General features: G+C 45.4%; 60 protein-coding genes and 1 pseudogene (1 of these 61 running past the window's edge). 37 read left to right on the top strand and 24 right to left on the bottom strand.

Features of this window, described 5'->3' with window-relative positions:
* Both GF309_10950 and GF309_10945 read right to left on the bottom strand, forming a co-directional pair.
* Positions 1-837, bottom strand: partial view of a hypothetical protein gene (locus GF309_10950; GenBank protein MBD3159296.1) — the 5' portion only. 129 nt of this gene lie to the left of the window's left edge; only the first 837 of its 966 coding nucleotides appear in the window; the start codon lies at positions 835-837; its stop codon lies beyond the left edge, outside the window.
* 261 nt (positions 838-1098) lie between these two features.
* Positions 1099-1239, bottom strand: coding sequence for a ribbon-helix-helix protein, CopG family (locus GF309_10945; GenBank protein ID MBD3159295.1), 141 nt, complete (start codon positions 1237-1239; stop codon positions 1099-1101).
* A gap of 148 nt (positions 1240-1387) precedes the next feature.
* Between GF309_10945 and GF309_10940 the strand changes: the two genes are divergently transcribed.
* From GF309_10940 to GF309_10885, 12 genes are all read left to right on the top strand, one after another.
* Complete coding sequence (locus GF309_10940) at positions 1388-3502, top strand: CoA-binding protein (protein ID MBD3159294.1); 2115 nt, start codon at positions 1388-1390, stop codon at positions 3500-3502.
* On the top strand, positions 3447-4574 hold the full coding sequence (locus GF309_10935) for an AAA family ATPase (GenBank protein ID MBD3159293.1): 1128 nt from the start codon (positions 3447-3449) through the stop codon (positions 4572-4574). Before GF309_10940 ends, GF309_10935 begins: the two co-directional genes overlap by 56 nt.
* Before the next feature lie 309 nt (positions 4575-4883).
* Positions 4884-5372, top strand: a complete 489-nt coding sequence (locus GF309_10930; protein ID MBD3159292.1) for a hypothetical protein — start codon at positions 4884-4886, stop codon at positions 5370-5372.
* A gap of 141 nt (positions 5373-5513) precedes the next feature.
* Positions 5514-6290: a hypothetical protein gene (locus GF309_10925; protein ID MBD3159291.1), complete on the top strand. Its 777-nt coding sequence runs from the start codon at positions 5514-5516 to the stop codon at positions 6288-6290.
* A 2-nt stretch (positions 6291-6292) separates the two neighbouring features.
* Entirely contained in the window at positions 6293-6553 is a 261-nt protein-coding gene (locus GF309_10920) for a hypothetical protein (GenBank protein ID MBD3159290.1), read from the top strand.
* Positions 6553-6828 (top strand): hypothetical protein, encoded by a 276-nt coding sequence (locus tag GF309_10915; GenBank protein MBD3159289.1) that lies wholly within the window; start codon positions 6553-6555, stop codon positions 6826-6828. The genes GF309_10920 and GF309_10915 overlap by 1 nt, the downstream gene beginning before the upstream one ends.
* 2 nt (positions 6829-6830) lie before the next feature.
* Positions 6831-7196, top strand: a complete 366-nt coding sequence (locus tag GF309_10910; GenBank protein ID MBD3159288.1) for a hypothetical protein — start codon at positions 6831-6833, stop codon at positions 7194-7196.
* Between the two features lie 6 nt (positions 7197-7202).
* Complete coding sequence (locus GF309_10905) at positions 7203-8333, top strand: hypothetical protein (GenBank protein ID MBD3159287.1); 1131 nt, start codon at positions 7203-7205, stop codon at positions 8331-8333.
* Between the two features lie 127 nt (positions 8334-8460).
* Positions 8461-9273, top strand: coding sequence for a crotonase (locus tag GF309_10900; GenBank protein MBD3159286.1), 813 nt, complete (start codon positions 8461-8463; stop codon positions 9271-9273).
* A 165-nt stretch (positions 9274-9438) separates the two neighbouring features.
* Entirely contained in the window at positions 9439-10362 is a 924-nt protein-coding gene (locus tag GF309_10895; protein ID MBD3159285.1) for a DUF1177 family protein, read from the top strand.
* A 438-nt stretch (positions 10363-10800) separates the two neighbouring features.
* Positions 10801-12042, top strand: a complete 1242-nt coding sequence (locus tag GF309_10890) for a thiolase domain-containing protein (protein MBD3159284.1) — start codon at positions 10801-10803, stop codon at positions 12040-12042.
* Positions 11987-12463 carry a hypothetical protein gene (locus GF309_10885; protein MBD3159283.1) on the top strand — a complete coding sequence of 159 codons (477 nt, stop codon included), beginning with the start codon at positions 11987-11989 and terminating at the stop codon, positions 12461-12463. The genes GF309_10890 and GF309_10885 overlap by 56 nt, the downstream gene beginning before the upstream one ends.
* Before the next feature lie 43 nt (positions 12464-12506).
* Here GF309_10885 and GF309_10880 read toward each other — a convergent pair whose 3' ends face one another.
* The 3 genes from GF309_10880 to GF309_10870 form a co-directional block, all read right to left on the bottom strand.
* The gene (locus tag GF309_10880) at positions 12507-12836 is read right to left on the bottom strand and encodes a hypothetical protein (GenBank protein ID MBD3159282.1); all 330 of its coding nucleotides are present in this window, start codon (positions 12834-12836) and stop codon (positions 12507-12509) included.
* Between the two features lie 111 nt (positions 12837-12947).
* Positions 12948-13520 (bottom strand): isochorismatase family protein, encoded by a 573-nt coding sequence (locus GF309_10875; protein MBD3159281.1) that lies wholly within the window; start codon positions 13518-13520, stop codon positions 12948-12950.
* Positions 13498-14712, bottom strand: a complete 1215-nt coding sequence (locus GF309_10870; protein ID MBD3159280.1) for a nicotinate phosphoribosyltransferase — start codon at positions 14710-14712, stop codon at positions 13498-13500. The genes GF309_10875 and GF309_10870 overlap by 23 nt, the downstream gene beginning before the upstream one ends.
* 158 nt (positions 14713-14870) lie before the next feature.
* Here GF309_10870 and GF309_10865 point away from each other — a divergent pair, with 158 nt between their 5' ends.
* On the top strand, positions 14871-15656 hold the full coding sequence (locus tag GF309_10865; GenBank protein ID MBD3159279.1) for a crotonase: 786 nt from the start codon (positions 14871-14873) through the stop codon (positions 15654-15656).
* 21 nt (positions 15657-15677) lie between these two features.
* On the opposite strand, the gene GF309_10860 is transcribed toward GF309_10865, so the two are convergent.
* Entirely contained in the window at positions 15678-16634 is a 957-nt protein-coding gene (locus GF309_10860) for an MBL fold metallo-hydrolase (protein MBD3159278.1), read from the bottom strand.
* A 59-nt stretch (positions 16635-16693) separates the two neighbouring features.
* On the opposite strand from GF309_10860, the gene GF309_10855 reads away from it, so the two are divergent.
* The 10 genes from GF309_10855 (at position 16694) to GF309_10810 (ending at position 29884) form a co-directional block, all read left to right on the top strand.
* Entirely contained in the window at positions 16694-18175 is a 1482-nt protein-coding gene (locus GF309_10855) for a hypothetical protein (protein MBD3159277.1), read from the top strand.
* Positions 18176-18278: 103 nt separating this feature from the next.
* The gene (locus GF309_10850; protein MBD3159276.1) at positions 18279-19931 is read left to right on the top strand and encodes an FAD-dependent oxidoreductase; all 1653 of its coding nucleotides are present in this window, start codon (positions 18279-18281) and stop codon (positions 19929-19931) included.
* Positions 19913-21304, top strand: coding sequence for an anaerobic glycerol-3-phosphate dehydrogenase subunit B (gene glpB, locus GF309_10845; protein MBD3159275.1), 1392 nt, complete (start codon positions 19913-19915; stop codon positions 21302-21304). The genes GF309_10850 and glpB overlap by 19 nt, the downstream gene beginning before the upstream one ends.
* Positions 21301-22557 carry a 4Fe-4S dicluster domain-containing protein gene (locus GF309_10840; protein MBD3159274.1) on the top strand — a complete coding sequence of 419 codons (1257 nt, stop codon included), beginning with the start codon at positions 21301-21303 and terminating at the stop codon, positions 22555-22557. Before glpB ends, GF309_10840 begins: the two co-directional genes overlap by 4 nt.
* Positions 22550-23974, top strand: a complete 1425-nt coding sequence (locus tag GF309_10835; protein MBD3159273.1) for an FAD-binding protein — start codon at positions 22550-22552, stop codon at positions 23972-23974. The genes GF309_10840 and GF309_10835 overlap by 8 nt, the downstream gene beginning before the upstream one ends.
* Entirely contained in the window at positions 23974-25107 is a 1134-nt protein-coding gene (locus GF309_10830) for a hypothetical protein (GenBank protein ID MBD3159272.1), read from the top strand. The genes GF309_10835 and GF309_10830 overlap by 1 nt, the downstream gene beginning before the upstream one ends.
* 31 nt (positions 25108-25138) lie before the next feature.
* On the top strand, positions 25139-26254 hold the full coding sequence (locus GF309_10825; GenBank protein MBD3159271.1) for a radical SAM protein: 1116 nt from the start codon (positions 25139-25141) through the stop codon (positions 26252-26254).
* Between the two features lie 63 nt (positions 26255-26317).
* Positions 26318-26806: a GNAT family N-acetyltransferase gene (locus GF309_10820; protein MBD3159270.1), complete on the top strand. Its 489-nt coding sequence runs from the start codon at positions 26318-26320 to the stop codon at positions 26804-26806.
* A gap of 64 nt (positions 26807-26870) precedes the next feature.
* Positions 26871-28538: an aldehyde dehydrogenase family protein gene (locus tag GF309_10815; protein MBD3159269.1), complete on the top strand. Its 1668-nt coding sequence runs from the start codon at positions 26871-26873 to the stop codon at positions 28536-28538.
* An 11-nt stretch (positions 28539-28549) separates the two neighbouring features.
* Positions 28550-29884 (top strand): hypothetical protein, encoded by a 1335-nt coding sequence (locus GF309_10810; GenBank protein ID MBD3159268.1) that lies wholly within the window; start codon positions 28550-28552, stop codon positions 29882-29884.
* Here GF309_10810 and GF309_10805 read toward each other — a convergent pair.
* On the bottom strand, positions 29868-30803 hold the full coding sequence (locus GF309_10805) for a hypothetical protein (GenBank protein MBD3159267.1): 936 nt from the start codon (positions 30801-30803) through the stop codon (positions 29868-29870). The two genes, GF309_10810 and GF309_10805, sit on opposite strands and share 17 nt — an antisense overlap.
* A 217-nt stretch (positions 30804-31020) precedes the next feature.
* Between GF309_10805 and GF309_10800 the strand changes: the two genes are divergently transcribed.
* From GF309_10800 to GF309_10790, 3 genes are all read left to right on the top strand, one after another.
* Entirely contained in the window at positions 31021-31431 is a 411-nt protein-coding gene (locus GF309_10800; GenBank protein ID MBD3159266.1) for a hypothetical protein, read from the top strand.
* Positions 31432-31463: 32 nt separating this feature from the next.
* A complete protein-coding gene (locus GF309_10795; protein ID MBD3159265.1) occupies positions 31464-32216 on the top strand; it encodes a hypothetical protein in 753 nt (250 codons plus the stop codon).
* A 61-nt stretch (positions 32217-32277) separates the two neighbouring features.
* Complete coding sequence (locus GF309_10790) at positions 32278-33072, top strand: hypothetical protein (protein ID MBD3159264.1); 795 nt, start codon at positions 32278-32280, stop codon at positions 33070-33072.
* Here the strand turns inward: GF309_10790 and GF309_10785 are convergent.
* Positions 33069-33263 carry a hypothetical protein gene (locus GF309_10785; protein MBD3159263.1) on the bottom strand — a complete coding sequence of 65 codons (195 nt, stop codon included), beginning with the start codon at positions 33261-33263 and terminating at the stop codon, positions 33069-33071. The genes GF309_10790 and GF309_10785 overlap by 4 nt on opposite strands.
* 37 nt (positions 33264-33300) lie before the next feature.
* Complete coding sequence (locus GF309_10780; protein ID MBD3159262.1) at positions 33301-33711, bottom strand: hypothetical protein; 411 nt, start codon at positions 33709-33711, stop codon at positions 33301-33303.
* A 161-nt stretch (positions 33712-33872) separates the two neighbouring features.
* Here GF309_10780 and GF309_10775 point away from each other — a divergent pair, with 161 nt between their 5' ends.
* The gene (locus GF309_10775) at positions 33873-34592 is read left to right on the top strand and encodes a hypothetical protein (protein MBD3159261.1); all 720 of its coding nucleotides are present in this window, start codon (positions 33873-33875) and stop codon (positions 34590-34592) included.
* Positions 34593-34660: 68 nt separating this feature from the next.
* On the opposite strand, the gene GF309_10770 is transcribed toward GF309_10775, so the two are convergent.
* A complete protein-coding gene (locus tag GF309_10770) occupies positions 34661-35278 on the bottom strand; it encodes a hypothetical protein (protein ID MBD3159260.1) in 618 nt (205 codons plus the stop codon).
* Positions 35279-35493: 215 nt separating this feature from the next.
* Here GF309_10770 and GF309_10765 point away from each other — a divergent pair, with 215 nt between their 5' ends.
* Both GF309_10765 and GF309_10760 read left to right on the top strand, forming a co-directional pair.
* Positions 35494-36201: a hypothetical protein gene (locus tag GF309_10765; GenBank protein ID MBD3159259.1), complete on the top strand. Its 708-nt coding sequence runs from the start codon at positions 35494-35496 to the stop codon at positions 36199-36201.
* Positions 36202-36540: a hypothetical protein gene (locus GF309_10760; GenBank protein ID MBD3159258.1), complete on the top strand. Its 339-nt coding sequence runs from the start codon at positions 36202-36204 to the stop codon at positions 36538-36540. It begins immediately after the preceding gene.
* Here GF309_10760 and GF309_10755 read toward each other — a convergent pair.
* Both GF309_10755 and GF309_10750 read right to left on the bottom strand, forming a co-directional pair.
* A complete protein-coding gene (locus GF309_10755; GenBank protein ID MBD3159257.1) occupies positions 36537-36785 on the bottom strand; it encodes a hypothetical protein in 249 nt (82 codons plus the stop codon). The two genes, GF309_10760 and GF309_10755, sit on opposite strands and share 4 nt — an antisense overlap.
* A 105-nt stretch (positions 36786-36890) precedes the next feature.
* Positions 36891-37319 carry a hypothetical protein gene (locus tag GF309_10750; protein ID MBD3159256.1) on the bottom strand — a complete coding sequence of 143 codons (429 nt, stop codon included), beginning with the start codon at positions 37317-37319 and terminating at the stop codon, positions 36891-36893.
* 1728 nt (positions 37320-39047) lie between these two features.
* Here GF309_10750 and GF309_10745 point away from each other — a divergent pair.
* Positions 39048-39098, top strand: a pseudogene (locus GF309_10745) (hypothetical protein).
* Positions 39099-39401: 303 nt separating this feature from the next.
* Here the strand turns inward: GF309_10745 and GF309_10740 are convergent.
* The 3 genes from GF309_10740 to GF309_10730 form a co-directional block, all read right to left on the bottom strand.
* Positions 39402-39767, bottom strand: coding sequence for a hypothetical protein (locus GF309_10740; protein ID MBD3159255.1), 366 nt, complete (start codon positions 39765-39767; stop codon positions 39402-39404).
* Positions 39768-39894: 127 nt separating this feature from the next.
* A complete protein-coding gene (locus tag GF309_10735) occupies positions 39895-40266 on the bottom strand; it encodes a hypothetical protein (GenBank protein MBD3159254.1) in 372 nt (123 codons plus the stop codon).
* A gap of 146 nt (positions 40267-40412) precedes the next feature.
* Positions 40413-41756 (bottom strand): GTPase, encoded by a 1344-nt coding sequence (locus GF309_10730; protein ID MBD3159253.1) that lies wholly within the window; start codon positions 41754-41756, stop codon positions 40413-40415.
* Between the two features lie 272 nt (positions 41757-42028).
* Here GF309_10730 and GF309_10725 point away from each other — a divergent pair, with 272 nt between their 5' ends.
* The gene (locus GF309_10725; GenBank protein MBD3159252.1) at positions 42029-42580 is read left to right on the top strand and encodes a hypothetical protein; all 552 of its coding nucleotides are present in this window, start codon (positions 42029-42031) and stop codon (positions 42578-42580) included.
* Here GF309_10725 and GF309_10720 read toward each other — a convergent pair.
* Both GF309_10720 and GF309_10715 read right to left on the bottom strand, forming a co-directional pair.
* Complete coding sequence (locus GF309_10720) at positions 42577-42960, bottom strand: hypothetical protein (GenBank protein ID MBD3159251.1); 384 nt, start codon at positions 42958-42960, stop codon at positions 42577-42579. The two genes, GF309_10725 and GF309_10720, sit on opposite strands and share 4 nt — an antisense overlap.
* 137 nt (positions 42961-43097) lie before the next feature.
* Positions 43098-44477 carry a hypothetical protein gene (locus GF309_10715; protein ID MBD3159250.1) on the bottom strand — a complete coding sequence of 460 codons (1380 nt, stop codon included), beginning with the start codon at positions 44475-44477 and terminating at the stop codon, positions 43098-43100.
* A gap of 241 nt (positions 44478-44718) precedes the next feature.
* Between GF309_10715 and GF309_10710 the strand changes: the two genes are divergently transcribed.
* Positions 44719-45564 carry a CPBP family intramembrane metalloprotease gene (locus GF309_10710; protein ID MBD3159249.1) on the top strand — a complete coding sequence of 282 codons (846 nt, stop codon included), beginning with the start codon at positions 44719-44721 and terminating at the stop codon, positions 45562-45564.
* 1 nt (position 45565) lies between these two features.
* Here GF309_10710 and GF309_10705 read toward each other — a convergent pair whose 3' ends face one another.
* From GF309_10705 to GF309_10675, 7 genes are all read right to left on the bottom strand, one after another.
* Positions 45566-46273, bottom strand: a complete 708-nt coding sequence (locus tag GF309_10705; protein ID MBD3159248.1) for a hypothetical protein — start codon at positions 46271-46273, stop codon at positions 45566-45568.
* A gap of 26 nt (positions 46274-46299) precedes the next feature.
* Entirely contained in the window at positions 46300-47115 is an 816-nt protein-coding gene (locus GF309_10700; GenBank protein ID MBD3159247.1) for a slipin family protein, read from the bottom strand.
* 100 nt (positions 47116-47215) lie between these two features.
* Positions 47216-47974, bottom strand: coding sequence for a hypothetical protein (locus GF309_10695; GenBank protein MBD3159246.1), 759 nt, complete (start codon positions 47972-47974; stop codon positions 47216-47218).
* Between the two features lie 143 nt (positions 47975-48117).
* On the bottom strand, positions 48118-49032 hold the full coding sequence (locus GF309_10690) for a DUF92 domain-containing protein (GenBank protein ID MBD3159245.1): 915 nt from the start codon (positions 49030-49032) through the stop codon (positions 48118-48120).
* Between the two features lie 247 nt (positions 49033-49279).
* Positions 49280-49717, bottom strand: a complete 438-nt coding sequence (locus GF309_10685) for a hypothetical protein (GenBank protein MBD3159244.1) — start codon at positions 49715-49717, stop codon at positions 49280-49282.
* 81 nt (positions 49718-49798) lie between these two features.
* A complete protein-coding gene (locus tag GF309_10680; protein MBD3159243.1) occupies positions 49799-50845 on the bottom strand; it encodes an ATP-binding cassette domain-containing protein in 1047 nt (348 codons plus the stop codon).
* Between the two features lie 13 nt (positions 50846-50858).
* Positions 50859-51848, bottom strand: coding sequence for an ATP-binding cassette domain-containing protein (locus GF309_10675; GenBank protein ID MBD3159242.1), 990 nt, complete (start codon positions 51846-51848; stop codon positions 50859-50861).
* A gap of 306 nt (positions 51849-52154) precedes the next feature.
* On the opposite strand from GF309_10675, the gene GF309_10670 reads away from it, so the two are divergent.
* From GF309_10670 to GF309_10650, 5 genes are all read left to right on the top strand, one after another.
* Positions 52155-52484 carry a hypothetical protein gene (locus tag GF309_10670; GenBank protein MBD3159241.1) on the top strand — a complete coding sequence of 110 codons (330 nt, stop codon included), beginning with the start codon at positions 52155-52157 and terminating at the stop codon, positions 52482-52484.
* 269 nt (positions 52485-52753) lie between these two features.
* Entirely contained in the window at positions 52754-54271 is a 1518-nt protein-coding gene (locus GF309_10665) for an ABC transporter permease subunit (protein MBD3159240.1), read from the top strand.
* 208 nt (positions 54272-54479) lie between these two features.
* Complete coding sequence (locus tag GF309_10660; GenBank protein MBD3159239.1) at positions 54480-55529, top strand: ABC transporter permease subunit; 1050 nt, start codon at positions 54480-54482, stop codon at positions 55527-55529.
* Positions 55530-55879: 350 nt separating this feature from the next.
* A complete protein-coding gene (locus tag GF309_10655; GenBank protein ID MBD3159238.1) occupies positions 55880-56929 on the top strand; it encodes an ABC transporter permease subunit in 1050 nt (349 codons plus the stop codon).
* A 207-nt stretch (positions 56930-57136) separates the two neighbouring features.
* Positions 57137-57671, top strand: a 535-nt coding sequence (locus tag GF309_10650) for a hypothetical protein (GenBank protein MBD3159237.1), incomplete at its 3' end; no start/stop codon positions are given.

Genomic DNA, 57671 nt, shown 5'->3' with positions numbered 1-57671 from the left:
ATGCGTGAGGCTACGAATGCGATTACAGATTTTAGTCGCCTTTTCAGCTACTGCAATCATCATACGCAATGCATTCAGCGCAATGAAGTTGTTATCAGCTTCCATCATTGTTTGCACTTGTGATAGAAAGGTTGTTTCGAGCCTGTTGAGTTGCCTGTAGTTATCCAGAAGCTGCACTTGTTTGACGGCGGCTCCCTGCGATTTCATCTGGCGGATTATCTCCTCCCAGTTCGCCCTCTGCTCCATCAGTTGCACGATGCGATTCTTAATGTGCTCCTTCTGATTCGCAGCTTCTACTTCTTCCGATTCTGCACCCGTCATATCCTGTGCCATTCTGTTGGCAATCTCTCTGATGTAAATCGCAATAATTTCTGTTCGTTCCTCTTCTGAAATGACACCCTGAAAAATGTCCGACAGCGTAATCAAATACTTGTACATACAGGTGGAACATATCTCGCCGTCCGTGGATTTTCCCCCGAGATTTACAAATTTAAGAGCATCACGAAGGTCATCTGCTCTTACATCATTTCCATTAATTACCAGCTTCTCGCCCTTGCTAACACAGTATGCCTCGTTTTTCTCATCATCCAGATATACCAGTAAATAACAAACATTCTCTTTATCGCTTTTGAGATCCTGCAAATTCTCGAAAGAATCGATACTGCTGAAGAATGATTTGGCGATTGAAATTGGTTTGATTTCTACTACGTCATCATTATTCAGACATACCTTTTCCCCATCATCAAATTCCTTGTAACAAGGGCAACCATTAACCAAGTCATCGGATTGGTTCCTTTTTCCCAGTAGATTAGCTCTATTATCAGATTTACTGGGCACATCGGAACCTATGTGACTGCACGCTCCTGTTTACTGAAGCTTCATTCTTATAACATTCAACTAGCTTATAATACCATTTCTTACGTATAACCTAGTTCTCACAGTTGAGTATACTCAAATGGAAAGAAAAATTGACTTCCCTGGGCAATTGCCCAGGAATCGCTAACACTAATGATGATTTTTCATGCTGCGGAGACATATCAATTGGATAGTCCGGTGAACAACAGTACTATTTCTGAGCACCGGCCACGAATGCGTTCTTCAACCCCAAAGCTCGCGCTTGAGAAGATCACGGATAGCAATTCGAATTGCTTCCGATCTATTCGGATAGAGCTGACTATCCACTAGCTTCTCTAAACCAGCAATGTATGTTTCCGGAACGTGTAGAGTTACTAACTTCATCTCGGTATTCACCTAGAACACACATCGATATCGTGAGGATATGACTGTAAGTAATACAAGGGGGGTATTCCAAGCTATTCCATAAGCTATAACTATAATCAACGCTCGAGTAGTCCTGAAGAAAACCACTACAGGTGGTTCCAAACTAATGGATAAGCAGAAAGGCATTGAAACTCTATTCCGTCCCAATTCCATAGCTGTAATTGGTGCTTCGGCTACAAAGGGTAAACTGGGCAATTCGGTCGTAAGGAACCTGCTTGATAGCGGTTATGATGGCCGCATATATCCTGTCAATCCAAAAGGTGGCGAAATACTGGGTCTTCAGGTTTTCAGGTCAGTTGGTGATATTCCTGGAGATGTGGATATTGCAGTCATAGTAATTCCCGCAAGATTCGTACTAGAGGTTGTAGAAGAGTGCGGTGAGAAAGGAGTTGAAGCTCTTGTTGTCATAACTGCTGGTTTCAAAGAAGTAGGACATGAAGGTCAAGAAGCCGAGCGTAAGATGGTTGAGATAGCCAAGCAATACGATATGATTGTGCAGGGGCCGAACTGTCTAGGAATCATCAATACAAGTGAACCCTACAATGCCTCATTTGCTGCTGGAACACCTGAGAAAGGTATAATCGCTTTCGCGTCTCAATCTGGTGCGCTCATGACTGGGATTCTCGACTATTCATTGATGGAAAAGATTGGATTCTCGAAATTCGTGAGTCTGGGCAACAAAGCACTGCTAGATGAATCTGATTTCCTCAAGGCCTTCGGCAATGATCCCGATTCACATTTCATCCTACTCTACATTGAGAATGTGACTGATGGGAAACAGTTCATGGAGGTCGCAAAGGAAGTTGTCAAGAAGAAACCAGTTTTTGTAGTGAAATCTGGAGTAAGCGAAGCTGGCGCTCGAGCTGCATCTTCTCATACCGGTTCACTTGCTGGAAGTGATACCGCCTATACTGTGGCTTTCAAACAATGTGGTGTAATCCGCGCTGAAAGCATATCTGAGCTATTCGATATCGCTAATGTCTATGATGATATGGGCTTGCCAGCTGGCAATCGTGTCGCAATTATTACAAATGCCGGCGGCCCTGGGATTATCACCACGGATGCTTGTGAAGGTATGGGACTTGAGGTAGCACAGTTTTCTTCAGATACGATAGATTATCTAAAAGAACGCCTTCCTCCTGCAGCTGCACTTTACAATCCAATTGATGCATTAGGAACGGCTCAGCCAGAGGATTATACTGTATGCATGGAAGCGGCTCTCCGGGACCCGAATGTTGACTCACTCATTGTGCTTTTGACACCGCAGGCCATGACAAAGGAAGCAGAGACAGCACAAGCAGTGGTCGATACTCACCAGAAATTTCCGGAGAAACCCATCGTTACGGTCTTTATGGGCGGGAATTCGATGGTTTATCCACGAATTGTACTGAATGAAGCAGGCATTCCTGTATTCGATTTTCCCGAACGAGCCGTCAATGCCATTGCTGAGCTCTATCATTACACAGTGTTGCGTGACAGCCTGAAGGATGAAACTCCGCCGAAATTTGATGTAGATAAAGACACGGTTCAAAAAATCATCAGGGAAGTTCGGGAAGACGAGCGAAGAGTTCTACTTGGACACGAAGCCCACGCGATTGCGGAGGCTTATGGTATCCCGGTGGCTAAGATTGAGCTGGCAACAAGTTCGGAAGAAGCAAAGCAGATCGCGGAGGAACTTGGGTATCCCGTAGTCCTCAAAATAGCCAGTCCCGATATAGTCCATAAGAGCGATGTTGGTGGTATCGAAATTGGCTTGCAGACACCAGAAGAGGTCGAAGAAGCCTTCTTGCGGATTGTGGAGAACGCCCGGGACGGACGACCTAAAGCAATTATCTACGGTGTTGACGTACAAGAAATGGCTGAAGCAGGCAAAGAACTGATAGTTGGCTGTTCTCGGGACGTTCAATTTGGCCCCCTCATCATGTTTGGAGCCGGAGGAGTTTATGTGAATTTCTTGGAGGATGTGGCTTTCAGATTAGCTCCAATGACACGGACCGACGCCAAGGCTCTGATTGATGAAACGAAGATATCTACCTTGCTCAAGGGTGTCAGGGGTGAGCCACCAAGCGATGTAAAGGCCCTTGAGGATACCATTCTACGTATAAGCCAACTAGTAACTGATTTCAGTGATATTGTTGAGCTAGATATCAATCCAGTCTTTGCATATGAGCAAAACGAAGGAGTGTCAGCTGTTGACGTCAAAATCACAATCTCAGGGTGATCACATGACAGAAAACATCATGATTAGCGGTGAAACTCTTAGTGGTAAGACTATGGTTGCTATTGCGATAGCCTCTAAGCTACGTGAAAGAGGCATTTCTGTTGGATATTTCAAACCTGTTGGCAAGAAGAGTTTCGAGCGAAGTCACGATTACGATGTGGATGTTGACGAGGACGCTCTCGTCATGAAGGATGTTCTTGACCTTTCGACAGACTTGGGCTGTATTTGTCCAGTAGTACGAACCCAGTCAAGCTATGATGAATTCCTGAGGATTGGTCATGATGAGCTCCTGACTAAAATACAGAATTGTTACAAGAAAGCAGCTAAGGACAAAGAGTACGTTTTGCTGGAAGGAACGAAAGCACCATGGCATCTGCTCCATGTAGGCCTTTCAACGCCCCAGCTTGCTAAAGATTTCAACTGTCGAGTTATTTGTTTGGTAAACTTTCCTGATGTTTCAGCAATTGACGATGTCCTTCTTCAGCGGGATCTTTTCAGACAACACGGTATCGAATCGATAAGTGTCGTCTTGAACATGGTTCCGCCAATGTTGAAATCCGCTGTAACAGAAGACATCATACCGTTTCTCAAAGAAAAAGGAGTGGACTTCTGTGGCGTTGTATACAAACACCGCGAGCTTTTCAGTCCCAGTCTTGGAGAGATAAAACGTGCACTTGATGGCGAGATGTTGATTGGTGAAGAGAAGAAAGATATATTGATTGATCAATTTCAGATTGGATCTATGGGCTACCAGCATGCGCTGAAATGGTTCAGACGTGCCAAGGACAAGGCTGTCATTGCTGGTGGTGATCGGTCTGACATATGCTTGGCTGCTTTGGAAACTGATACAAATCTGTTGATTTTGACCGGCGGGCTTGGACCCGATATTCGGACTATCTCCAAGGCAAAAGAAGAGGGCGTGCCCATCATGATGACAGCTCACGATACATACACAACCGGGAAAATCGTTGACGATTTGGTGGGAACAGTTACCGCTGAAAACAAGAAGAAGATTCGTGCAGTAGAGAAAATAATCGGCGAGAATATCAATCTAGAATGTATCGGCCTGTAGATTGACGGAGATATTATGTTGAATAGGGTGAAAAGGAGCGTTTCCGCTCCTCTCCAGAACGAGTGAAGCGCTATGCGTTCCGGGAGAATACCAGCGCTTCATCCTCGAGACACTCACACGGCATAAGTGAGCTTGTGTGGTAAGGCGAATATCTGGTAAATACACACAGGGTTCTTGGGCTAATACTCACTGCACTTTAAAGCTAACCCCTTTCACCTACAAACGTTTATGCTATTCTGCCCGTAGACATACTAATATAGAGAATCAGGTATGCTTTAGATAGAATGTAATCTATGGGCGAGGTTTTCGTTGAACAGAAAACATGCAATTCTCATTAGTTCGGGTATTCTAATCATCGTTGTAGTCGGACTCTTTTTGGCTAGTATGCCCCGGGTGCAAGTGATTCATCAAGAGGACTATTCTGATTTTGATTTCTACCCTGAATACTATGTGACCAACTTCACTATCAAACCTACGTATAACCATCCCGAGCTTATCATCGATATCGATGTCGAACGTCCAATCGAAAGCGGCTCGCATCTCATTTCTTGGCGCCTCTACAATAAAACCCTTGAAGACTTCCAAGAATCCTTCAACATCTCGGAGTCCAAAGAAAGCCTTGATGGTTATTGGGGGGGATGGCAGGCAAATGACATCGGATTCCCACTTGACCCTCACGAAGAATTACCGGTTGGGTCCTATGTTTTCGTGTTTTGGATTGAACGAGACAATCCAGCATCAGGATATACTGTGGACATTACACTTAGTCTACGAACATACTTGATTAAGCTGTTTTAGTTACATTTTCTTCCCTCTTTTTTGTCGAGGAAGAGAGACTAATTGACTCATAATCTTCCACATTTGAGACTGATTCCACTATTCTCGTAATAGATTTAAACGGCCATATAACAATACAGCAAGACAAGAATCACAAACAGGATGTGTAAAAGAATGGCAGGAAGTGCAGCAGAGAAATTCGATGCGGCTGCTGAGTCCGAAGAATCTCCTGAAACCATGGAGAAGCTCAGTGCCGTAGAAATAATCAAAAAACGCCGATCTATACGGCGTATGAAAAAGGACGAGCGCATCCCGGATGAGCACGTCGAATTGATCTTGGATGCAGCAAGACATGCTCCAAGCCCAGAGAACATGCTTATGATTCGGTTTATCGTCATCCGAGATGATCAAGAAACAAAGGAATTCTTGGCCGATATCGCTCAGGAAATGGCGCAGACAGCCTTTGGAGGAGCCCCGTTCGAGCTTACAAGCGGAAGAAACTGGTTCATCAATGATCCCTATCGCGCATCAGTCTACAGCAGGCTTCGTGATGGTGAACTATTCCGTTACCCCGAGGATAGTGACGTTACTATAATCGTTTGTGCAAGTGAGGCTTGGCACGATGCGAACTATACCTATCCACTGGATTTGTTTGGTTCTGTCGTGGCAGGAATGGCTATTCAGAACATGTGGCTAGTTGCAACCGAACTGGGTTATTGTTGTGCCTATGACGCCCTTGTCTGTTCAGACCCAAGACATGCAGAACTGGTACGGGATCGGTTGGGTATTCCGCCAATATGGAAACCACTGACCGCCTTCAGTTTGGGTGTACCTGAGAGGATGAGAGAGCTAGGCCCAAGTAGACCTCCGCTTGAAGGTCTAATGTACGACGAGCGGTGGGGTAATCCCTACACTCGGCTCGCATTCAGGGAGGAGTAAAGATGGTAGAAGTAGATTTTGACAAGGAAATGAAAGAGAAACTGGAAGAACGGGCTGAAGAAGCCAATCTGAGCTTACAGGGTCTAATCGAGGTTGTTATGGGCAGATGGGTTTCTGGAACTGGAGGCCGCGTGTACACTGGAAGATGGTCTAGTGGTGAAGTTGACGGCGTTAAAGGCATGAGATATGTTGTGCAATGGCCGTTCATGCCAGGTTTCATAGAGGCAGAAGGCGATTTAGTAAAGAGATGGAGGTTGAGCTAATGGCGAAATACAGAGATCATCCAAGTGGTGAATGGCCCTTTTATCCACGGCTTGAAAAAGATGATGTGGAACATGAGTACTGGACCAGTAAGAAAATGGCTCATCAGGCTTTTGTCGACGATCGCAAAGGACGAGTAGTTGTCCTAATGAAAGGCGAGAAGTACGACAAGTTCTTGGAAACGGTCCGTGAACGGAAGGGAAACATATGGGCTTCGTCAGTTGATGAAGCCATGCACGAGGCTATTGATGAGTGGATTGCAAAAGAGGAGGACTAAACATGGCAGAACGACTACAAGAGTTTTTCAACTTCTTCCTACATCAAGTGAACGAAAAGGATAGCCTAAAGGAGAGAGTAAAGGAGTGGGTAGGTCCCTATGATGGAAAGATACTACAGGTTTACACACCCGAGGCTGGACCACAATACATCGTAGTAACGAAGAAGGGTATGGAGCTCCGTGAAGGAGAATATCCCAGTCCTGATGTCATCTACAAAGCTGATGCTGAGATTCTCCTTGGTATCTTCACAGGTGATATCGACTTCAGGCAAGCGATGAAAGATAGGCGGCTAGAAGTAATCGGAAATGCCCATGAAAGTGATCCGCTTGCGAATCTGATCCTCGAAGCTATGACGAGCGCGATGTAGGGGGTCATGTCGTTGGAAGTCAACAAAATTGCGATAATCGGCTCAGGTCTAATGGGCTCGGGCATTGCCTATGTCTCAGCGTGGCACGGCTTTGATGTACACTTGGTGGACATCGAGCAGGAGGCTCTCGATAAGGCGATGGAACGAATTCGCAGTGACGTGATGACAGGTGTTGATAAGGGAAAGATGTCCCTTTCAGAGGCTCAGGATTTGATGGGGCGTATTGATCACACCACTGATACAGAAAAAGCTGTCAAAGATGCTGACCTAGTCATCGAGGCTATATTCGAGAAGATGGACGTCAAGAAGAAGGTCTTTTCCGATGTCGATTCCTTTGCCCCTGATCACACCATTCTGGCAACTAACACGTCATCTCTCAGTATTAATGAGATTGCCAGCGCTACAGAACGACCGGAGAAATTCATCGGTATGCACTATTTCTCACCTGTTGCTGCCATGAAGCTACTAGAGGTTGTGGTGGGCGATAAAACAAGCGAAGAGACCATTGAAACAGCAAAGGCTGTTGGCAAGAGGCAAGGCAAGCAGCCTGTCACTGCAAAAGATAGCCCTGGTTTCATCGTGAACCGAATACTCATGCCGGTGCTTCGGGAAGCCATTCTCTTGGAGGAAAATGGCGTAGCCACAAAAGAGGAAATTGACAACGCCATGACGACTATAGGCAAATTCCCAGCTGGACCCTTTGCTCTTGGTGACTTCGTGGGCCTAGACATCGCATACCACACAATGGATACCCTGTATCGCGAGCTTGGAGATTGTTTCAAGCCACCTGATAGTCTGAAGAAACTGGTTGACGCAGGCCATTTAGGAACCAAAACTCAACAAGGCTTCTATGATTACTCTGGCAAGTCAGAGGAGGAAGAGGAACCGAAGGGTGTTGAGCCCGAATGGTTAGTCAAGAGGATTAGTGTGCCCGTGATTCGGGAGGCAATGATTCTCGTAGATGAAGGTATTGCGTCAAAGAAAGACATCGACAAAGCCATGAAGCTGGGTGCGAATTTCCCGAAGGGCCCATTCGAAATGCTTGAGGATATAGGCAGAGATACAGTCAAAGCGGAACTTGAAGAACTAGAAGAGGAACACGGTGAGTGCTACTCGGTTCCAGACATGCTCAAGTAAACAGTTCATTTACAGGGCGGCCGACTTTCAGGTCGCCCCTCTGATTCTTTCATTCCACACTTTCGGAAACGACTTTATAAGTCAGTATTCGTTCTACCTCGATAAACGGATTTGTAGGGGTTAAAAAATGCCAGAGTACGAAACTATGTTATATAGTAAAGAAGGCAGTTTTCTTTCACCAGTAAAAAACACTGCTGTAATCAAGTTCAATCGAATTGATGCGATGAACGCTATCAATGATCAGTTCATCCAAGATTTGAGTGATGCGCTTGATGAAGCAGAGAAGGACGATGAGATTCGTTCAGTTGTACTTGCAACAGCACACGAGAAGGTCTTTTGTACAGGTGCAGACCTGAAAATGGCCCAGGGACTGCTTGAGACTCCTGAGGAGGTCAAGGAGTTAGTTTCTCAAGGACAACAGGCACTCGACAAGATTGCAAAACTGGAGAAGCCGGTTATCGCCGCCATTCACGGTTTGTGTTTGGGTGGTGGAACGGAAATTGCGCTTGCTTGTGATATTCGAATTGCAGATGAGACCGCGAAGATAGGCACTCCTGAAGTGAGTCTTGGCCTTATTCCTGCATGGGGTGGCTGTGTAAGGTTGCCACGTGTTGTTGGACTGGGCAAAGCGATGGAACTCGTTTTGACTGGTGGTCAGGTAAGTGCCGACGAAGCTTTGGAAATCGGACTCGTAAGTAAGGTGACTTCGGAGGAGGAGCTCATGAGTCAGGCGATGTGGTACGGAGCCAAACTAGGTGGAAACGCCCCAATCGCTTTGAAGCTCGCAAAGAAAGCTGTGCATATGGCCTTTGAAGAGGATTACGAGGACAACCTTGAATTCCAAGTTGAAGCGGCATACGAATGCTTCCAGACTGAGGATCTCGCAGAAGGTATCCAAGCAGTCTTCGAAAAACGGCGAGGCAAGTTCAAAGGAGAATAATCAAGTTCAGAGTACCATCCGGTACTCTGCATTTCCTTTTTTTTTTGGAAAATAAAGCTCGAACTGCATCTATTGCAAATTTGATGATTTCATTGCGATTCAAATACCTGTCATGGAGTAGGTGGAAATTTGTCTCAAGAAGGAGGTTAGAAGAAAACGTCGTGCTTGAAACAGATAATCGAAGTTTCTGACATTTTAGACAGTGCAGAAGTTGATGGCGGGGATGTTGGTAGTTTCTTGGCCGAATCCGGTGTTGAAGACATTACCATCGAAACCATTTCTGCAGAAGGCGGGAAGACAGATGTTGTGAGGGTTGTCATACCTGGAACAAAAGGAAAAACCACGGGGGGCAATGCTCCGACTCTCGGTATCATCGGACAGTTGGGTGGTATCGGAGCCAGACCTGAAGTTCTTGGTCTAGTATCAGATGCTGATGGAGCTATTGTTGCACTTGCTGTTTCTATGAAATTAGCAGCTTCTGCCAAGCGTGGTGACGTACTTGACGGAGATGTCATTATCACTACCCATATAGCTCCGGATGCCCCTATACGACCTCATGATCCAGTACCATTTATGATTTCACCAGTACCAAGTAAGGACTTGTTACGCCATCTAGTCGATGACAACATGGATGCTATACTTTCGATAGATGCAACTAAGGGCAATCGTGTTATTAAGACTGAGGGGTTCGCTATCACTCCTACCGTGAAAAACGGATGGATTCTGAAGGTTAGCAACGACCTAATTGACATCTACGAGAGAGTTATGGGAAAATCCGTAGCTGTTGTTCCAATAACGATGCAAGACATAACTCCCTACGGAAGTGGTGTTTACCACATCAACTCGATTATGCAACCTTGGATTATGTCCTCATCACCATTAGTTGGTGTAGCAACCACTGCCAATGTCCCGGTTCCTGGAAGTGGTGGTGGGGCAAATTATGTATATGGAGTAGAGGCGGCAGCACGCTTTTGCGTGGAAACAGCAATAGCATTCACAGCTGGCTCCTGCAGGTTCTATGATAATGAAGAATTCGATATCCTAGTCGAGAAATTTGGGGAGATGGATTCATTCCTTAGGAAAGCATGAACCCCCCATCTTCGATTTGAAATAGACAAAATGAGTTCTTTGATTAGAATAGAATGGAGGTTAGAAAGATTACTGACGAATGGAAATGTGAAGAATGTGGGATGGTGTTCGCATCCCGTGACGAGTATGATCGCCACCTGAAAGAAAAACATCCCCGGCTTGCAAAACAGCTTACTATTGAGTGATGATTGCGAATTTCTTAGAACACCAATCTACTATATTCCGAAAACATGATGCTTATCCGTTTAGTTTCCTTTTTTTCTACGGAGGGAATTCCAATTAACGATAAATGGACTTGTGAACTTTGTAAGAAAGAATTTGATTCTTATGAAGAATATCGTGATCATCTTGAGAACGAGCATCCCAAGCTGGCAAAAGAAGTGAAGTAGATCGCATTACATGAAGTGCATAAGCGAGATTTCCTTTAATTGAGATTTTATGCAATCGTCAAGCTTAAGACTACCCTCGTTAATGTGCCGCAACCTAGATATTCGAAAAATGAGGTTTTCAATGATGGCGAGAAAAGTTGGTGTAGTCGCAGCTGGCCACGCGAAGTTTGGTAAACGGCTAGACGCGACAATGAGAGAGCTTAGTGCTGAGGCGTACAAGCCCATATACGATGCGGGTATAACTCAGGACATGATTGACGCAACGGTATTGTCCTACGCGGCTTCCCAGTTTTCAGGGCAAGGTGCAGGTTCCGCCCTTATTGCAGATTACCTGGGACTACATGAAAAACCACACCTCAGGGTAGAATCTGCATGTACGACGGGTACGGCGTCCTTAAGGGCTGCCTGGGGAATGGTTTCAGCTGGTCTGTACGATACTATGTTAGTGCTAGGAGTAGAGCAGATGAACCGGGTGTCTTCAGCAAAGGCGACGGAATACATGTCCCAAGCTGGTGATATGCGTTGGGAATACCCATATGGTATTAGTTTTCCTGCATTCTACGCATTGATGGCTTCGCGGTACATGGCTGAATATGATTTACCTCATGAAGTCCTATCGAAGATTTCAGTCAAGAGCCATCACTATGGTGCTCAAAACCCATATGCACATTTACCAAGGACGGTGACAGTAGAGGAAGCACATAATTCAGTACCAATAACGCGCCCTCTAAATCTCTATGATTGTTCACTTATTTCCGACGGAGCCGCAGCCATTGTAATCGCTGCGGAAGAAAAGGCCAAGGAATTTACTGATGAACCAATGTGGATCAAAGGTATTGGGGCCGGAGCGTCGAGTATGATGATTCAGGATCGTGAAAGCCTTACTTCAATACCTGGAGCGAAATCTGCGGCAAAGGCTGCTTACGATATGGCAGGTGTGGGGCCAGAGGACATCGATATGGCTCAGGTACATGATTGCTTCACTATTGCAGAACTTATTGCCTATGAGGACCTCGGGTTCGCTGAACCAGGTAAAGGTCGCGAGCTCATCGAGAACAAAGAGGTATATCACGATGGTTCGATTCCCGTCAACTGTGATGGCGGCCTGAAAAGTAAAGGGCACCCACTAGGAGCAACGGGAGTGAGTATGGTTTATGAAATATATAGCCAGATGCGCGGCGAAGCTAGAGAACCTTCACGGCAAATCGATGATGTCCAGATCGGTCTAGCACATAATGTTGGGCAGAGCGGACAATTCGTTAACGTCTTCATTCTTGAGCGGGGTTGGTAAAACTATGGCGGCAACAGACGAAGTATATCTTGGATACACAACAGATGAAGCGACAACACCTTTCCTCAGGGACTTCTTGGACGCACTTGCAGAAGGGACCTTGATGAAGAGCGTTTGTACAGAATGCGGGAGAGAGTACCTTCCTCCAAGGGAGCATTGCCAGGACGACCTGAGCAAATGCGAGCTTGAGGAGTTTGAGGAACGGGAGGCCAAACTCTATAGTTATACTATAGTTGATTTTGCTCCTGAAACCCTCTCTTCAAAGGCTCCCTATGTGGTCGGAATTGGAGAATTCCCATCCGGACTCCGCCTTACAGCTCATATCACGAACTTGATGAGTGTGCCTGAAATCGGTATGGATATGAAACTAGCCTTTGATGAGGTGGACGAACGACTCGTTACTTACAAATGGCTAGTCTAACATAGAACAAAAGGAGGGCAATTCTGCCCTCTTTCTTTTTGTTTCAGCTCCCAGAATGCTTTACAGTTTCTTCCAGCAACTTAGTCCATCTAGCTAAACGAGCTACGTCTTGAAGGGTATCATGATACACTCTAGCGGCTGATTTGTAGTCCGATTCATCGATTTGAGCTAAAGCATCATCGATTATTTCTTTGATATCTTGAATTCGTCGGCGGCCTTCGTTCTCATGCCAACCAACAAACTGAACATCCTTGCCTTCTTTTCGAGCTTGATCTAGTGCTACTTCTTGGAGAATTAGTGAGCGTGCACGGAAGTTGAGAAGTAGAGAAGATTTCATAGATTCAAGTGATTTCTTCCATGCTTCGACATTCATGTTCTGTTCAGCCCTGCTAACTGTCTCTATAGGTGCAGAACGTTCTACTACATAAAACTTCTTCAATACTCAATATTGAGTAACAACATTCTCATAAAACGCGCCATTCTATCAGTTCAAGGCAGATAGGATTTCTTCAGTGGTCTCCACTTCGGTATCGTGGACTTTCTGCATGTGCTTCAGTGCGAATTTGTGATCCTCTTCATCATTACTGGAGACTGCGTCACTGACAACAACTGCATCATACCCCCGCGCTGTTGCTCCAGCAGAAGTATAGTTGACACATATATCGGTCAGTACGCCAAAGATAATGACCTTCTCAATGTTATGTTCACGGAGTGTCAAATCCAAGTCTGTCCCGAAGAATCCCGAGTATCTTCGTTTTGGAATTACCTTTTCATTTCCCTTGGGTGCTATTTCGTCAATAACCTGTGCACCTTCAGTACCTTCGACTGCATGCGCGCCCCACACATCGAATTCTTCGTCATCTGGCATGTGGTGATCAGCAACATATACAACAAAAAGCCCCTCTTCCCTTGCCTTCTCAAGAATTCGCTGTTGGTTTGGAATCAGGTCTTCGGCTCCCGGCACAGGAAGAGCACCGTCTGGCCTCACAAAGTCGTTGAGCATATCTACAATGATTACGGCTGTCTTATCTGCATCAATCGTGTCTACCAATATCATCAAATCTCCTAATCTGTTTCAGTACTGAATCTCTAATTTCATCTGGCGATTTTGGTGCCTGAAGAATCTCGCCATCCTCCATCAATTTGACAGTCAGTTTCTCCATTTTCCCCCCACAAACTGGACACACTCCAGGATTTGAATCTAGAAGGCTTGATTGTGTTCGCAGACAGTCATTGCATCGCCAAACCCGTTTTCTGCCAGAGAATTTACCTCGCTTCGCAACAGGAATCCATTCGTCATCCGAAATCATGGACACAATATCCATTGCAAAGTCCACAGCTGGTGCATTGCTTATTGCCCCTCCCACGCCGAAACCATCAGCTCCAACCTTTCTTAATGCTGTGACCGAATCAACATCAAGCCCTCCACTAACAAAAATCTCAACGTCTTCGAATCCCCGTGCATCAAGTTCCCATCGCACTTCTTGTAGAATTCTCTTCATACTACCTCTGCGGCTGCTGGGTGTGTCCAGTCTAACCCCATCTAGGTCTTCAATCGTTTCTGCAGCCATGATTGACTCCTTTACTTCGTCCAAGTAGGTATCAACAAGGGCTACTCTGGCAGCATCTTTGTCAACGTGTTTGTCGTAGCTTTCCCACGCCTTTCTATGGTCTTGGAACGAAATAATCAGTGCATGAGGCATGGTTCCCGATGGTTCAATGCCCAGCAGCTCCCCACCTAAGACACATGAAACCCCGTCGCATCCACCTACGTATCCCGCATATGCCACTTGGGGCGTAATGGCTGGATGTGTTCTTCTGGCACCGAAGGATAACAAGAGCTTGTCGCCAGCGGCCAGCCGCACATGTGCTGTTTTTGTAACCATTCCAGAAGTATGACATATGAACCCGAGCACAGGTGTCTCCATTGCAGTAAATTCTCTATAGTGGCCTTCTATCGCAAGAACTGGGGTTCGAACACCATTACTTCCTCTTGCCCAGAATACAGTTCCCTCCGGAAGGCCATATACGTCTATTTCTTTCCCTTCCAAGAGCTTGAGCGCATCATCAATTCCACCAGTAACGCCCCATTCATAGTTCTTAGGTATACTTGATACCGTGAATTCAGCGTGCACTATTGGGTTCACATTCTCTGCTTCAAGTATCTCGACAGTTCGATCAAAGTAAACATCCGTGGTTTTGCCTTCCCTTATTTCATCTTCGGATGCTATTCGCCAAGCTCTTCTCATTTCCTCTCAATAATAATTATAGTTAATTCAGGTACAAAAGGCTATTGGAACAAACAAAGAGGGCTCCAATTCACTTGTTCTTGGAAGTTGACCCGGATGCTTATTACCATGATACCCGCCTCTATTTTAGATACTGAGTTCATCTGGAGAGGAATACAATGTCTGATGAGGATGTACTATACCATACTAACGAAGGTGTGGCGATAATCACAATCAACCGTCCTAAGAAACTGAATGCGCTTAATTCTGCTGTTGTTTTTCGAATGCGCGAGCTATTCGAACAGGCAGAGGAGGATGACAAAATCAGGGCAGTTGTACTAACCGGAGCAGGCGAAAAAGCATTTGCCGCCGGTGCTGACATCAGTGAATTCCAAGGCAGGAATTCCGAGACTGTTCGAGAGCTAGCGGAAAATGGGCAAGAGCTTTGTACATATATTGAATCAATGAGCAAACCTGTAATTGCAGCAGTAAATGGGTTCGCTCTTGGTGGTGGCTGTGAAATCGCGATGGCTTGTGATATCCGATATGCTTCTGAGAATGCGAAGTTTGGTCAACCGGAGATCAATCTTGGGATTATTCCGGGATTCGGCGGTACTGTTCGATTACCTCGCCTTATCGGCCTTGGACTTGCTAAAGAGATGATTTTCACAGGAGACCACATTGATGCAGGTCATGCTTGCTCACATGGACTTGTGAACATGCTTTTCGATTCTGTCACTCAGGTTAAGGAGGAGGCAAAGGCCCTAGCCCAAAAGCTAGCAAAGAAACCTGGTGTGGCAATTGACCTGGCGAAGCGGTCGTTGAACCGAGCATGGACAGACCCACTAGACAAAAATCTTGAATTCGAGAAGGATGCATTCTGCAAGACTTTCGACACCAAGGATCAAGAAGAAGGGGTAGACGCGTTTCTATCAAAGCGGAAACCAGAATTTCAGCACGAATAATAGTTCGTATTCTGATTACTGTTACTGAGGGGATTCAGCTCGAAGAGTCCCCTCTTCAGATCTACTGAGCAGCCCCTTGGCCTCGAGGGATTCGATATGTTTCTGCAACATGAATTCCTCGAAAACTAGAAAGAGATCTCTGGGTATTCGAGGGTAGATTGTAGGCCTATTAGCCAGTTTCTGAACTGTATCGTAACCCTTCGACACCAATCTCAATATTTCATTGTCTCGCTCATCTATTTTGTTGAGGTAGAGTTTCAGTTTGTGTTCTATGTTCCTACTGATTGGTTTCTGTAAGTGACCGCTTACTACAATCTTTGGCTTGAGTCTTCGTATACGTCTGATTGATGCTCTGAATTCATCAACATCACTTACTTCGTTGCCGTACCATGGGCCAAAACCAGTCAAGTCAATATCTACTAGCATTAGCTTTTCGTAACCGCCAAGCCCAAAGCATGTGTGATCAATAGTATGCCCCGGTGTATGGAGTGGTATTACTTGTGTTTGGCCGCAGTCGATAGGTGTGTCGTCTGTAAAATGACCTGTAACGTTGTATTCTCTCGTTACGTGGGGTAATCTCTGTTTCAAGAACCGACCCCAATCATCATAGAATCTATGCCCATCTATGCCATAGTAATCGACCATCCCCTCAAACGTTTGTACTCCTTTGTCTGCTAGTTTGTGACAGATTACTTCGCAATTCGTAATTTCATGAATGTGATTGGCATACCCTTTGTGGTCGATATGGAAATGGCTAAGGACTATTCTATCAAGATCTTCGATTGCATAATCTAATACCGCAAGTCCTTGCTTGATGTTGTTGAGGGAGGCACCGGCATCGATTAGCGTCAAAATCTTATCATCAACAAGAACACAGTTTGCTTCGGGAAAGCGGGACCGATTGTCTCCTCTAATCAAGTAGAAATGGTCTGCAATCTTCGTCATGACTGCTCTGTCATTCATTTTGCTTTCTGCCATTTCTATCCCTCATAATACTACTGGCGAAGGAGTCTTATGGTACTTCTACACCAAGCAATATGTTCTCTAACATGGGTGATTGTATGAGTGACAGAGTCTTTGCTGTTTTTGATATCGGAACTACTGGTGCCCGGTCGGTTCTTGTTGATGAAGAAGGAAATGAATTGAGCAGGGCCTATGAGGAATATCCTGCAAAACCACGCAGATTGAAAACGCACGAACAGGTTCCGGAGGCGTTTTGGAGAGCAGCAGGAAACACTATGCAACGTGCAGTGGCCGCCTATGAACATGGCCCCGAGGGTGTTGTAGCAGCTATAGCAACTACAACTAGGGACTGCATAACACCTCTTGATAAGGAACAAGAACCCCTTTCGCCAACTGTAACTTGGGTTGATAATCGGTCATCAGAGAAGGCCAAGGAGATTGCCGACCAGATTGGACCACGGAAGAGTGTTAACAAGATACTCTGGTTCAAAGAAAACGAACCCACAATCTTCGAAAAGGCAGCTAAGTTTGTTCATCTCGATGCTTACATCAACAGCAAGTTATGTGGTAGGTTGGTGAGTGAACCAGCCAATGCACGCTACGGACCTATCGACCATGATACTCTTCGATGGTCTGATGAGCTTTGCGAAGAAACAGGTATACCACAATCGAAGCTTGTGGAAATTGTCACACCTGGAACTCTGATAGGCGAAGTTTCTGCTTACGCTGAAAAACGGACATCTCTAAAAGCCGGAACCCCCGTTATTATGGGCAGTGGAGATCAGCAATGTTCCGCCTTGGGAACGGGTACTACAAGGTCCGGATTGGTGAAAGCCACAACTGGTACTGGGACGTTCGTCACTACTCCAACTGATGGTTTCATTGAAGATCCCTACGTGATGTTCAGTAATCCTTCGGCGATACCCGGGGAATGGATTCTTGAAGGTGTTATCCCCGGAACCGGTCTAGCATTCCGCTGGTACCGTGACCAGTTCTGTGAGAGAGAACGACGTTTAGCTGACCAAACGGATCAGGATGTATACGATCTTATTTGCGAATCTGCAGAATCTGTACCTGCTGGGAGCGATGGCCTAGTTGTGTTTCCCTTCATGGCATATCAGAAAGGTATATTCTACAATTTCGGTTTCAATCATACTCGAGCACATGTAGCGCGTGCCATCATGGAGGCCAATGGTTATGGTATTCAATCCTATGTACAGATGATGGAGGGAATGCTTGAAATGGAATTTGAGGAACTCAGGATTGATGGAGGTGGAACCAATTCTCCATTATGGCGACAAATTCAAGCTGATTGTACAAACAAAGAAACAGTTCTTCCGCGCTCTCGTGATTCTACAGTCATTGGAGCGGCAATGCTCGCAGCTGTTGGTACCAAGCTCTATGGAGACTACGAAGAAGCTGTTGACAACATGTTTCATATCGACGAACGCCGAGAGCCAATACCCGAGCATGTTGAGGTATACATGCGGCGATTCGCCACCTTCAACAAATTAATGATGGCCGAAATGGACGAAATCATGGAATTGATATCCTAGTTCAAAGGTTTCGACATTTCGAAACCCTTGTATCTGATGATGAAAAGGCACCTTTGATAATCCAGACAAAAGTCCGAATCCATGATTGGAGAAATGAGCAAGAATGGCCTATGATTATGACGTTGTCGTCATTGGTGGCGGCAGCACAGGAACAGCAGTGGCACGCGATTGTGCCATGAGAGGACTCGAAACACTACTGCTTGAACGGGATGACATCGCTTCTGCAACTGTTGGGACATGTGCAGGAATGATTTCGTCAGGTCTGAAGTATATGGATGAACCTGACATTGTCGATATGTGTTCTGAAGAGGTCGTTCACTTCAGACGAATTGCACGACACCTCATTATGAAGAATCCTATTCTTACACCTTTGATGCAGATGAGTGATGTTTCTACGGGTGGAAATTTCGCTGAAGAGTATTCGAAACGTGCAGAGACAAGAGATGTTCCACCGGTTCTGTTCTTGACTCCTGAGGACGCGCTCGAGATAGAGCCAACGCTGAATCCGAATATCATTGCTTCAATTTATTTCGAGGAATACTTCATTTCCCCCTTCCGCTTGTGTCTTTTGCAGGCACTAGATGCACAGCGAAATGGTGCGTCTGTAAGGACATACTGTGAGGTTCATGACATCGAAAACTTGGACGGGGGTGGGAATCAGGTTACTTTCTTTGATAGAGTCTCTCGAAAGACTGAATCCGTTGTAGCAGATTGCGTTGTGAACGCAACGGGACCATGGGCTGATGAAGTAGCTGATATGGCTTCAGCGAATGTGGAGATACGGCCAAACAAAGGAGCGCATGTTATTCTTGACCGACGAGTCGTGAATGTAGGTATCATTGCAAAGGCTGTCGACGGCCGGATGATTTACTTATTCCCTCACGAGAATACAGCTTTGTTGGGAACAACTGCTCTCGACACTTGGGAGGATCCCGACAAGCTTGTGGCTAGCAGCGATGAAATTGAGTATCTTCTGAAAAGCATGGAGTGGGTTGTTCCCTCTGTTCGCGAAGCAAGAATCATTCGAACAATGGAGGGTGTTCGCCCGCTGGTTGCTGATTGGAAGAAACCAGAAGATGATGTGACCCGTGGCTATGATATACTCGCCCATGAGGATGACGCTCCTGGTATCTTCAGTTTCGTCGGAGGAAAGCTTGTGATGTGTCGTCACATGGCTGAATCTGTTACTGATATGGTTTGCGAATGGCTTGGAGTAGATAAAACATGTGACACCCATATGCAGCCTCTGCCAGGAATGGATGGTGATGTTGATGTTCTAGCGCTTTCCAAGAAATATGGTGTTTCACAGCATATGGTTGAGCGCATGCGCACTCGCCACGGGACTGAGGCTGAACAAGTGCTTGAGCTAGCCGATGCCCACCCTGAATGGAAGACTACTGTATGCACATGTGAACCTATAATGGAAGCTGAATTGAGATACTCGATACAAGAGGAATTCCCCCGTTCCCTAAATGACCTACGAAGGCGAGTAAGATTGGGTACTGGCCCTTGCCAAGGTACTTTCTGTACATACAAAGCCTCAGCCATTCTTACAAAGGAACTTGACTGGTCTGGTATCGATTATCAACTTGAAATCATGGACTACTTAGCTGAACGTTGGAAAGGAAAGCGCCCATCGTTGAGAGGCGAGCAACTGAGCCAAGAGGAGCTGATGCAGGGAATATACTCCTGTGTAGGCAATATTGACCAGTCTGATGCAGAGTATCAACGAAAGCCATGGGAGGGAATTTGCTGATGGACCTCGAGAGCGACTTGGTAGTTATCGGCGGTGGCATGGCCGGCTTAGTTGCAGGTAGTATTGCATCAGAATCGGGTTTTGATGTCACAGTATTGAGAAAAGGACAAAGCGCAACTGCGTATTCTTCTGGAGCTATCGATGTTGCTGGGTATATGCCTGGATCATGCTATCCTTTTGCGTCTCCTATTGAAGGAATGATTTCACTGGCTAATTCTCATGCTTTTCATCCGTACGGATTCCTCGAAGATGTGTCTTCAGCTGTCATTGAGGAGACTGAACTATCGAAGTACCATATGGGCGAGGCCATATCATGGCTAAAAGATGGACTTGAGGAAACTCCTGCGTCCTTGCATGGATCGCTTGACAAGAATATCGAATCTATCACTATGCTGGGCACGACAAAACCAACTTGCCTTCTCCAGAAAAGCATGAACCCTGGTAACCTTATGTCTGACCCTGATAGCTGCTTATTATTCGTGGGCTTTCCTGGTCATCAGGATTTCGATGCTGAGGTAGCAGCTCGCACATTTGTTGATAATCAACTATCGGATAAGACTCCTCCACGCAAAGTTGGTCACTGTAAATTATCCGTCTCACCTCATGGTTCCAAACAGAATATTTCTTCCATCGAATTGGCACGTCATTTTGACCATGGTGGTGACGAAATGGAACCTATGCTTGATGATTTGACCCATGAAGCAGAATCCGTGGGTGCCACTCACATCGCTTTCCCTCCTGTCTTGGGCCTCCATCATCCTCAAAGAATCCGAGAAGCCTTGGAGCAGGCTACGGGAACTACTGTCTTCGAATTGCTCGCCTTGCCGCCTTCAATACCCGGGATGCGTCTTCAACGCTCTCTTGAGAAAGTCTTCAAGAACAGTGGTGGTTCATTGATGATTGGCTATGAATGTCAACCAAAAGCCCTGAGTGATACTGACATCAATTCACTTCAGGTTAGGGGGCCAGCTCGCTCTCTTACTATTGAAACGAAAGCGATTGTGCTGGCAACTGGGAAATTCATCGGCGGAGGAGTGGCTGGCAAGAAAGATGGCCTTAGAGAGACGGTTTTTGATATACCCGTCGTCACGGAACAGTATGAATCAGCACGGAATATTCCCCCAAGAGAACTCACAAAACGTATTGCTATATCTCAGGATGGCCACGCAATCTACGGATGTGGTGTACCCGTGGACGGTTCTTTGAAGCCGGTTGGAAGAAACGGAAAAACAGTTGCTGAGAACATATTCTGCGCAGGTTCTGCAATAGCAGGTTACAGATATCCAACAGAGAAGAGTGGTTTAGGAGTTGCTCTATTATCTGGGAGTCTAGCGGGGAAGCATGTATCTCAGTACTTGCGAGGTGCAGAATGATGAGTGAGGAAGAAGCATATGAGACTGTTAAACAGACGCTAAAGGAAGAGGGTATATCTCCTTACAAGCCTGATGAACTTGACGTGGTCGCAAGTATCGAAAATTGCATTAATTGCGGAACCTGCATCAACCATTGTCCTGTTGTCGCTGCAGTGGGAATCAACCGTTTCTCAGGTCCCCGAAGTATTGCTGTTGAGCTGAGCAGGTCACCCCCGGAATACTGGAGTGCGGGTGACATGGTCTATCTCTGTACGGGTTGCGGGACTTGTCGTGAAGTGTGTCCAAAGAATGTCGATATCCCCGAAATAGTCAACCTAATTAGAGCTAGGATTTTCGAGCATCGTCCTGATTTGGTACCTAAAGGCCTACATACCGTACGAGAGACTATCCTGGAGCATCATCTTGCGTTTGAACCATGGGATGATGAAGAGGAGAAAGAAGCAAGCCGTGATATGCGACGCGAACGTTTTGGATTACCCGTTATCCCCGACCGTGTCGTAAGAGATGCCGAAGTACTGTTTTATCCTGGCTGTCAAGCAGAAGAGGTAGCCCAAGAAGTGAAAGAAGCTGGAAAGGCCGTTTTGGAATTCTTTGAAGTCGACTATACATTGCTCGATGAACTGAATTGTTGTGGTCTTCCATCTAGATTAATGGGGGATGATCAAACCGCCCGAGAACTAGCTGATGAGCTAAAGGCAAAACTCGATGAATTAGGTGTCAACAAGATTGTGACGACCTGTGCTGGATGTACTTCTAATCTATCATATTTGGCGTCTCGTGATGATTGGAATATGCCGGTCTATCACCTAGTTGAGTATTTTAGAGAGGTTATTGGGCTTGAGAAGTTGAAGGAAGCAGCAAAACAAGAAACCTCCGGAAGCAAAGTGGTTGTTACCGTCCACGATCCATGCCATCTTATTCGACACACTTCGAGACAGCTCATGAATGAAGCTCTCGAGATTCTTGATTGCTTACCCGGTGTGGAGGTTTCTGTTTCAGAAGTCGAAGACTCATGTTGCGGTGGGGGAGGTCTCGTGGCCTATCATTCCAGTGCTATTGCGGATGCTGTTACGCAGGAGAATGTGGAAGGCATAAAGAATACTGATGCTGATCGAGTTGTTACTCCTTGCCCTCTATGCACTTCACAATTAGAAACACGCCTTTTCAAGAGTGGCTCATCCATCGATGTGGATGATTTGAGCGTGTTCGTTGCCAAATACTTGCCTTTTGAGGAGAAGACTTCCAATGATTGATGCAGAGAAGAAGAACCAAGCTTTCAATGCTCTTATCGACGTAGTTGGTAAGGCACATGTATATCCTCAGGAAACAGATGCGATTCTTAATGCTCATGATGCTTGGCCCTTGAGTGAAGCGAAGATTCGTGCTGGGGAAATACTCCCCAAGGCAGACTTCGTTGTGTTTCCTGCAAATGACGAAGAAATAACGGATATATTGAAACTAGCCAATGAGATGAGAATACCTGTGATTCCAGTAGGGGGCGGTGCTGGTACATGTGGTGGCACTCTACCTATCTATGGTGGTATTCAGCTCGATTTGAAGAGAATGAACAAGATTCTCAAAATCGATGAGGAATCTATGTTGGTTACCGCGCAAGCTGGAATCGTAGGAATCGAATTGGAGCGGGAAATCAATCGTCACGGTTACATTACTGGTCATACTCCAACTTCACTGAGAGCATCCAATCTCGGCGGGTTTGTCGCCACGAGATCTGGGGGCTCCATGTCATCGAAATACGGAAAAATCGAGGACTTGACATTAGGTCTGAAGGTTGTTCTTCCGGATGGTACCATAACAAGATGTAAGGCGGTTCCCAGACATTCTGTCGGGCCCGATCTGCGCGAGTTGTTCATCGGGTCTGAGGGAACACTGGGGGTCATAACCGAGGCTACAGTGAAGATTTTTCCAAAACCGGACGAAAGACGCTTTCGGAGTGTGTCATTTCCAGATGTCCATAGCGGCCTAGAGGCAATCAAAGGCATTTTCAGGGCCGATGTTAAGCCATCAGTAGTTCGATTATATGACCCCGAAGATACAGCAATGCATATTTCTACACGTTTTGAAGTACCCGAGGGGGACTGCATGCTTCTGCTTGCATTCGATGGAAGCTCAAAACAGGTTGAGCTTGATGAGCAGATTTGCTTAGATATTTGCCTACGAGAAGGGGGCAAAGACTTCGGTGTTGAACCCTCTCAATATTGGTGGGACCATCGATACGATATGTACTACCCTACCAAGCTCACCACTGGTGGCTATTCTATAGGCGATACAATAGACATTGTTGCCACTTATGATCGTCTTGAAGATGTCTACCACGCAATGAAAGAAGCTATGGAGCAACACGGGGCATTTGTTCTTTCACACTTTAGTCACATGTATGAAAATGGTGGTTCCATTTACATGATTTTCTTCACTTCACAGCCTGATGCAGAGACAGCTTGGAATACGTATAAGAAAATCTGGGATGACGGCGTTGAAGCATGTTTAGAGCATGGCGGAACGATGAGCCATCAGCACGGTGTTGGAACACTACGGAGCACGTATGTTGAGGAAGAATTAGGGGCAAGTTTTGGAGTGTTGAAAAAGATAAAGGATAAACTTGACCCGAATGGTATCATGAATCCTGGCAAGCTGGGACTGGGGGTGCGCTGATGTTATCAGACGAACTCCAGGAAGACGTTCGGATGTGTGCAGCATGTCCCAAACTCTGCAGACATGCTTGTCCGACTTTCATTTCATGGCGTTCGGATTCACCAACTCCTCACGGAAGAGCTCTTCTCATCCATCAACATGTTACAGGAACCCGTTCTTTGGATGACCGCGGCATCGAAGTATTGTATCAATGTTTGGAGTGTTCGAATTGCCTTACATGGTGCTTGCCTGAGATTGACATAGCGGATATCGTAGAGAAGGTACGAACCGAACTGGTAGATCAAGAACGTTATCCCCCTGCTCTCGACTCGATGGTAGAGGCTGTTGTAAAGGAGCATAATCCATTTGGTGAACCACACGTTGAACGCAATGATTGGCTTCGATCCCAGGAAAATGGACAGGAACGCATTATCTACTTCACCGGTTGCACTGCTGCATATCGAGAAAAGGAAATTGCCGAGGCAACAGTGGAGCTCCTTTCACACTTAGATTATGAGGTCATAGTTCCTGAGGATGAATGGTGCTGTGCGTCTCCACTTTTCAGAACCGGTTTCAGAAATAAGGCGCTTGACCAAGCAGAACACAATGTTGAAGTTCTGAACAAGATTGATGCTTCAGCTATAGTAGTAACCTGTCCTGGTTGCTACAAAGCCCTTACTGTTGATTATGCCGAAGAGGGATATGAGCTGAACAAACCTGTGCAGCATATCAGCCAGTTTCTATCTGAAAATATGGAGAAAGCTGACACTCAGCTAAGGGATGTTCTTCTTACATATCATGATCCCTGTCATTTAGGTCGACACATGAACGTCTACGAAGAGCCTAGGCAGGTTCTTGAAGCTGTTAGTAAAGAAAGCCTCCGAGAAATGGAACGTAATCGTGAGGATTCTTTGTGTTGTGGCAACGGTGCGGGATTGAGGACTCTCTTTTCAGATCACGCAGCCGATATTGGTCAGGAGCGAGTTTCTGAAGCTGTCATGACTGGAGCTGATGTACTGGTTACGGCTTGCCCTTTCTGCAAAAACATGCTGGCAAAACAGGCTGGCGAGGGCATTAAGGTTCTCGATTTGCCAGAAATCATACTTGAATCTATAAATAATCGGTCTAATAGTCGGGACACCAAGAGAGATTAGGAAGAGAATATCAAAAGACTGTGTGACGAGAATGGATTCAGAAAGCGTACTTTGGCTGAAAGCACGGCTTCTTACTGAGGGTGCTGTGCTTCCATCCGAAGAATACGCTGGGAGAAGTGGTGGGGCTGGTCCGGTCCGGGCCCGGTATTTCATACTGCCTACGGGGACAGTTTGTGGGATTCCAATACGCCGTGGGGCCGAGGCAAAAAAATACGGTTCAGCACCTTTGGAGCCAACTGAAGACCCAACGGTATGGGTCTATGACGATACGGTTGAACTGCAAATGGTTCCGCAACCGCGTTTCTACGACAAAGAGACAGATGACGGAATTTCCTACAAGAAGATAGCACTGCTGCATGGCAAAGGAACCCTAGCTACCACACTCTATCAGACCTGCAGATATTGGGAATGTGGTACTCAGTGCCGATTCTGTACCATTCCGCTATCGTATCGCAATGGTAGGACCCTTTTGGAAAAAAAGCCTTCTAAATTAGCCGAAGTTGTGGCCGTGGCCGAGGAGGAAGGAGTAGCAGAAGATGTTCTCCTAACGACTGGCACACCTCCGTCTGATGATATGGGTGCGCTACGAATGGAGAATACGATTCAAGCAATTCGTGAAATTAGTGATATTCCCATAGGTGTACAGTTTGAACCACCCCAAGAGAAATCGTACATAGCTCGTGTTTCTGAGGCGGGGGCTGATGCTATTGGTATGCATATTGAAATAGCAGATGAGGAACTCCGGCAACGGATTTGCCCTGGAAAGGCCGAACATGGATCTGTGAAGCTGTATATCGATAGTTGGGAGTATGCATTGAAGTATTTTGAACAAGGGCATGTAAGTACGTTCATCCTACATGGCTTTGGGGAGAATCATGAAACTACCCTTCAATTCATGGAGAAAATTGCCGCGAAGGGTGTACTTCCTGTTGTTGCTCCTGTTCGCCCAGCTTCGCGGAGTGAACTAACAGATTACACCCCCTCCTATGTTTCACATCTTGATGAAACCATAGAGTTCTACAAGAGTGTAGGGAACATTCTTCTCAAGCATAATCTTAACCCGAACGATACCGTTGCTGGATGCCATAAATGCGGTGCCTGTACCCCTATCCAAGAAGCATATAATTGGGCAGAATCCTGTTCATAGTTCCAGTTCCATTTGATTTATGAAAGAATCCTCACTCATGATGAGTGGGAGAGACAGATTCCCATGGCTCACATTCCGGCAGAGGATATCGTGATAGTTGAATTCAATGAAGAGGATGCCGAAGAAATCTCTGAGCTCTTCAAAGAAGTATGGCCGACTGCAAAGGCTTATCCAAAGCATTGGCGGGAATCACGAGCATATGAACCGGAAGATATCATTGCCGAGATGCGTCAAGGATACCATTACTTCGGTAGTAGGTTGAAAGGCAAGATAGTGGGTGTGTACAAGGCCAAGATTACCGATAAAGGGCTTTACGGGGAACATCAAACTGTTGCCCCGCAATGCCGTGGCTCCGGCTTGGCGTCTGCTATGTACAAACAATTCGCCGATTATGGACGCGAACATGGCTGTAAACGCAATTATTGCAACATTCTTGCAGATTATGAAGTTGGAGAACGCTTGATGGAGAAATTTGGGTTCGAACCATGGGGAGAGCCCTATGAACAAGCAGATGGAATGCTAGTTCAGATGTACAAGAGACCGTTGGTCTAGGCCGAAATGTTCTTAGAGCTGTCGTGTGGCCATTGTGACTTAAGAAGCTGCACGAGGATTATCGATGAGTGTTTATCCCATTTTGGTTGATGCAGAAGAACGTGACACAGGCGAATATCTATCATTTCCCGATATGGATGCAGTTGTGGCAAATCCTGGCTTGGCTATAGCGCTCCAGCTACGTGAAGCTTCAACATTAGAGAGATTAGCCTTCACAAGACTACCTTGGCTTATTCCTTCAGATCACGGTGCCATGAGGTATCTTCGTGATTACCGAAAACATCATGGTGTACCGGAATACTCGAAAGACGAACTTGAGGACATAACGTACGCCCAAGTGTCTCTATCCCGTGAAAAGGACATAGATGAAGCCCTAGCTGCAGGTGTTCGTGACCATCTTGACCTCTTCAACCCCCTCAAAATTTCAGGCAACGGTTTGACCATTGATGACAGAGTCGATGGACTTTACAAAGCGGGACTTGATGTCCAGGACAAGTTCGAAGAGGTTCGCGAAGTTTCTATCAAAGAAGGGGTTCCCATCAAGACATTTGAATGGACATGGAACATGTTCACCGAATATCTCGAACGTGAGACTTTCGAGATTTGGGCGGAGCAGCTTGATGTCCAAGAAGACCCAGGTCGTGACGGTGGCCAAAACTACCGCTTTAGAGAACCCTTTGGTGTAGCATGCCTCTTTACTCCTTACAACTCACCACTCGCTTTAGGAATCCTGAGTATAACTTCATCGATTCTGGCTGGAAATGCGACAATCATCAAACCCCCAAGCAAAGTACCATTGAGCACTATTCTCTTGGGGCGTGTGTTCATGAATCGTTTCCTAGAAATGGGATTTCCAAAAGCTATGGTACAGGTTCTGACAGGTGGCGGGAAGAAGCTTATGAGGCGTTTCATGAATGATTCCCGAACAAGTGCCATAGTATGGTATGGGGACAGTGATACTGGCATCCAGCTCTGGTCCAAAGCTCTGTCTAGAAGAATACAGATGGCTCCTGAATTGGCCGGAAGTGATGCTTGTCTTGTTTGGGGACGAGACGTAGACCTCGATTTTGCGGCCAAGATGATTGTAAAAGGGAGGTATCTTGGAAGTGGCCAAGCTTGTATGGCCATCAAGCGATTGCTTGTACAAGAGAATCTACACGATGATTTGGTTGAACTTGTTATAGAGGAGGCAAGGAAACTGAATGTGGGTCGCCCCTCAGATCCAGAGACTGACTTGCCCCCTGTTGGTATTAATGCTCTATATGGCCTGTTGGATCAGATGAAAGAAGCACGGGCTAAGGGTGCCGAAGTTGTCACTGGCGGCCGCCGTTTGGATTATCTTGGCAATGAAGACCCGGCGGGGCTATTTTATGAACCAACCGTGCTTACCAATGTCAATCCGGATATGGCTATCATGCGGGAGGAGGTATTTGCCCCCGCTTTACCAGTTCTGTCTGTCGATAGTGTTGATGAGGCGATATCTATCGCCAATGCTTCACGTTTCGGACTACGATCATCGGTGTTCACTGAAGACCAATCGGTAGTTCAGCAATGGACTAAAGGCGTAGAGGCAGCCGGTGTGACTATTAATCAAGATCACTTGTATTTTGATCCTAATATGCCCCATCTGGGAGGATACAAGGATTCTGGAATTATTGGTGGTAAATTCTTCCCTGTCATGCTTTCACGTATGAAATATGTACATGCAGGCCCCAGTAGTCCTACCATGTGAATGTGACCAAGTTGAGAATGAATGCAAACCGCGTTAGCTCTCGAATTCGAAAACTCGCTATTTCAGTCCTTTCAAGATATGAGCGGATTTCATCTTCTGCAAGAGCTATACTAAGAGAAACAGCTAAGGAGACCAGTCTTTCTGGAGAAGATACAGCCTCATTGAACATGCTTGTTCTTGGTGTAATCAAGCGCCTCAACACAATTGATTTCATTATCGCACGGGTTCTCAAGAATCGAAGTCCCGCATCTCTATCATTCACTAGAAAAGCAGCATTGCGCTTGGCTATTTTTGAGGGCAGATGGTTAGGTGTTTCTTTCAGCTCCATTCAAGAAGAACATCCAAGAACTGAAAGGCCGGTGATGCCAACCATTCGAAGAGCTCTCGATTTGAATCTTGAAGAATCAATTGCAGGCTTTGACCGTGTGGGACAGCTGAGTATCATGCTCTCGCATCCCACTTTCATGGTTGAGACTCTCCTTGAGAACATGTCTGATGAACAAGCCATCGATCTTATGAAAACGAACAACTCCTCTCCTGAGCATTACATTCGACTGAACAGGTTACTCGTCTCGGATGAAGAAGAACTTGATTTGTTGAATGATATTGATGCAGAGCTGATACCGGATGAAGATTACGACGGTCTGTATCATGTAACTGAAGGCATTGACACAATAATCGAGTCCGAACCCTTTGAAAGCGGGGGCTTGTTGATTCATGATAAAGCAAGTGTGGCTACAGTAGATGCTCTATCGCCAAGCGAGAACGACACTATCTGGGATGCATGCGCGGCTCCTGGAATGAAAACACAACTCATCGCTGAAAACCTTAGGTCGAGTGGGAGATTGGTGGCTAGCGATGTCTATCGCGACCGTGTTCGTCTGGGCGTCAGACGGTGCAAGAAGATGGGATGTGGCCTATCAGAATGGCTTCTGGCTGACGCCTCTTATCCACCTATTCGGGATAGTGACAAAATCCTGATTGACGCTCCCTGTACATCGACTGGTATTCTCCAACGGGATCCATCTTACAAATGGCGCCTTAACAAGCAGTACCTTTCAGCCATGATGACTGTTCAGCACAAAATCCTTGATTCCATTGTAACAGCTTTCCAAAACTCCCCTGGTGTTGAGATTGTATACGCTACCTGCTCCCTGCTACCGCATGAAGGAGAATCGCAAATAGACTCTATTCTCCAGTCACGGGATGTGGAATTGGTGGATCTCGATTTGAAATTCTCGAGAGGGTACAACGGGTTCAAGTGCAGTAGTGGTGTGCGGCGTCTTTTCCCTCATACTGACAAGACAAATGCCTTCTTCATTTCTAAGCTTAGGATTCCCCAGTAACTTCACTGTATATCGAATCCATTACACGCCTGCCAAATTCTCTATCATCCTTAAAACCAAATGGCACCTGCAAGAAAATCTTTCTTGCTTGATCTAGTGCCTCCACATCACGCTCTATTGCTCCTTTGAACAGCAGCTTAGCCCATGTGAAGCTCACATTATTCCGTATCTTCTGTCTAAGTCCTTGGGCTTTCGCGAAATTCCTAAGATAATCAAGACCACGTTTCGCATTCCCCATCATCAAATCTGCAACTGCAGCCATGCAAGCAAAAAGAATAGCGTTATGATCAATACCTGATTCCAAGTATTTCTGAGCACCTTCACGATACTCTTCTGATTTCTTTGCATACAGTTTCCCCCTATCTACAACGACAAAATGCTCTCCTTCTTCCCGCTCAACCTTCTTCAGATTAAGTCCTTCCATAATGCTTGCTTTCAGTTCTGCTTGTAGATCTGCTTGCATATCTCTTTCCGAGGCTCTTTCAGCGGAGTCAATCAGCTCCCATCCAGAATCAGCAAGTTTCTCTTTTATCTCTTCGATGGTTTCTTCGGGGGCATCTATTCCGCTTTCAAATATCTCTCTTGCTTGCCGGAAAAAGTTGTATCCTCTTCCAACGAGCCCCATTTCTGCTGCGAAGTCTACTCCCCTTCGAAAAGCCAGAATCGCGTTATCTTTCTCGTCTAGTTCTTGGAAGTTATGTGCTGCCTGGAGGAACCATGGAAAAGCATCAGTGCTTTGGTTTTGTCTAGCTTCTTCTCCCTCCGTCAATGCTTCATAGGCATCTAGACAGAGCTTAGATGAATCGGCTTTCGAGCATTTTGAGGTTACTTCAGCAAGGGGTAGCACTTGCTTACGGACTTTGCAGGCATATCCCTTCTTGATCCTATCTAACCACTTGCATCTCTGATTTTCAGGCATTCTCATTCTCCGGGGAGTAGTTCTCAACTGATTCTGTCATCTAGAAGGCCCTAAAAAGGAATTTTTGGTTGTATAACCTGTTTCTAATGAGGTACCTAACTAGCGATGATTTGTGTGTTGCATTCCTTTTCTAGTTTCATTTATTGTTCTATAGCAAAGACCTCCCTATCGGTAGCCTTTTCAGGCTAATCTAGAGGGTTGCTTCGAGGTCGTGGCAATGGATGAAGATGAGCCTGAAGATCCTGAATTGGCCATGCTTAGGCGAAAAAAGATGGCCAAGATGATTGCTCGCGAGAAGAAACTCAAGGAACAGAAAGAGCGTCAACAGAAAAGCCAGGCAGAAAGAACACGTATACTGCAAAAATACCTCTCACCTAATGCTCTCTCATATCTTGAGTCACTCAAGCAAGAGCAACCTTCCATCGGTTCCAGAATCGAAAACATCGTTTTGTCTATCATAGTATATAGAGGGCTCAGAAGGCAAATCGGCCAACAAGAAATTCGATACATCGAACGCCGTCTGAAGGGCGAAGGGCCGAAAATAAAGATCCAACGTGATGGTGAAACCTCTGATTTCGGCAGCTATGTCCGCAAGGCAATCAAAAAGGATGAGGAGTCCAATCCTTAGCCCATATCAAACATATCACTGAGGATACCCCAATGGAGTTTTTTGATGCGCATACCCATCTTGACATGCGTCATTATCGACACGACCGTGATAGAGTTGTCAAACGGGCAAAAGAAGCAGGACTTATTGGTATGGTCACCTGTTCTATCGGTACTGGCTCATTTCGGCGAACACTGGGTTTACTCAAGAAATACTCCGGATTCGTGTACCATAGTCCCGGCACACAAGTGAGCCGCCTTACGAGAGATGAAGCCAATTCAATAATCGATATGACTAAGAAATACGCCGATGATATTGTGGCGGTTGGAGAAGTTGGTTTGGATTATCACTGGGTCAAGGACGAGAACAAACGCGAACTCCAGAAAGAATTATTCCTTGATTTCATAGATTTGGCTAAAGAACTCGATCTTCCGTTGGTTATTCACTCCCGGGAGGCAGAGGCAGATGCTACGGATATTTTGGAAGACCATTTTGATGGCGAAGTCCTCATGCATTGTTTTGAGGGCAGTCCTGAAGTAGCTAGACGTGTTCGGGATAACGGTTGGTACATCACCCTGCCTGCTAATTTCGACAAATACCACAAGAGACGGAAAGCTGCGGAGATTATGACCGTGGATCAAATCATGCTTGAAACTGATGGTCCTTATCTATCACCAACCGATGATCGAAACGAACCTGCAAACATAAGAATCGGTTGTGAGAAGCTCGCAAATCATCTGGATATGTCCGAGAAAGACGTCGCAGAAAGCACTACCCGCAATGCAACCGATTTCTACCGTCTCTAACACGACACCAATAGTGCCAAAAGCATCTGATTACCATGTAATGTGATGGTGCTACAAAGAGATGTTTAGCCGTTATTTTATGGATATAGATGCTGATTCACTAAGTAATCCGATTGCTGTGGTAGGACTGCCTGGGATAGGCGCTGTTGGCAAAATATCCGTGGAAACACTACGGCAAGTTCTTGATGCAAGACATATAGCTGATTTCTTCAGCAAATACTTTCCTCCGAAAATTCTAGTTCGGAATGGCAAGTCCCATTTTCCCCGATCGTCAATGCATCTGTATAGATCAGCCCCTGACGAAGGTCATGACCTCATCATATTAACCGGTGATTTTCAGCCGCAGTCAGAGGGTGGCGTATTGGAGTATGCCGACTTCGTGATTCAAGAGTTCACAAAGATGGGGGTTTCTAGGGTGTATGCGCTTGCAGCTTATGAACAGGAATACAAGAATTTCTTTGCTCACTACCCGAACCCCCCGCGCATATTTGCTTCTGCTAGCTCAGATATACTACTTGATGAAATAATGGAACTGCCCGGTGCCGTGGCCACTGAGAATGGTGTTATCACGGGAGCCAATGGTGTTATCCCCTCCTGGGGCGCGACAATGTATGATATGGAAGGAGCTTGTCTTCTAGGTGAGACGCTCGGTGTTGTGAAGCTTGATTATCGGTCGTCTAAGGCGCTAGTGGAACGATTCAGTGATTTAGTGGGTCTAAAGGCTGATTTCAGTATTCTTGAGGAGAAAGCCAAGCGTGTAGAAGAATTGATTGAATGGGCGGAAGAAGAGCTATCTCAACGTGAAATTTCCTCTGGAGAAATCGACGAGAGCCCACCAGATAGATACATCGGCTAATCCGGTTCACACAAATCTGGATGCAGAATGTCGGTAATTGAGCCTTCGCTATCAAGATTCACATAGAAATGATGGTCCTCGTGATCAATCCGCACGCTCACGGGGAACTCTTTCTTATCTTGAACCATGTCCCTAGTTATTGACAGCTCCATTATTACTGAACAAACCGGACATCTGACCCGTCTCAGCATTGTACTTCTCTCCTATTCCCTATTGGTGTGCCTTCAGTCAATTAGAACCAGTTATTTTTGTATCATCACTGAGAACTATCCGGGAATCATATTCTGATGGGTTTTCAAGTGGCTCCGTAACCATATCAACTATTTCATCCGGTTCCGAGTCGACGATGTTGTCTTTATCAACACCAACTATCCTAAGGTTGGAATAAACTCCAGCTTGAATCAAGAAGGCATATTCTTCTTCGTTTGTTCCTACCTTCAGTACTAGGAATTTTGCTGCGTCAAAGAACTCATCCTTCGGCCCCCTCAGAGATAGCTTCTTTTTCTCAATACGGTTTTCCTCGAAGCATCCATCAAGCAGATATGCGCGAATGACTTTGTTTCCTACTTTCATGCGGATATCATGAAAACTCTTGACATTGTTTGCACTTTTTAGTTTCCACAGGCTCATTCCGCTCAAGCTGACACCAATACAGATTTCGTGTGGTCATAATATATGGGTTCTTTGCGTGAACACCCCAGAGAGAATATCTTTATTTGGAACCTTCACTACATCAGAGTGTATACAGTAGTACTTGCCAAACAGCCGGCCTGATCCACAAATATGGAGAGAACAATACATTGCTGCAGACTATTGACATGATTATACGCGAAGTACATGTGGGCCTTTGGTTCCTCGTCGTCGGCTATTACTTCTTCGTCTTTATCTTTCTAGCCGCCTTCCGATACCGCCACAGCAGGAATCCATTTCAGCTGGCAATGGCGCTTTTCTTTCTCTTGCTTGCATTAGGCAGATGTTTTTATTTTGTAGGTGATTTCTACGCAGATCCGACTTCTTTGTATGGTGGTTTGCCTGACCTTGGTTTGAATCCGTTTCTTCCGGAGCTTTCACCGTGGATTAGTGTTGGTGCTTTCTTCCAGTGGATGGCTTTAGCAATACTTTCAGCAACCGCAGGCTTCATGATTTTCGGTCAGAGATGGGCGGAGGCTCTGTTTGCTATCCCCGCTGTCATCATCGGTTTTGTGCTGGCATTTTATCCTTTGACACCTATACAGAGATTCCTGCTCTCTGGTGCGGCCGGAGGAATATACGCGCTTTTCATCCCACTTCTTTTCTGGTACCTTGCCTGGGTCTCTGGGGGTATGCTTCGCAAGTCCAATTTCTTGCTTGGGTTGGGATTCATGGTCCTGTTTGCGGGAAGGGTGGTACATGCAGGACGACATTTCCTGATGGATGTGATTTTCGGATCCTATACCATCCCTGGCGTACTGGCACCTGGGCTGATTGTCATAGGCCTGATTCTCATTGCGACAGGTAATGAATGGGGTCAAGCACAGTAATCGATAATTCCTAACAAAGCAGAACACGTTATGTAGTAATAACGGTGTTAGGTGCAGGCGCTAGATGTTTATTCTCCGCCTATTTCCACCCACTTGAGCATATCCATGTCTTCGAGCTTATGCAGACTCTTTTGTACTTCTTTCAATTTGACCCCAAGCTGATCTGCTATAGCTCTGGGGGTCAGGTTTCCTTCACACATCGAGGCCACATCGTATGTGGCCTGTTCCATTTGTCCCAGTCTGACCAACATAGGCGAAACTCTTCCATCAAGAACTGGCACCATGACCTTCTTCTCTGAAGCCTTTCCTCTCTCGGTTATTTCATCTATAGTTTCAGTGAAATCTTGAAATGGTTCTAAGTTACCATCCCAACCCTCAAGCACATCGGAGTACTTGTTTACAAAGGCATTGTTGATGTCTGCAAGTAGCGCCATGGCGGCATTTCCGTCATCGGTTTTATCAATAGCAGCGGCAACCATTATGTTGTTCCTCAAGGATAGGCATATGTCGAAATTGGCAAAATCAATTACATGTACACGGTTTCCTGAGCTTAGTTCTTCTCCAAACTGTATCAGAGCAGTAAGAAATCCGCTGATTAAGTTGGGATCCATTTCTGCAGTGCCGTATTTACGATCCAGCACGCAGAGGCCGCTGTCAGCCACCAAGACATACACAGCTTGCATCATGTCAGTTTATCTCCAGTTGCCTGTGTCTGAATAGGATTATTCTCTTGGCTATATATCACTTGCCCGGATAGGTTTACGCCATATATTATATGCTAAGATACGAATTTGTAGACGATTCTCTCTATATTCGAGGATGCGAGCGACTATCACTGGCCTGCTTTCTAGGGCTATTCGCCCGAAGATAGCCTTTTTACCTCCGATTCTAAACACCTGTTCTGGTGTATTTCTTGGATACCGCAAAGGATGCACGGATTCTGGTGCTCGAAGACGCACTGAGACGTCTACAGAACATATTCTCCAAGAGACTCTTGCGTTTTCAAGTGGATTACAAACGCCTCCTTGAGTTATATGATCAGGCTAAGGAGGCCTATTATGGAATAAAATACTCGTATCACGAACCTGAGGAAATCAAATCCAGTCAGTCCTTGGAAGCACTAGTTTCTGCCATTAGGCAATTCGAGGATATTTATAGAACGGCCGTAGAGGAGCGTGCTTTCAAACCGGAAAACACAAGTCAAAAAAGACTGATAGCTGAAACAGAATATGCCTTCAGGACGATTTTTGGTTTTCGCAATCGTCTTCGCTATCCATCTGATCCTGCATTTGCAATTGACATTCTATGTGTGGAAATAACGAAAATTTCCAGAGTAGAAGAATCTGATACTCTTACTGCATGTCGATGTAGTGATGGTGGTCGCATTTGGGAGGTCCTTACCAATATTGTTTCTATGGATTCGGGATTGAAGATGGCCATTGGAGTACTACCCCCAACAGAATTAATGAATCGCGTAAGTGAAGCCATGTTTCTTCATAAATCACCGTTTTCGGAAGATACACCTTTAGGAAGACTGGAGAATCCACCTGATGAGGTTCTTGACCAAGCACGAGCTCAAGTACTCAATATTACAAAGAAGGTGAAGTGATTGCATCTACGGGAGATTCAACAGGTTTTGAGGAAGTTCCATACAGAGCGCGGTTGGGATAAATTCCCAGCATCTTTGGTTATCACGCATCTTCTGGAGGAGCTTGGGGAACTATCTGATTACATACTCGTTGAGGAAGGCTACAAGGCAACAGGCCTTGGCCATGATGAACCTGACAAGAATGAGATTAGCCGTGAATTCGCTCAGGTTCTGTCATTATTTGTTCAGCTCGCCAATCATTTTGATATTGATTTGGAGAATTCCTTTTCTGCAGAATTTGAAATCATGAGAGAAAGATTCCCTGCAGATGCGTGGAGTGAGTATATGGAGCGTCTCTAGTCAGTATCTGTTATTGATTCGATGCCGAAGGCTACAACAACTCTGATTACATCTTCGATATTCCTCACCGAATTGTTGACATAACTATTAACTTCCTCTTGGTCTTCTGCCTTCAAAATGAGAAGTACATCGTATTCTCCTGTTGTTAGCCATGCCTCTGAAACGATGTTGTCCCTCGCCAATTCGGTAATCAGTTCCTCGTCAGAACCGGGAGTTACTGACATACTGACAAAAGCTGTTATCAAATGTGTTCCTCCATTCTTCAAACATTTAATTGTGCGCTTACCTTTTATTTATGGACTTTGTGAAAGCGCGTCAGCTCTCCAGGTATGCAGATTCTCCTTAGGGAACTACATCTTGCGTCGAGCTTCGAGTGCCTTCTTAGTCATATCTTCAAGATCTTTTGTAATTTCAAGCAGGCTTCTAGCTTTCTTGTGTACAACTTGTATGTTCTTTTCCTGAGCCCATTGAGCCAAACCTGTAACGAGCGGTCCAAAGGCACTCCTGGCTGATTCAATGGTTCCAACAGCTTTGCCCAGAAGTTCCACACTTTTGTCCTTATGGACTCCTGCTTCTGCTACTCTAAGCCAGACTAGGGCGTGAATCATATACAGGGAGTCCAGCATGAGAGTCGGCGACTTTGGATTTTCCTGCACCTTTGAAATCAGCTTGTCGTGCCTTTCCTCGTAGACTTCCTTGAATAGCTTGAACGCCTTCTTATCATTACCCTGATCCAGCTGAATTATCGCGTTCTGTAACTTTTCATCGCTCGTGGACAATGATTAATCGCCCCTGTGAATGCTTATGGTTAGATATTTTCCACACCTATTATGAGTTTCTGTATTATAGTGCGGATGCAATGTGAGATTTGCCTGCCATTTCTCTTTGCTTTCAGACTCCTTATACACGCAATTCCTCCTAAAGTAAACCTACCTTCTAACAAGTAGGCAGAGTTCTTATATTATTCGTGTTCATCATGATGATTGTGAAAGATACATTCAAAATACCATATGCACAATTATGCAAAAATGAATAAATGCTTGCACGTAATCTTTATTTTCACTAAATAAATCAACCCTCAACCTTGACGAAAAAACTTTCGGAGCTTGTCGAACAATGACACGCAGTACGTTCACATTTGAAGAATTAAAGAAAACGGATCATAAGGAAATTCAGCGAATGCAGGAAAAGAAATTCAAAGCTTTCATTCGCTATCAAGTTTGGCCTAACCATCCCTATTATCGCAGGATGTTCAAGGAACATGATGTAGATCCATGGGATATAACTTGCATCGATGACTGGGCCAAATATCAACTGCCACTAGTTAGAAAACGGGAATACAAAGACAATCTCCGTTCCTTTGTACTGAATCCGTCGGAAGTCGATGGCGAGGAACGTGAACCTTCTGAAATAGTGCGCAATCTGATGGACTACTACAAGGCTGCAGGCTATGATGACAAATACAAGGCTTTGAGAAATAATGGAATTCGGGTTAAGCTCCACATAGGAAAGGATGACGCTGAAGAAAGAATCAAAGAACATCTAACAGAAACGTATGCACCCCTGCAGTTTTGGTTGAGTTCAGGTAGATCATCCGGGTTGCCCTCCCCTGTGTTCCTGACTCGGCATGACAATGAACTTCTCCAGAAGAATTGTGTCAAGGTCGGTCAAATGGCGGTTGATCCCTGGATAGATAGTGGGTGGGAGCTCGTGAGTATGAATCTGTTTCCTTATGCTCCTCATCTTGGTTGGCACGCTGTGAATAGAGGACTGAAGCAGATGTCTAAGTTTTATCTGGCGACAAGTGCTGGAGGGGCCATCCCGAGTCAAAAACTGGTAGAAATGGCAAAGGTCTTCAAAGCCAATGGTTTTGCTGGAATGCCTAGCTATCTCCGAAATCGTTTCTTCAAGGCTATGGAGGAATCGGATTATACTGCCCCAGAGAAAGTTGTAATTCTTTTGGCGGGAGAGAAAATCTACCGCCCCGTAGTTGAAGACATGATTCGCATCTTGAAAGAGAAGGGTGCGAAGGAGGTACGGGTTGTTGGAGGTTATGCTTCTTCAGAAACCAAGATTTCGTTCGCTGTGCAATGCGGTTTAGATGGCCCGTATCACAATGTTTCTCCTTTGATGTTAGCTTTCAGGTACACTGCTTTCAACGATGACGGTACCTATGATTTTGTCAGTGAAGGCGAACCAGGACATGTGACACTGTTTCATCTTGACGGCACAGGTACTGTTGTCGAGGGATTCTTGCTGGGTGATGTTGCTTCTGAACATGAACGAGGACAATGTCCACACTGTGGATTCGATGGGCCATTCTTCTGGGACATTGGTAGAGAGAATGATGCTCGGGCACAACTTGACATAATGGGCCTGAGTGAGAAGAAAGTGAAAGGAGCAACTGTGAACCTTACCGCTTTGCGAAGTGACCTGTTGTCCCTTCCTCAAGTTGATGAGGTTCAGGTGGAAGTTGCCAAAGAAGATATGGATGATCCTTACAGCATGGATGTTCTCAATCTCTACGTGGCACCAAAGGAAAAAGAACAGGTCAATGAACAGGCTTTGATATCCGAGATACAGACTGTCACGAAGAACTCAACAGAAGTCACCCCTCGTGTGTTTGTGCTTGCCTTTGAGGAATTGATGGAGAAAGCTGGCGGGATGAAATTCATGGAAGTACAAGATGTACGACCAAAGCCGGCTTGAACCCTCTTGAGAAAGATTTCTCCTGTTTTAGGGAAAAAGCAGCTCTCTACACAATGAGTATGATTGTCTAGCAGTACTTGCTACTGTTGGGAATAAGAGAAAAAAGTGAGACCGGGCTTTTCGCCCGGTATAAACCTATTCAAGTGCTTGGCCTATTTGAACCGCTTCTTGATGTCTTCTTGCTGAAGATAAACCACAATTATAATTGGGATAATCAGCCCAAACCAGTTTATAGGTGGAATAATGTTGAGCACTATGCTAATTATGTTCACTATAATTGCTACTTTCCAAGCCCATGATTTCATGTTCCAAAGGCCATAGCCAACATAGAACGAAATGAAACCAAAGAGCAACATAATCCCGCCTAGAATTGCTAGGAACGGTGAGAACGCTCCCAGAGCTATCATTCCCACACCTGCAACGAGTACAAATATTGCACCGAGTATCTGTAGAATTGCCAGTATCGCTATTCCAAGTGGGCGTTCCTGGCCTCCAACAGATACCTGCTGATCTGCCATCGGTATCTCTGACATAGTTTGTTACCTCATCCAATTTACTAAGACTGATAGAATTCTCCTCTAAAAGTGTATCGTGCCTAGGTTGTTCTTTCTTATCATTTTGGCAAGATACTCTCTTGTGCCATGACTAGCTGAAGCGACGTTTAACATGTCCCTGATTCAAGTATATGACAATGATGATTGGAAGAATGAGTCCCGGCCAAACCATCGTAACCAAATAGAGGACTATACTGATGCCGTTCACAACCATTGCCCATTTCCATGCCCATGATTGCATACTCCATAGACCATAGCCAACATAACAGGTTATGAGCCCCATAATGATGAGACCAATGCCAATTAAGCCATAGAAGCTGTATGCGACTGCGAAAATTAATCCACCCATGCCCAGAACAACGAATCCACCAATTATCTGTAAAACTGATAGAATCATCACTCCAAGTGGGCGTTCTTCGTCATCACTTGCGATTTCTGTATCAGCGAGCGGAATTTCAGTCATTATGATGATGCCCTCAAACTTTATTGTGCTGTGAAAATCTTTTGTTAAAAGGATGTTTGTCCAGACTGATTGAAAGATACAAAAGAAAAAGATAGAAGGAACAAGAGGACAGGATTTCCCTGCCCCCATGTCTGCTGGGCCGTACTCTACTTAATGCCTTGCTCTTTGACGAATTCCCCGAGTATGTCTTCGAGGTCCGGCTTGCCTATTTCTTGAAGATCATACTTGACCCGTGTGTTAGGCTTACCGATGTCAATGAGTCTCGCTAGGTCGATAGGTGTACCTACGACAACAGCGTCAACATCAGCCTTTTCGATAGTCTTCTGTAGTTCCTTCATCTGTTCCTCGCCATAACCCATTGCTGGCAGGACGTTCTCAAGATGAGTGTACTTCTCGAAAGTATCTTGGATACTCCCGACTGCAAATGGTCTTGGATCGACTATCTCTGCTCCGAATCTCTGGGCTGCTACATAACCTGCACCGTAAGGCATGTTGCCGTGTGTGACTGTGGGGCCGTCTTCCACGACGATGACTCTTTTACCCTTGATTTTGTCAGGCTCTTCAACAGATATTGGTGATGCAGCCTCGATTATCGTGGCTTCAGGGTTCACTTCTCTGATATTCTTTCTAACCGTCTGAACATCGTCATAGTCTGCAGTCTCGACCTTGTTAATGATAACAACATCAGCCATCTGGAGGTTGGTTTCTCCTGGGTAGTAAGAGATTTCATGGCCTGCTCTGTGTGGGTCTGTTAGGACGATGAGCAGGTCAGGTTTGTAGAACGGAAAGTCGTTGTTGCCACCATCCCAGGTAATGACATCTGGATCTTCATCCTCTGCCTGCCGAATGATTTTCTCATAGTCAACACCTGCATAAAGAGTGACGCCCATATTGATCATTGGTTCGTATTCTTCTCGCTCTTCAATCGTACACCGATACTTGTCCATGTCCTCGAGCTTCTCATATCTCTGGGCAATCTGCATGGTCAAATCAGGATCGTATGGCATGGGGTGACGGATGTTGATAGGAGTCAATCCCATATCTACGAATATCTGATTAACCCGTCGCGACGTCTGACTCTTGCCACATCCAGTTCTAACAGCACAAACTGCTACCACTGGCTTCTCACTCTCATACATTGTGAGATCTGGGCCCATGAAACGTATATCTGGACCAAGAGAATTTACCCAAGCAATCTTGTGACCTACATAATCGTACGAAAGATCACTGTATGATAGAATACATTGATCAACATCGAATTTCTCAACCAGCTCAGGCAACTTCTCTTCCGGATAAATCTCAATGCCATCAGGGTATAAATCGCCTGAAAGCTCGGGCGGGTATTTCCTATCTCCAATTCCAGGAATCTGCTGTGCAGTGAAAGCGACTACTTCATAATTTGTGTTGCCTCTAAAGTGGCTATTGAAATTATGAAAATCGCGTCCAGCCGCACCCATAATGATTACTTTGATTTTTTCTTTTTCACTCATTGGAACCACCATAAAACGGGTGTGGAAAACTTCACTTGTTAGAAGTTCGGGCTACCATTAATAATCTTCGATACAGCAAAGACTGGTTTTTTGAGGTATTTACAGGATCACCTTTCGATTTTTTGAAAGAGTAGCTAACTACTGCTTTTATCGAACAAGCATTTACAGGCTCGAAAAATCGGAATAACAATACAAACCATTAAATATGCGGCTGGGAGATAATACGAGAGATATTGCTTAGGTAATACTCTGTCCGCGCTTGGGGTGGATATGTGAAACTAGTGGAAATCGCTGAACGCAGCATTGACGTGATAAAAGACGAAGGCGAAGATGGTATACGTAGTGATCGTCTTGCTGAACGGTTGGAGACTCCAAAGAGGAGAATATATGATGTTCTTGCTATTTTGAAAGCGATGGGCAAAGTTGAAACCAATCGTCGTTTTGATGGAACTACGATAACTTGGGTTGATGAATCAGAGCGGTACGTTGCAAAGGAGAAATTTGATGCAACAAAAGAGGAACTGGAGAACGTAGTAGCGCAAAAGAAAGAGCTTCAAGTTGAGGTTGCTCAGCTTAAACAACAGCTTCGTATTGCAAAATCTAAGATCCGAAGGGATACTGAGATTCAGCAGGCTCAAAACCGTATAGAATTCGATACCACACAGCTCAGAGTTAGGCCCCTATCGAATAGTGGGTTCAAGGCTGTAAAGGACTCTGGGATGGAAGTTGTGATTGAATGCAAAGAATCTGGGCTTGTTGTAGATCCTACGGAGAAAGAGGTTGACCAAAACGAAGCAATTCTTCGAAATATCCAACGGCTTTAGGAAGGAACTCTCAGTATAACTTGGCTTCCCCTTCTAACATCCTTCAGTTTATCTAATGTCTCGTGGTTGCTTGCTTCAATGCTACCGATGATGTTTACCTTACTGAATGTCTTAGAATCCTTCAGGTAGATTACTAGCGAATCCCCCAAGGGCATATACGCGATATCTCCTCTGTTTACCTCCTTTGTGGGTTTTACGTTACCTTTCCCAATCTCTAGACTGATTCGCATCTCCCCTCGCATCATTGCGGCTCTGGTTTGGATTGGCAACCTCGCTACAATTTCTTCTGTGATTAGCGGCGCTTTCACCCTATCAATTACGCCATTGAGGATTGTCCCGTTTTCAAACTCGATAGCAATTTGGGTTTCGCTTTCGTTCATTTATAACGTCAACTCGCTCATTCCACTAACGTGTTCGAAAACACTCAGTTTCACTCGGGGAGTATGACATATAGACCTAAAATAGTATTGTTCCGCTGCACTTCTCTCATTTCATGTAATCCGGTTTCTTCTATGATTCATAGTGCCTGCGTAAGACTTCTAATTGTCTCAAGATCCATCTCCTCTATTTGCTCATCAGGAATATCTGAAAGCATTTCAGGTGGGATAAGTGCTAGTAGCTGCCCCTTCTCCTTTCCGTACTTTTCGGTCAATTCCTTAAGCCGAGAATCGCCTTCTTGTTCCTCTGCTGGAGTTTTTTCCTCCACAGTGGCTTCGGTTGGTTCTTCAGTGATCCCCGAGGTTGAAAGTGCAATGGCCTCCAATTCATCAATTGAAAGATTCTCCAGCTCCTCAGGTGCCATGGCATCTAGGACTTCTTCAGGGATACGGTCAAGCAGTTCTTCTCGTTTATCCTTCTTCCGAACTTTCTTCACTTTTCTAACGCGTCGGACTTTCTTCTTCCTTGGAGGTGGAAGCATTGATTTCGAGGCTGAAATCATATCTTTAGCGCTTTCTTCACTTATGCCATTGACTTTCTCGGATAGTTCCTTTGGATCTGCTTGGGCAAGTGCCTCAACCGAATCATATCCTGCATCTCGGATGCTGGCGCTGAGCTTTGGTCCAACACCTTGAATATCGTCAAGGCTTGGCTTTGCTTCGCTTTCCAGTTCTTCTTCTGGAGGTGTATCTGGTTTAAGAGAGTCAACCAACTCTCTAGCGGTTTCAGGTGTAAGCCTTCTCAAGTCCTCGATAGGCAGTGATTCTCGCACATCAGGTGGTAGTTCGTCGATTATCTTTGCGACTTCTTTGGGTATACCTTCTCTTGTCTCTGCCGGTGCAAGGCCTTTGGCTTCAATCTCTGCTTCAACATCAGAGACTCCTTCCAAAATAATCGGTTTTCCTTCAAGTTCGTCAACAAATGAGCTCAAATCAATCTCGACGTCGAAATCTTCCTCTCGCAATCTGAAGTAGTCGTCGATTGCCTGAGAGGTAAGTTCAATCTCCCTTAGAAACATCCTGATTTCTTCTTCACTCATGTTTGGGAAATCAGACAACATCGTATCTACTTTCTCTTCGTCAACTCGAGCCCAAATTGGACCATGAATCAATTTCGAAAGGCCTTTTGCACAGTGAGAACGAACCCACGTGCTGGAATCCTTTAACCCTTCAAGCATATCAGGAATGGTCCGGGGCTGATGATACCAGGCTAGAACCTGAGCTGCTGCTATTCTGACATCCTCATTCTCATCATCAAGAAGCTTCTTGGCTTCTTCTACTATATAGGGATCAGTCAGTTCGATAGCTGCAAGTAATGCCCGTTCCCTCACGATTTCAGATGAATCTTCGAATGCGCGCAAAAGATCCTTTCTGACAGAAGCATCTTCACGTGCTTGCCTTCCGACTTCTTCAATCTTGAATTCTAGTAGAAGGCTTCTTGTATTCAAGGTTCCTCTCACCTCGGGCTTTCAACAGCAATCCGCAACTCCTTATTGTGGTCTTATGGCTCGGCCTTATGTTTGTATCGGACCTTTATGACTATATTCTGTGTGTTATTGAGTTGTATGTTCATCATGGTTCCAACGATTCCTGATAAAGGTAGTTCTTGTACGCTCAGCTTTTGTGGGCTATCACTCCAGTAGGAACAGCTTTGGAAAACAGATTTAGCATAGCCTTGCATTCTTGTCATCGGGTCTCGCTTTGAAACGAAATGTACTACGGAGAATTCTACACGTCGTCCTGTTCATTGTTATCATGTACCTTCTTATAGAACTGCCAAATGCCGCTAAACGGTTTATTGCTGAACCCGATATTGGTTTGATGGTTGCATCGCTGCTTTCCTTACTTGTTTATCCCTTGATGTACGCCGCGGTTATTATTTTCTTGCGATGGGAGGGTAATACATCCATAGCTGAGCTGGGTGGCGACATTCATGAGCACACTGTTCTTGATTTGATAATTGGTCTTGTCGCGGGAATTGCAGGCTCAGGTATGGTAGTCTTTCTGGCTCTTGTATTTGATGGTCAATTGAGGCCAATAGCAGAAATCACGCCAGGTCTGGTACTTGGAAATGCTATCGTTACAGTACTGGTTTCCTATGTAGAAGAACTCGCATATCGTGGCTACCTATTGACACGTTCTTCCAAGCTTGTTTTGGGGAAACCATTTGGAATCATCTTGAGTTCAATTGTCTTTTCTCTGCTTCATTACAGCTGGTGGGTTCCACTAGGTGTTGTTCCCTTGCATCTTATCTTGTTGTTTAGCTTCAATCTGTTTCTTGGCGGCATTGTGCTGAGTCTCATGTATTTCCTCTCTGGAAGAAAATTATGGGCTCCTATTGGGTTTCATTTTGCATGGAATATTATTGCCTATGTTGCATTCCCAGTTTTCCCAACGGAGCCGGTCGAAAACCCCGCATTGTTTCAGATCGAATGGGGTATTACCACTATTCCGGCATTTCTAGTCGGTTTAGCTGTCGCGTGGTTATTGTTGAATTTCAAACAGAAAAAAGATGAAACAGGCGGGATAAACCCGCCTCTGGATTGAACTACTCTATAGGTTCTGGGGTTGGCCTTGAAACGTCTTCAGCCTTTGAAACTATCATAGTCAGTCCCATGACACCCCGGACCACTACTTCTTCGCCTTCCTCTATGGCAGGACCACGAGTTTTCGCCCACCAGATTTCAGCACCGCTTTTGACCTTGCCCTCAGGATCTATATCCGTGATTGCTGTGGCCATTTTTGGTCCAGTATACTCGACTTCAGGCCAGTCTTCGTATCCACGGAGGAACACGAAGTAGAGTGCCATCAGCCCAAGTATTGTGCCTGCCATAATATAAACCGTGGTTCGGTAGGATGGGTCGGCGAGCATAGACAGGAAGATGGCAACACCAAAAATCGGGAAAAGCTTCAGTGTTACTTTCGCATCTATGAACCCACCTTCGATGAAACCCCCACCACCAGTGAACATGGCAAACATCAGGTACATGATCGCTCCAATGACAACGAGCGTCCACAAACTGAAATCGTAACCCGGAGTGAGCAGAACTTGGAAGACGAACAGGATGATTGTAAGTGGCACTACTACCTGTGCCATGGCCTTCCCAGTGGCCGGTTCTAGGGACAGTATCAAAAGCGTCAACAAAACGCCCAGCAAGATAAGTCCCAGAAACGGATCATAGAACATGTAGTTGATGACCACACTCAGTGCTGAAAAGAGAATCAGCACGATGAAAATCTTTATCCAGGCTTCCATTGTATTCTCTCACCTTTACCTCGCTTCTACTCCACGGTACCCTTGTCCTTTGGCACCTTCAACCCACCCGTCCCAGCTTGCATCGCAACCGATGTCGCTGCAGCTGTTCCCACTTCAGGAATGTTTGTCGGGACCATGATGATGAGGTTAGCGTTCTTACTTATTTCCTGCATGATATTCCACGTGCGGAGGACAAAGCCATATTTGGAATCGCGGTATACTTCAGCAGCTTCTTCCATGGCCTTGGACGCTTCGAGTTCAGCCTGAGCCAGAGTCTTCCTGGCACGGCGTTCTCTCTCGGCCTGAGCTTCTCTGCTCATGGCGTCCTGCAGCTGTGAGGGTATAACGACGTCCCTGATTTCAATAGCGGAGGTTTTGACACCCCAGTGTTCGGTTTTCTCATCGATTAACTCCTGTAAGTGTGATGCGATAGCATCCCTCTCTGATAGCAGTTCATCTAGGGTGACTTTACCAGTAGTTTCTCTGAGTGTTGTCTGTGCTGCGAGTTCAACAGCTACAGTGTACCGCTCGACGCTGAGAATGGCTTTCTCGACATCGATGACCCGGAAATACATGACCGCGTCAACTACGACGGGTACGTTGTCCTTGGTCAAAGATCGTTCAGTTTTGAACGCATAGGTCTGCAGACGAAGTGAGACCTTCATGGCAACCTTGTCAATGAACGGAGTGACCCAGATAACACCTGGACCCCGAATATGCCTGAACTTCCCAAGCCGAAGAACGGCCACACGTTCCCACTCCTTGAGCACTTTGATGCCGCTAGCTACGAACATCAAGAGAAAGAATACTCCGACTATGAGTGTTAACGTAAGAAAAAACATGTTAATTGCTTGCAATATGTTTCGTACTCCTTTTGTTTGAATTCGCTGAAAAACAGCTCCTCCGAGCAATTACTGTAGATTTGTGTATAAGAACCTTCGTTCAAACAGCCTCTGCATCTGGGCTTTCTGGGAGCGGAATATCTCCGTGTGAAATAGCAACTGTAAGGAGAACAAGGATGAATCCAATGATGATGGACGCTAGGATTCTTTCGATTGGATACACAAAGACTGTGGCCAAGTATGAGGCTGCAAGAGCGTTTGCCTCAAAGCCAAGAACGTAGAAGAAGTAGTATTGAGACATAGTAGCTCCAATTAGGTGGTCTGCCATCAATGCGAAGAAGCCAGTTAACCACACAAAGACAGATGATGTTGGTTCAGGGCTTTTGTCAGATGCCTGAAGGAGCTTATCCAAGCGTCGTTTCACGATGGGTATCAATAATGAAAACGACAAAAGCGCAGCAATAAGATGCAACCAGAGATACGGTATTGTAATGAGACCTATCGGACCAGCTAGATAAACAACTATGCCAAGAAGAAATACAGGCGGTATAACACGATACCTCTTGAAACGGATGCATCCTGATACGAGGGCGCTTGTCATGGGTGCAAAAACTGGGATTATTGGTCCCAGAATTCCACCGATGTTGAAGAAAACGGTACCGAGAATCGACCCGATTGCAACGGAGATGAGTCCATAGAACGGACCGAGCAGAAAGCCTACAATTAGTGCAGAGATAAGCCCCCATGAAATGAAGCCGCCACCCATTCCCAGGAGATAAAGAGGAACCATAGATAGAACAAGATGAAAAGATGCGAAAATACCTGTGAGCGCCCATTCGTAGGTTTTCGTGTCTGCCATTGGGTAGTCCTTCTAGTATCCATCACTGGTGATGACGTACTACCGTCTTAGGCGTGTATCCCCGTTAAGCTTTGTGCAAACTGTGATTGATTAATTCCACAAAACAGGCCTCGATGTCTATACTATCGTGGAGCTGATGCCACCTAGTTACTCGAAGAAGCCAGAATCCAGAAGAAGAGTCCACCAAGGATCCATATGAACAGTCCAGCGCCGAGTACGATGCCAAGTGTTGCACCCATACCTGATGAGCCGAGGTTGACATGAACATTGGTGAACTGTTTGTGCCCTCCGATGTGCTTGGTCTCATAATCGCAGTGGAACTCCCGGTCGGTTATTGCGCCGCATATTTCACAAACGTACTTGTCTTGTACAACGGCTCCAATGAAGCTATCGAGATTACACCCGATGAAGGCAGTAAGGATTGAAAGTGGGATAATCATAACCAGTTCGAAGGTACCTGCAATCGGTACTGAACCTGGAGTGATGAAGGCAAAAAGAGCAACTATGATACCAATGGCTAGACCGGATAAAGCTGCTACCGCCTCTCCAAGCAGAGAGACAGCTCCGATTGTTCCACTGGGAACCTTACGTCTCAGATTTGTAATAAGTCTCGGCTTGCGCTTACTGAAAACGCCTATTTCGCTCGCGAGTGTATCGGCTGAAGTTGTCCCAACAGCACCTACAAACCCGCCAAGCATCCAATAGGGATTAACTCCAAAAAGAGGTGAAAGGTACATGCCGATTGAGAAGAACATTGGAATGATACCGCTTGCTAGGACATTCCTGTAAGACCGTTTCCCTTTCGATTCTTGAGCGACTCCTTTCTCGGCTTTTGCCTTATACTTAAACTTGGTTGCCAGGCCAGCGCTGATAAAGAAGAACAGTAGTATGCTGAAAGCAGCCGGACCTCCTGTATACCATACAGTGAATCCAACAACGAAAGCACTGATTAATCCTGATACGTCAACAAAACCCAACTTGTAACTCAGTAGACCAATCAAGCCCATGAGTAATAGACCCGAGACTACTGGGTGTGTTGCGAGTTCATATGCAAACATCCATTTCCACGTCCATGCATCGATGATGCGTATTCATTGCTGTTCTTGTGACAACCAAGCGTGAGCAGTTCTATCAGCATATATCATTTCATAGTAAGATGCTTCTTGTTACTAAAAAGCCCCGGTGATTATCCTTATTATAGCTTTGGCATTGATAAAGTGAATCGTCGAATCCTCTTTCGGTAAATTACCAATATTCGAATGGGTTTTGCGCAAAAGCAGTGGGTTTTCTGATACCATAAGGCTACTAGGAACCACTAACCTGTCCAAAGACCTTGCGTATTTTCTTACTCATCTCATCAAGTTTGTACCAGACGCTTTCTCGACTTCGTCGATTTGCAAGTTTGTCCACGAGAAGATCATAATCATACTCTACAATATCCTTGAGCAAGACTAGTGCTTCATCATCATCGAAGTGACTGGAATTCACAATTCCTTCTTGAAAGCGTTTTGAAAGTGGACGGAGAGCCTTCTCTCCAGCGTCAACTTCTATGAGGGCCTTCCTGTAGATTTCCTTTGGATCCTTCATGGCATAGCCGCCAACAAGGGGTGTTACGCTGGCGCCAAGTGACCCTCTCCCAATCTCATCAAGGATATCCATTGCCTCTTGAAAATGACCATAACTGTCAGAAAGACATTTCTTGATGGCTCGGAGAATGGTTTCTCGATTCAAATTATCTGACACTGACAAAACTCTCCCTCCACCCCTCGCTACCACGGATAGCTCGATTGGTTTCTGCTGTCAGTTGATTGCGGGGTTGCTTATCTACCAAAGATCTCCTGCAAAGTGGCAGGCGACGTAGTGGTCCTCGCCCATTTCTCTCTCTTCAGGAACCTCTTTCGTGCAGATTTCTTCAGCATAAGGACATCTTGGATGGAATCTGCATCCCGAGGGAACATTGATTGGGCTTGGTGGTTCTCCCTTGAGAGATTCTACTCGCTTCTTGACTGTTGGATCTCCTGTTGGAACTGCAGAAATGAGCGCCTTGGTGTATGGATGCATTGGCTCAAAGGCAACATCATGAGCAGGTCCTATCTCCATAATTTTTCCGAGATACATGATTGCAATCCTATCAGCGATGTATGTTGCAACAGCAAGGTCGTGGGTGATAAACAGGTATGTCAGGCCCATTTCCTCTCTGAGATTCAGTAACAGATTGAGAATCTCTGCACGAATAGACACGTCAAGCATTGATACTGGTTCGTCTGCAACCATGAAATCTGGATGCAGAATAAGTGCTCTTGCAACTGAGACACGCTGACGCTGTCCTCCCGAAAGCTCGTGTGGGAACCTGTCAATGAAGTCTGTAGCGGGAGTCATGGCTACGCTTTCAAGAGCGTCCAGTACTCGCTGCCTCTTTTGACTAGGTGTTAGAGGCAAATTATGTACTTCAAGTGGTTCCTTTACTATGCCATACACATTTTGCTTTGGGTTAAGGCTCTCGTATGGATCTTGGAACGTAATTTGCATTCTCTTGCGTAGTTCCTTCATTTCGTTCCGATCGAGACCAGAGAGTCTTTGACCCGCGTAGATGATTTCACCGTCAGTGGGTTCGTCAAGATGGAGTATCGTTCTACCCGCAGTGGTTTTTCCACAGCCGGACTCTCCTGCAAGAACAAGGACTTCTCCTTTTTTGATGTCAAAAGTGACACCATCTACAGCTTTGACGTAGAGCTCTTGCTTATAGAGTAGTGAGGAAAGAAAGCCTGTGTTGACAGGGAACCATTTTTTCATATTGCGGATTTGAATCAATGGTTCACCTTTCTTTATTTCGTCGGTTTCCAATTGTGTTTCTACTTGTTCAATAGACATTATTCAGCCCTCCTTATTCTAGATCCAGTTTCAGTTCACCTTTGAGCTGCTCAGCGAAGTGACAATGCACAAATCTACCTGGTTCTATTTCATCGAAACCAGGTTCTTCTCGTGTGCATATATCCTGAGCATATGGACAACGCGGGTGGAACCTACAACCAGTTGGTGGATTAACAAGGTCTGGTGGAATTCCGGGAATTGAAGTAAGCTTCTTCCTTTCCGCTTTGACCATGCTTGGAATGGCTCCAACCAAGCCGGTTGTGTATGGATGAATAGGATCCTTGTAAACGGACACAACATCTGCTAGCTCCGCTATTCTCCCCGCGTACATGATTGCTGTTTTGTCACAAGTTTCTGCAATGACGCTGAGGTCGTGAGTGATAAGGATGAGTGAGAGACCAAGGTCCTTTTGCAGTTTCTGCATGAGCTTCAGAATTTGGGCTTGGATTGTAACGTCGAGAGCAGTTGTCGGCTCGTCAGCGATAACTAAGTCGGGGTTACACGCTAACGCCATAGCAATCATCGCTCTCTGCCTCATCCCTCCCGAAAATTCGTGTGGATAGTTATGGATTCTGCCAGGATCAAGGCCAACCATTTCAAAGAGCTTAGCACACCGATCAAGGGCTTCTTCCTCAGTCACGTTTTCGTGCATTAGAATTGCTTCGGCTATCTGCTCACCAATCTCGAACACTGGATTGAGGGCATTCATGGCTCCTTGGAATACAATTGCTACATTCTTCCAACGGATATCCCTCATTTCTCGTGCCGACTTTCTGAGTAAATCAGTACCCTTGAAGTATACATTTCCTCCGACGATATTGGCTGCTGGCGGAAGAAGTTGCATAATGGAATATGCTAGGCTGCTCTTACCACAGCCGCTTTCTCCTGCAAGTCCCAAGGACTCGCCAGAATCTAATTCCATCGAAACATTGTCAACGGCTTTTACCAAGCCAGTTTGAGTCTGGTAATACATGCGCAGGTTACGAACGTCAAGTAAGGTCATTTTGTCGCACTCCGGCGGAACATCCCTATGCGTATCGATTGGGGGGACCTTGGTATTTTCTTAAATACCTTCTTCTTGAAGCATAGAGTGTAATCAACACTTCGACCCAAAGTTCGTGCTTTACTTATTCTTTATGGTTCGAAGATTTTTTGACTGCTTTCGCATTTTCCTTTGCCAGCAACCAAGGAAGGAGGAATCTATTCCTTACTCAAAACACAATTCTAAATTCCCAAAACTGGAAAAGAGATGCTTCAGGGCGTTAGCCGAAAATCGTAAAAGGCTAGAAACGAACAGCAAATACCAGAGATGAAGATACGATCTTTTCCGAAGTCAAGAGAGGAACCACGCAAGCGGATTCTGCTAATTCCTGTAATTTTGATACTAGCGGGGTTCCTTTTTGCGAATCTTCACCCTGCTCTCAGATTCATTGGCATCATCCTCGCCTTTACTGGAACATTGACTATATTCTTGGTCGGTATGGTCTTTGCAGACCTTTGGGCCTCCTCAAGAAGAACGAAGGATATTATCAAGGCACGAGAGGAACGAGAGAAAAAAATTGCTGAGGAAGAGTTGGATGACCCCTTTGTTGAACTCGTAGGAGACGAGAGCAGGAATTCGGAGGAAGAGGAATTCTAGCCTATACCCTTCAACATAATCTGATGGCGTAGGCAATCTAGGTTTTTTCTACATCCTGCAAATAGATTCTACGTAGACAGAATCTTTTTTTAGGGCACACTCCCCGCGATTGTTCGTGAGTATCATTACCAGTCAGGTACACTGAGCAACTCGAGTGTTTGAATTAGTATGGTATCGAGTTTCTTTGTTGCGCCTGAACAAAGGAGGTCACAATTATTTCAGAAAAAAACAAAGCCAGTTGGAAGGATTCAGGCTGGTATGTCTCGTTTATGGGTTTCTGGAAAGAGTTCCGGCGACACAAAATAGGATTCGTCGGCATCGTTATTCTGTTGTTCTATGTTGGTATGGCGGTTTTCGCGCCCGCACTCGCTACACATGATCCGAAGACTAACAACAAGGTAGCACCAACTTTCAGAGCTCCTTCATGGGTATCTGTATTTGACCCTGAAGGTGTAGTAACAGATGAGTATATGCCAGATCAATATCTGTACGAGGAGCCAGCATTTACTGTGGAAGGAACCAATACCGATGAGTTTTCGTATGATCATCGAGCCGCTTCGGGTGCCAATAAATCTAAGGTCGAAATGATATGGGAACATACGCCTGGAAATATGAGTTGGCCTGAGCCTCTACCCCGGAATACAGAAAATGGACCTGCGTGTAACGACTATGTCTATTTCACTCAGAGCTTGGATTGGCCATTTGAGAATCTGCCCGGTGATGTCAACATGACATTTGACTACGCCACTGAACTTTCGGGAGATTTTGCGAGTCAAGAAGAGGGTGGATTGATGTTCAAAGTCTTTCTCTATCTGGTAGATAGTTCTGATAACTGGTGGCGAGTCTACGAATCCTATCCCCCATACAACCCAAATCTCCAGAGCAGGAGAATCGACTTGAGCTACTGGGATGTTCTTGAAGGCTGGGAAGGGATGGTTGAGGAAGACGGCAGCCAAGAGGACCCAAATGATGAATTGAAAGTTGCCTGTGTTCTTTCACCAAGCGAAAAATTCCTGTCATATGGTGGTATGTCACCTCAGGAGGATTGGACTGGTGCTGTTAACGTCACAGTTACGAGGCTTAGTATGCAAGTATATGGTGACTACTTCGGAATCTTGGGATCTACTGACAAGGGTGCAGACGCATGGAGCCAGCTCGTTTTCGGTTCCCGAGTCTCTCTAATTGTTGGTGTTATGGCCACGGCGCTTTCTACTGCTGTTGGTGTGATAGTGGGTCTTACTGCAGGGTATTTCGGTGGGAAAGTTGATGAGGCGTTGATGAGAGTTGTCGACTTCTTGCTGGTGATTCCGAGTCTACCTTTGATGATGGTTCTTGCAGCTTTCCTCGGTAGAAGCGTGGAGAATATCATTGTTGTAATTGCAATACTCGGGTGGACCGGAACATCTCGGCTGATTCGCTCTCAGGTTCTGGCGGAGAAGAACAAAGCATATGTTGAATCCGCCCGTGCTATTGGTGCGTCCGACACGTACATTATGTTCCGCCACATCCTACCGAACGTCACCCCGATTCTCTTTGCGAATATTACACTTGGTGTAGTTGGAGCTATCCTGTCTGAGTCTGGGCTTGCTTTCCTTGGTCTTACCGATCCCCAACTTCCCAGCTGGGGTCGTATGCTTGCAGATGCCCAAGCTTCAGGAGCTTTCGCAAATGGCGCTTGGTGGCTTGTGATATTCCCTGGTGTGACCATTACTACCCTGTCCTTGGCATTCACTTTCGTTGGTCACACACTGGATCAGATACTCAATCCAAAATTGAGAGAACGATAGTATCAGGAGAATGGCACAGGTCCATCTTTTGGATCGTGCCATTTCTTCGCTTCTTTTTTTTTGCACCTAATTTCTGGGAAACTGATTTTCAATACGATATCTTAGCGTACAACGCCAGCTTTATTACCGTCAGTATGTCTCTCCATAATTGAATGCTCTACCTAGCAATGCTAGGTATGGCAAATCAACAATTCAAGGAGAACTAGAAATGGGATTGCGTGAATACGTTATAAGACGGGCCATTTACATGTTCCTGCTTGTAGTTGCCGTTGTTTGTTTCAACTTCTTCCTATTCAGACTTCCAACTTTGGTTCTGAACGTGAGCCCGGTAGACCTCATGATAAGCGACGAGTTACGACGCAACCTTACACAGAAAGCGCTTGAAGAGTTGTATATGCGATTTGGCCTAGTTCCAGATCCGGACATCTTTGACTGGATTTACATGTTCTGGCGATATCTCGTCAATATGTTTACAGGGAATTTCGGCATTTCGTTCGTCACACAGACGAAAGTGATGAAGGAGATTATGGCGAGACTTCCAAATACACTTCTCTTGATGGGTACAGCTTCAATCGTCTCCATTGTATTGGGCATTTGGACAGGAGTAAGAGTCGCTTCTGATCCTGGTTCCAAGAAGGACGTTGGCGCAGTAACTGTGGCGTTGTTCATATACTCGTTACCAATTTTCTGGTTTGGTATGATGCTGCTCATGATATTTGCCTACTATTTGCCCAACATGACGGGTGGACTAATCGAATTTCCGTTGAAAGGAACGATTGACTACGCCGTTTGGGTGGCTGCAAAGGAGAGCCCCTTTGGAGCTCTTATGGTTGCAGCGGATATTTTACGACACCTTATTTTACCTGTTATTGCGTTGGGTGTTGGCGGCTATGGTGGATACTTCCTCTACATGCGGAACAATCTAATCGATGTCATGACAGAGGACTATATCCTGACAGCGCGTGCTAAGGGTCTGAATGAGAATCAAGTTCTATACAAGCATGGCCTCAAGAATGCCATGTTACCGATGGTTACCATCATCGCCATGACATTTGGTTTCCTCATCAATGGAGCTACTTTGACGGAAACGGTGTTCAATTGGTATGGGCTGGGACGGTATATCTACAGCAGCTTAATCATCTTGGACTATCCTGTTGTACAGGCCATTTTCATGATCATCGCTATCACGGCGATTCTGGCCAACTTCGTTGCAGACCTACTCTATGGTGTACTAGACCCGAGAATCAAGTATACGTAGTTGATAAATGGATGAGGAGAATGCCTCGGATACCGAGGCGCTCCTATTTTTCTTTTTTTTGATTGTCTTTTCTTAGATTTCTTCAAATACTAACCAGCTCACACAGAACTCATTTCGATCAATTTGTGAATTTGGGAATACAACCAAAATTCGAGACTGATTTTGGAAATGATAATTATTGGCTAAGTTTCCTTTCTTATCCCACAAATTCAATGATTTGATGATATAAGTTCTTTAAACTCAGCAGCGGACAACTTGAGGCTTATTATAATCAATAAACAACTCATTAATTGGTTAGCTTAGCCGCTGATATCGGATGCAGCTAATCAATATTCGAACGAGGTTTAGAAATGGGATTGCGTGAATATGTTATTAGACGGATTATTTACATGCTTCTGCTTATAGTTGTCATTGTTTGTTTCAATTTTTTCCTATTCAGACTTCCAACGTTGGTTCTGAATGTAAGCCCCGTGGATCTTATGATAAACGAGGATCTACGGCGCAACCTTACGCAAGGGGCTCTTGAAGAGTTATACATGAGATTCGGCCTTGTTCCTGATCCTGACATTTTTGATTGGATCTATATGTTCTGGCGGTATCTCGTTAACATGTTTACGGGCGACTTCGGCATTTCTTTTGTCACTCAGAAGCCAGTGATTGACGAGATCATGGCGAGACTTCCGAATACCCTACTCTTGATGGGTACAGCATCGATTGTCTCCATCACCCTTGGAATCTGGACAGGCGTCAAGGTGGCTGCAAATCCAGGCTCGAAGAAGGATATTAGCGCAGTAACTTCTGCATTGTTGCTTTCTTCGCTGCCTATCTTCTGGTTTGGAATGATGCTGATTATGGTATTCTCCTATTACTTGCCAAATATGACCGGTGGATTAGTCGAATTTCCGTTGAAGGGATCAATTGACTATAATGTCTGGGTGGCTGCAAAGGAGAGTCCATTTGGGGCCCTAATGGTCGCAGCCGATATCCTTCGCCATCTGATACTACCTGTTATTGCATTAGGAGTTGGCGGCTATGGCGGCTATTTCCTTTACATGCGGAACAACCTGATTGATGTGATGACAGAGGACTACATATTGACTGCTCATGCCAAAGGTTTGAATGAAAACCAAGTTCTGTACAAACATGGGCTCAAAAATGCTATGTTGCCAATGGTTACGGTCATAGCCATGACCTTTGGTTTTCTCATCAATGGAGCCACCTTGACAGAAACTGTGTTCAATTGGTACGGACTGGGTAGTTATATCTACAAGAGCTTGGTTATTCTGGACTATCCTGTTGTACAGGCCATTTTCATGATTATCGCTATCACAGCCATTCTAGCAAATTTCATTGCAGACTTACTCTATGGTGTACTAGATCCCCGAATCAAATACAGTTAAGCGATGTAACCAGTATGAGGATGCTCATAGCATTAGGGCATACCTCATCTTTCTCTTGATATCCCATTCATTATTCCAGTAACGGCATATGTCGAGCTGCAGCACGGCATTTTTCTTTGTGTGTCAACTCCCAACATAACCCTTTTATTGCATATTGACTAGCCACAACTATCCGATTCGACTCGGAAAAGGAGATAGAGAGATATAATGTTTAGCAGTCGTTCAAAGAGAATACTCGCTGTTCTCTTGGTTACTGCGTTCACATTTATGGCCGTCTCACCATTGTTCACGCAAGCACAATACGTGGACGATATCAAGACTGGCCCCTATGTAGACAAGGTCGTCTACGATGTGATTTCGCAGGAAGACCAGGCTGTTCTCGCTCTGCAAGATGGTGAAATCGACTTGATCGGTGACATGGTCGACCCAAGCTTTTTGCAGGAACTTGAAGAGGCAGACAACATCGAGACAGCGGATAATCTCAGAAACGGATACGGGTATGTAACCATCAACTGCAGAGATGATGCGTATCCACAGAACCTGACCGTGTTCAGAAGGGCTCTTGCTTTCGCAGTAGACAAGCAAGCCATTTCTGACGACGTTTGGGATGGTCTGTCCTATCCACAGGACAGCTGTGTACCGCAAGTTAACCCATTCTCTGTTGAAGATGAGTTGACATACCACTACTACGAGGCCAACGTCGAACTTGGTAATCAGATGCTTGACGATGCCGGGTTTGAAG

The sequence above is a fragment of the Candidatus Lokiarchaeota archaeon genome, from assembly GCA_014730275.1.
Classification (GTDB): Archaea; Asgardarchaeota; Thorarchaeia; order Thorarchaeales; family Thorarchaeaceae; genus WJIL01.
This window is presented reverse-complemented; position numbering and strand designations above follow the sequence as displayed.

Coding starts and splice junctions, on each gene's coding strand:
- GF309_10945 (MBD3159295.1), bottom strand. CDS start 1,239: ATGAAGTTAGTAACTCTACACGTTCCGGAAACATACATTGCTGGTTTA.
- GF309_10940 (MBD3159294.1), top strand. CDS start 1,388: ATGGATAAGCAGAAAGGCATTGAAACTCTATTCCGTCCCAATTCCATA.
- GF309_10935 (MBD3159293.1), top strand. CDS start 3,447: ATGAGCAAAACGAAGGAGTGTCAGCTGTTGACGTCAAAATCACAATCT.
- GF309_10925 (MBD3159291.1), top strand. CDS start 5,514: ATGTGTAAAAGAATGGCAGGAAGTGCAGCAGAGAAATTCGATGCGGCT.
- GF309_10920 (MBD3159290.1), top strand. CDS start 6,293: ATGGTAGAAGTAGATTTTGACAAGGAAATGAAAGAGAAACTGGAAGAA.
- GF309_10915 (MBD3159289.1), top strand. CDS start 6,553: ATGGCGAAATACAGAGATCATCCAAGTGGTGAATGGCCCTTTTATCCA.
- GF309_10910 (MBD3159288.1), top strand. CDS start 6,831: ATGGCAGAACGACTACAAGAGTTTTTCAACTTCTTCCTACATCAAGTG.
- GF309_10905 (MBD3159287.1), top strand. CDS start 7,203: ATGTCGTTGGAAGTCAACAAAATTGCGATAATCGGCTCAGGTCTAATG.
- GF309_10900 (MBD3159286.1), top strand. CDS start 8,461: ATGCCAGAGTACGAAACTATGTTATATAGTAAAGAAGGCAGTTTTCTT.
- GF309_10890 (MBD3159284.1), top strand. CDS start 10,801: ATGCAATCGTCAAGCTTAAGACTACCCTCGTTAATGTGCCGCAACCTA.
- GF309_10885 (MBD3159283.1), top strand. CDS start 11,987: ATGTTGGGCAGAGCGGACAATTCGTTAACGTCTTCATTCTTGAGCGGG.
- GF309_10880 (MBD3159282.1), bottom strand. CDS start 12,836: ATGAATGTCGAAGCATGGAAGAAATCACTTGAATCTATGAAATCTTCT.
- GF309_10875 (MBD3159281.1), bottom strand. CDS start 13,520: ATGATATTGGTAGACACGATTGATGCAGATAAGACAGCCGTAATCATT.
- GF309_10870 (MBD3159280.1), bottom strand. CDS start 14,712: ATGAGAAGAGCTTGGCGAATAGCATCCGAAGATGAAATAAGGGAAGGC.
- GF309_10865 (MBD3159279.1), top strand. CDS start 14,871: ATGTCTGATGAGGATGTACTATACCATACTAACGAAGGTGTGGCGATA.
- GF309_10860 (MBD3159278.1), bottom strand. CDS start 16,634: ATGGCAGAAAGCAAAATGAATGACAGAGCAGTCATGACGAAGATTGCA.
- GF309_10855 (MBD3159277.1), top strand. CDS start 16,694: ATGTTCTCTAACATGGGTGATTGTATGAGTGACAGAGTCTTTGCTGTT.
- GF309_10850 (MBD3159276.1), top strand. CDS start 18,279: ATGGCCTATGATTATGACGTTGTCGTCATTGGTGGCGGCAGCACAGGA.
- glpB (MBD3159275.1), top strand. CDS start 19,913: ATGGGAGGGAATTTGCTGATGGACCTCGAGAGCGACTTGGTAGTTATC.
- GF309_10840 (MBD3159274.1), top strand. CDS start 21,301: ATGATGAGTGAGGAAGAAGCATATGAGACTGTTAAACAGACGCTAAAG.
- GF309_10835 (MBD3159273.1), top strand. CDS start 22,550: ATGATTGATGCAGAGAAGAAGAACCAAGCTTTCAATGCTCTTATCGAC.
- GF309_10830 (MBD3159272.1), top strand. CDS start 23,974: ATGTTATCAGACGAACTCCAGGAAGACGTTCGGATGTGTGCAGCATGT.
- GF309_10825 (MBD3159271.1), top strand. CDS start 25,139: ATGGATTCAGAAAGCGTACTTTGGCTGAAAGCACGGCTTCTTACTGAG.
- GF309_10820 (MBD3159270.1), top strand. CDS start 26,318: ATGGCTCACATTCCGGCAGAGGATATCGTGATAGTTGAATTCAATGAA.
- GF309_10815 (MBD3159269.1), top strand. CDS start 26,871: ATGAGTGTTTATCCCATTTTGGTTGATGCAGAAGAACGTGACACAGGC.
- GF309_10805 (MBD3159267.1), bottom strand. CDS start 30,803: ATGCCTGAAAATCAGAGATGCAAGTGGTTAGATAGGATCAAGAAGGGA.
- GF309_10800 (MBD3159266.1), top strand. CDS start 31,021: ATGGATGAAGATGAGCCTGAAGATCCTGAATTGGCCATGCTTAGGCGA.
- GF309_10795 (MBD3159265.1), top strand. CDS start 31,464: ATGGAGTTTTTTGATGCGCATACCCATCTTGACATGCGTCATTATCGA.
- GF309_10790 (MBD3159264.1), top strand. CDS start 32,278: ATGTTTAGCCGTTATTTTATGGATATAGATGCTGATTCACTAAGTAAT.
- GF309_10785 (MBD3159263.1), bottom strand. CDS start 33,263: ATGCTGAGACGGGTCAGATGTCCGGTTTGTTCAGTAATAATGGAGCTG.
- GF309_10770 (MBD3159260.1), bottom strand. CDS start 35,278: ATGATGCAAGCTGTGTATGTCTTGGTGGCTGACAGCGGCCTCTGCGTG.
- GF309_10740 (MBD3159255.1), bottom strand. CDS start 39,767: ATGGCAGATCAGCAGGTATCTGTTGGAGGCCAGGAACGCCCACTTGGA.
- GF309_10735 (MBD3159254.1), bottom strand. CDS start 40,266: ATGACTGAAATTCCGCTCGCTGATACAGAAATCGCAAGTGATGACGAA.
- GF309_10730 (MBD3159253.1), bottom strand. CDS start 41,756: ATGAGTGAAAAAGAAAAAATCAAAGTAATCATTATGGGTGCGGCTGGA.
- GF309_10720 (MBD3159251.1), bottom strand. CDS start 42,960: ATGAACGAAAGCGAAACCCAAATTGCTATCGAGTTTGAAAACGGGACA.
- GF309_10705 (MBD3159248.1), bottom strand. CDS start 46,273: ATGGAAGCCTGGATAAAGATTTTCATCGTGCTGATTCTCTTTTCAGCA.
- GF309_10700 (MBD3159247.1), bottom strand. CDS start 47,115: ATGTTTTTTCTTACGTTAACACTCATAGTCGGAGTATTCTTTCTCTTG.
- GF309_10695 (MBD3159246.1), bottom strand. CDS start 47,974: ATGGCAGACACGAAAACCTACGAATGGGCGCTCACAGGTATTTTCGCA.
- GF309_10690 (MBD3159245.1), bottom strand. CDS start 49,032: ATGTTTGCATATGAACTCGCAACACACCCAGTAGTCTCGGGTCTATTA.
- GF309_10680 (MBD3159243.1), bottom strand. CDS start 50,845: ATGTCTATTGAACAAGTAGAAACACAATTGGAAACCGACGAAATAAAG.
- GF309_10675 (MBD3159242.1), bottom strand. CDS start 51,848: ATGACCTTACTTGACGTTCGTAACCTGCGCATGTATTACCAGACTCAA.
- GF309_10670 (MBD3159241.1), top strand. CDS start 52,155: ATGAAGATACGATCTTTTCCGAAGTCAAGAGAGGAACCACGCAAGCGG.
- GF309_10665 (MBD3159240.1), top strand. CDS start 52,754: ATGGGTTTCTGGAAAGAGTTCCGGCGACACAAAATAGGATTCGTCGGC.
- GF309_10660 (MBD3159239.1), top strand. CDS start 54,480: ATGGGATTGCGTGAATACGTTATAAGACGGGCCATTTACATGTTCCTG.
- GF309_10655 (MBD3159238.1), top strand. CDS start 55,880: ATGGGATTGCGTGAATATGTTATTAGACGGATTATTTACATGCTTCTG.